The organism is Megasphaera jansseni, assembly GCF_047974155.1.
In the GTDB taxonomy this organism is placed as follows: domain Bacteria; phylum Bacillota; class Negativicutes; order Veillonellales; family Megasphaeraceae; genus Megasphaera.
In genome coordinates this window covers 1-57,671 of record NZ_JBHYRR010000013.1, presented here as the reverse complement: position 1 = coordinate 57,671, position 57,671 = coordinate 1, and the positions used below count along the sequence as shown (strand labels likewise).

Below are 57,671 nucleotides of genomic sequence, written 5' to 3'. Positions count from 1 at the left end.
CATAGCATGGGGCAGGGAATGGCCGGTCATGTACAGATATTCCAGGCAGTTATCGAACATAGACGAGTCGCTGCCCGTATCATCGACGACAGGGAATACTTTTTCCATATCCGGGAAGAAGTCTGATTTCGACTTGCCTTCACGGGCATTGAGCCAATTGATGTTGCCCTGGATGGTATTGATTTCCCCGTTGTGGACGATGTAGCGGTTCGGATGGGCCCGGGCCCAGCTGGGGAAGGTATTGGTACTGAAACGGGAGTGGATGAGGGCCATGGACGTGACGAAATCCAAGTCCGACAGGTCGAGGAAGAAGTGGCGCAGCTGCATGGAAGTCAGCATGCCTTTATAGACGATGGTCTTCGACGACAGGCTGGCGATGTAGAAGTCCGTACCGTTTTTCTGGCTTTCCGGTACGATGGCTTTTTCTGCCAGCTTGCGGATGATGTATAATTTCCGTTCAAAGTCCATCTGGGTCTTCATGGCCGGGTCTTTGCGGATGAAGACTTGCAGGAAATGGGGACACGTCTGCTTGGCGATGTTGCCGATCAGGCTTTCATCGACAGGGACATCACGCCAGCCGAGAATCGACAGGCCTTCGGAACGGACGATATCTTCAAAGGCTTCCATCTGTTTATGACGGAACGTTTCATAGCGGTGGGCAAAAATCATGCCGACGCCGTATTCGCCTTCATCGGGAAGGGAAAAGCCCAGGACTTCACATTCGCGCTTGAAGAACTGGTGCGGAATCTGGACCAGGATGCCGGCGCCGTCGCCGCTGTTGGCGTCAGCCCCTTCGGCACCGCGGTGACGGAGGTTTTCCAAAATCGTCAGGGCATCGTCGATGATGCCGTACGATTTTTTCCCCTTTATATTGGCAACGATACCGATGCCGCAGGCATCGTGTTCATATGACGGATCATACAAGCCCTGCGGGCTCGGCAGGTCGCGCATTTCTTTATTCATACGGAATCCCCCTTTGGGTATACAAAAACGAGCCGTCACTGTATGAGAGAGAAGGCTCGTATATACTGTGGTGTACCTATGATTATAAACAATTTGTGAAGTCGATGCAATGATTTTTCTGAATGTTTTTGTGAAAACACTGATAATTTTAATGTAAAAATCGAATTTTTCCGATTTTTTAAAGGAATTAACGAGAAAAACGTGCGAACTGTTCCCGAAAGAGGCCGGCTCCGCCGTTGGCGGGATGGCGCATGGCAATGGCGGAAAAACCAGCATCCTGCAAGGTTTCTGCTGACTTCCTGCCGATAGCAGCCAGGCGGATATCCGGCCGGCATTGCGCCAGCAGAGCTTTGGCGTAGGCGAGGCCTGCTGCCAGTTCGTCGTCCGTCGGCGTACGATTGGAAAACGGCGAGGCCTTGTGAGGATGGAAAGGGAAGATATTCCACAATAAGACGTCGTGCGGGTCCAGGCCATTGTCGACGATAGCGCCCCAGACGTAGGTATCCGTCGGCTCGTTCATGCCCTTTTCACGCTGGGGACGGCTGGTCATGAAGGGGCTGTCCGGCCGGCTCGTGCGCTGGCCGCGGTGCCCGAGGATGACGCCAGAGGGAATCTGTTTGTGTTCATCCAGGAGCATGCGTTCACAGGTGATGGGGATACCCGTGAAGCGGCATCCCTGGTATCCGGCGGCTTCGGCGATGAGGACGATACGGGCCCGGTCCAGGCGGGGGGCCAGGTAGTCGCGCAGCTGCTGACAGCGGATGGCCGGCGCATCCGGGCTGATATCGCAGGATTCGTCATATTCAGACCAGGGATTGAATACGCCGGGCTGATGATAGGCGCAGAGTTTGTCGATGAGTTCTTCCATGGAAAATCCTCCTATCTTAAGGGATGGGCTTGAAGATATAGTACGGGCCGATCCGGCCTGTGTTCCGGGTCAGGCTGAAAAATTCCGAGGCTTTATAATCCTTATATTTTCCTTCCGGTACGATGAGGGTCAGAGGCTGGTGCTGAGTCAGTCTGGATAATACCTGGTCCTCGGAAGCGGTGGGGTAGACGTGTTTCTTGGCCCATACGGCATCGCGCTGGAGCCGGGCATTTTCATCGTAGTCAGCCGGCGCCGTCCAGTATGCCGTCTGTCCCGTATAATAGGGATAAGACGTGCGGTACTCTTCAAAGAAATAGACCGGCCCCGCGTCGTTCAGGGCCGTCAGGGCCTGGGCCGACCGGTATTGATAAAAGGGGGCCAGGACCTGGAAGGTTATGATCAGGTAGGTCATGACCGTCGTCGCGATGAGGAAAAAGGGAAGGGCCAGATAGGCTTTCTGCCACCAGGCCAGCCAGGTCAGGACGGCCATGATGGCCAGGAATACCGTCAATAGCAGCAGGCCCTGGACGGGAAAAGGCGCTTTATCTGTGAAGGCCGTCAGAGAGGCGAATAGCAGGCTGTAGAGGGAGGCCGGGATAAGGGCTGCCAGCCAGGCATAGCGGGCATCTTCGTCGAGCCAGTCCTGCATCGTGCGGGCACCCAGATATAAAAGGGGCCAGTTGGCGATATAAGCGTACGTCGGGTATTTCGTCGCCATGAGGCTGTAGAACAGGACCGTGCCGACGGCCCAGAGGGCCATGAAGACGTATTCGTCCTGATGGCTGCGCCGCCGCCACAAGCCGTAGAGGCAGGGGCCGGTCCAGGGCAGGAGACTGACCGGGACGAGGACGAGGTAATAATACCAGACGTCGTATTCGGGATGTTCCGATACAGTGGCCCGAACGACGTTGTTGAAGCCAAGCAGACCGTCGATGAAGTCCATGCCATGGCGGCTGTACATGGGGCCGTACCAGCTCAGGCAGAGAAGGATGAAGAGCGCGATACCGGCTGGTGGGAACAGCCTTTTGATATATTTCGGCCGGCGTTGGATAGCGGCGAAGAGCAGCAGGAAGAAACCGGGCAGGACCAGGCCGACCGGGCCTTTGGTCAGGACGGCGCCGGCGGCCATGACGTAAGCGGCTGTCAGGTAGCCTTTCTTTCCTTCTGTCAGGCCGATATAGGCAAACAGCAGGGTGGCGCCGCTAAAGAAATACAGCGGCTGGTCGGTAATGACGGAACGGCTGATGAACCAGAAAATCAGGGACGTCACGGTCATAGCGGCAAAGAGGATGGCTGTCGTGCGGCGCCCGGTCTGGCGCAAGGCGAACCAGGCGGCCAAGGTACACGAGGCGGCTCCGAAGAGGACGGATGGCAGGCGGGCTGCCAGGTCGGTCGTCCCCAGGAGGCTATATGACAGGCTCAGGAGCCAGTATAGGAAGATGGGTTTATCGTACCAGTACGTGCCGTAAATCTGCGGGGAAATCCAGTCGCCGCTGCGGACCATTTCCAGTGCCGTCAGGGCATAGTTTGATTCGACCGGATCCGTGACGGCCAGCTGGGATATGCCGACGGCCAGGAAAAGGAAAGCTGCCATGAAGATGATGGCCAGGAATGTGCGCTGTTTCATGGGGACACCTCCTAAGGATGATTGATGAGGATGACTTGTGTCGGCGTTTCGGCGGCGATGCCGAAGCGGTCGATCAAGCGTTCAGATTTGGCCAGCTTATGGAAAGTCGATTTCGACATGACCAGGAAAATCTTATCCTTTTCTGCCAGCAATTCTTCCAGGTCCGGGTCTTTGACGGGATCCCATTCCGTCCCGTACATGCCGCTGTAATAGGCGATGCCAGGGCGCAGGAATTTTTCGATGTAGAGCAGGGAATGACCGTCATAGACGTCCGGCAGGATCCGGGCCGTTTCATAAGACGTGACGTGGCCTTTGAACTGGGGGATGATGAAGCCGAATGCAGCCCAGGAGAAACAGACCATCATCACGATGCCTGTCACGAAAGCCGGCCGGTAGCGGCGGTGCCACAGACACCAGGACGGGAGGAACAATGCCGCTGCCAGCAGGCCGGAGCTCCAGGCGATGGCAGGCCGGAAAAAGGCTGCGTTTTCATGGAGCGGGATGGCATTGCAGGCGAGCAGCAGCAGGCCCAGGAGGTAGAAGGATACCAGCAAAGGCCGTGAAAATTTCCGTTCGATATAACAGCGGTACCAGTACCAGCCCAGGAGGTATGCCGTCGGCGGGAACATGGGGGCGATATACGTGACCAGTTGTGTCTTAGAGAGGGAAAAGAAGACGAAGATGAAGGCTGCCCAGACGAAGCAGAACTGGAGAGTATCGCGGAAGGGGTCCCGCTTTTGGAACAGCCGCCGGATTGTCGGGAACAGGGCGGCTGTCCAGGGCATCATGGCGGCCAAGAGAATGGGGATGAAGAAAAAGAGGCTGTTTTGTCCCGGATGTTCCGGTGCCGCGAAGCGGGTGATGTTGTGATAACCGATGAAGGTATCCAGGAAGACTTCGCCGTGGACCCGATACATCAGGATATACCAGGGGAGGCCGACCAGGAAGGCCAGCAGGATGCCCTGGGGAATCTTCATGTGTTTCAAGAGCGGCCACTGCCGCGTCCAGGCCAGATAGATGAGCATGATGAGTGCCGGGAAGGCATAGCCGACGGGGCCTTTGGCCAAGAGCGACAGGCCGCAGAAAATGTAGGCTATATAATACTTTTTACGGTAAAAAGAAACCATGGCCACCGTCAGGGTGAACATGAGCGTCATATCGGTGACAGCGGCTTTACCGATATACATGAAGCCGGCGCTGGTCACCAGGAACAGGGCCGACAGGAAAGCGATGGGCTTATTGAAGAGCTCTTTCCCCTGGATGTAGACGAATAGTGTCGTCGCCATGGCCATGATGACGCTGGGCAGGCGGGATGCGATATCGGAGACGCCGAAAAAGCTGTATGACAGCATTTCCAGCCAGTAGAAGAGCGGCGGTTTATCGTACCAGAACTGGCCGAAGATGCGCGGTGACAGCCAGTCCCCGGCCAGGAGCATTTCCCGCGCCGTTTCGCCATAGACCGGTTCGTCCGGGTCCATGAGCGGTGCAGCACCTAAAAATGGCAGCAAGATCATTGCTGCCACTAAGGCGACGGTCAGACCGTAGCGATTTTTTAAGAACCATTGTTTCATGCTGCATTTCTCCGGCGGCGTCTATGCCAGACGAATACGATGGCGGCGACGACACAGACGGCGATGACGGCCATGAGGAAGATGTGGTTGTACTGGATGAGGTCGCGCCAATGGCTGCCCAGGAGAGAACCGGCCCATACGAGGAGCAGCGTCCAGGGGATGGTGCCGATGATGGTGAAGATGACGAATTTCCAGAAGGGGTAGCGGGCGACGCCGGCCGGGAAGGAAATGAACGTGCGGACACCGGGCAGGCAGCGGCAGATGATGACGGCAATGCCGCCGTACTTATTGAATAAGTTTTCAGCCATGCGGAATTTGCGTTCGTTGAAGAAGATGTATTTGCCATACTTTAACAGGAGCGGCCGGCCGCCATAGGAGCCGAGCCAGTAACTGATGACCGAGCCGACGAGGCCGGCGATACAGGCTACGGCAAAGGTCGTCCAGAATGAAAAAATCTGCTGGGAAATGAGGAAGCCCGCAAATCCGAGTACGACTTCGCTGGGGATAGGGATATTGGCATTTTCCAATACCATAGCCACGAACATAGCGATGTAGCCATACGATTCCATGAGTTGTAATAATGTATCCAAGTAGGCACACTCCTTATCCATAATGTAAAGAAACAAACTTGCTATCTATCATAGCACAGATGGCCTGCCAGGGCTAGTGTCCGCCAACTATTATCCTTTGCTTTTAAAGCATGGGATGTGGAGCAGGGCGTAGCGGCAGAGCAGATAGCCGTAGATGGCCAGGACGAGGGCCGTGATGACGATTTTGAGCCATACGGCGACGGCCAGGGGCTGTAAGAACCACATCGAATGGATGATGATCGGTTCGCTGACGAAGAACAGGCCGTAGGAAATGCGGTGCAGCGTGTGGGACCAGCCCGAATGCTTGTCAAACTGCTGATGGAACCAGGCCGTCAGGCCCAGGACGGTGGCGACGAGCAGTAAAGCCGGTGTCAGCGCTGTCAGGACAGAGACTCCCTTGCCGGGCATCCAGGCGGCATAAACGCCGACCATGATGGCAAAGCCGAAGAGGCTGCTGCTCCGGGGCTGGTAGCCCGACGGCGTGAACCAGCGATGACGGAAGGCGTAGACCCCTAAGATAAAGGCAAAGAGCGACAGGACCAGCCAGTCCGGACGGATACGGGCGATATAGGGGATGGACAGAGACTGGGGCAGAAAAGCCTGACAGAGGAAGAGGACGGCTGCCAGCAAGACGATGAAGGCCAGCAGGAAAGAAACGGTTGGCTTCGAGGCGATGCGGTGCTGCAAGACCTTATGGTTGACATGCTTGACCAGGGACAGGCCGGCGAAGAGCAGGAAGAGCCAGAGCAGGACCCACGACGTGACCGGCAGGCTGGCCGTTACTATCTGTTCTTCGATGCCCAGGAGCAACAGGACGATGCCCGGCCAGCCCAGGCGTTTCCATTTATCTTTCAGAAAGAAAGATATCGTGCGGATGCGCAGAGCCGAAGCCCCGAAGTAGGCGCTGATGAAGAAGACGATGGAAATGGCGACGACAGCGCTCTCGTCGTAGAAGGCTGTCCAGGATTGAAGCAATAAAGCGGCCAGCGTCAATATGACGGCAGCACTGCGCAGATTATCAAAGCAAATGAAGCGGTTCATGATCATGACCTTCTTTCTTCGATGCGGGGAGAACGTTTTGCTTGTTCTCATCTGCATCTATATACTATAATACCATTATAACGTTTTCTTAACGGATGTAAAAATTATTTTGAAAGAAGTGAATCCCTATGATTTCTACGGAAGACTGCATCATCCGCCTGATTATGGCCCTCATCCTGGGCGGACTCATCGGCTATGAACGGCAGGCCCAGAGCAAGTCGGCAGGCCTCCGGACGCATACCCTGGTCTGTGTGGGCTCCTGCCTGTGCATGATTATATCTATCAATATTGCCATGGATTATTACTTTACCTTTGGCTATAATAACTCCGACCCGGAACGGATCGCGGCTCAAGTCGTATCCGGTGTCGGCTTCATCGGTGCCGGTACCATCCTGGCCAATCAAAAGGACCGCAGCGTCCGCGGGCTGACGACGGCTGCCGGCTTATGGGCCGTATCGGCTATCGGCCTCGTCGTCGGTGCTGGCTATCTCGTCGTGGCTTGTGTGGTGACGGCCCTGATTTTACTGGTCCTGACTGTTTTCGTCCGCCTCGATGCCCGGCTGGAAGGGCGCTTCCGCAAGCGCTACGCCATGCACCTGGTCATGAAAAACAATATCGGCCAGGCCCGGAAACTATCGACCTTTATCCATGACCATCATATGCATATCAAGACGTTCCATTCCCATAATGACGATGATGCACCCCTGGCCGACATCGACCTGGAACTGACGGCAGCCCATTATATGGATGAAACGGAAATCGTCAGCCAGCTCCTGGCCATGAAGGGCATCAAACAGGCGACGTTCCACGTCGATGCCGGAGACAGGCACGGGCAAGACAGCCATTAATGAATATTGTATACAAGATACTTGCTATGTATACAGTATTTTAGACTTTTCGCTATGTAAAAACTCTTTTCGCAGTGCTATAATGTAGGACGTCAGGACATTTGGAGAGAACAAGTGTCCACGCAACGAAAACTATTGTGCAGAGAGGGGTTTTTACGATGACGATTATGGCAGCAGCAAGCAGAGAAGGTAAGACATTACGTGACGTGGTATTCGCCGCAGGAGCGGCAGCCCGGGAAGCGGCAGCGCAGTACGGGGTGGATAAGGTTGTCAATGCGACCGTCGGCTGTTATGCCGGCGACGATGAAAAACTGGCTTGCCTGCCTGTCGTTGAACAATTATACCGTTCTTTGCCGATGAGCGATTTCATCACTTATGCACCGCCGCTGGGCCTGGAAGGCTATCGCAAGGCTGTCATCGATGAAACCTTTGAAGGCTGTCGTCCTGATGGCTATGTCGATGCCGTAGCTACATCAGGCGGTACCGGTGCCATCCATATCGCCATTGCCAATTACTCGGAAGTCGGCGAAGCCGTACTGACGACGGACTGGCGCTGGAATATTTATGACTGCCTTTGTCAGGAAATCGGCCGCGACCTGCATACGTTCTCGATGATGGATGACCAGGGCCATTTCAATACGGCTGCTTTTTCGGCGGCTGTTTCTAACATCCTGCGCCAGCAGGATTCGCTGCTCATCATCCTCAACACGCCGGCCAACAACCCGACGGGCTTTGCCCTGTCTGATGCAGAATGGGCCGATGTCCTCGAAGTCTGCCGTCTCCATGAAAAGACGGGCAAACGCATCAGCATCCTCGTCGATATCGCCTATATCGCCTATGCCGGAGAAAAGAACCGCGTCCGCTCGTTCATGACCCAGTTCGCCGGCCTGCCGGAACATATCTTTACCATGTTCGCTTTCAGCATGTCCAAAGGTTATACCATGTACGGCCAGCGCGCCGGCGCTCTCGTCGGCTTGTCGTCGAGCCAAGCCGTCATTGAAGAATTCGCCAATTTGGGTAAATATTCGGCCCGCACGGCCTGGTCGAACATCAACCGCGCTGCCATGACGCTCCTGACCAAAATCCGCAGCGACCGCGACCTCATGGCCCAGCTCGAATTGGAACGCATGGCCTTTGCCAAGAGCCTGCGCCGCCGTGCCGACATCTTCACGTATGAAGCCGACCGCTGCGGCCTGCCGTATGTACCCTATAAAGGCGGCTTCTTCATTTCCATTCCGACACAGAAATCGGCCGCCGTCTGTCAGGCCCTGGAAGAAGACCTGGTCTTTGCCGGTCCCCTGGCCCAGGGCGTCCGCCTCGGCGTCTGCTCCATCCCGGAAATCAAGATGCAAGGCCTGGCCGCCATCGTAAAGAAAGCCCTAGACCGCGTAGAAGGAAGGACAGACCTCCTCGCAGCGGGGAAATGAGTTAAAATGTTAGTGGCTAGTGGCTAGTGGCTAGTGGCTAGTGGCTAGTGGCTAGCCCTTAACAACTTAAACGGATTTGTCGCCTATGCGACAAGTCCGTTTTTTGTATTTGCAAATTCCTATCATAACCTGTATAATGAATGTATAAGCTTTTTATTATATACTACTTGAACGAAATTGTAAAGTTTTTTGAGAAAAAAGACTCGGCTTACAGACGAGGATAGGAGGATGCTATATGGATGGACTAGACCGGTTTATGGGGTGCATGTTTGGTGGCGCCGTAGGCGATGCGTTAGGGTTTGTCATTGAGTTCGATGATTTGAAGACGATTCATAAGAAATACGGTCCTTATGGATTGCGTACTATTTTAAAATCAGCTAAAAATGGCAACAAGAGCCTTATTTCAGACGACACACAGCTGGCTTTGTTTACGGCGGATGGCATGCTCTGGGCCGACCACGATGGATTAGAACCTTCTGATGGCCTGTACCGGGCGTATATGCGCTGGTATTATACACAGACCGAACGCATCATCCATCCGGAACAGGAAAAATGGATGAAGCGCCAGCCTCATGAAGTCGATTTCGATTATGATATCATGGGAGAAGAAGCGCTCTTTGCCCGTCGTTCTCCGGGCAAGACCTGCCTGACGTCGCTGGCGTCGGGAAAGAAATTGACCCGACAGGAACCGATGAACCACAGTGGCGGCAGCAGTACGGTCATGCGGGCTGCGCCTATCGGCCTGTTTTATGCCGGTGACCCGGAACAGGCCTTTGCCGTCGGCTGCCAGGCAGCCAGCCTGACCCACGGCAGTCCGGAAGCCTATTTATCGACAGCGACGCTGAGTGCCATGATTGCAGCCCTGGCAGATGGCAAGGATATCAGTGCTGCCCTGGGAGGGGCCCTGCGTATCTTACAGGCTGATCCGGAAGGGACGCCGCTCATGAAGACTATCCTGCGGGCTGTCGACGAAGCCGTCACCGACCGTAACCCGGTGCGCTCCATGAAGAAGCTGGGCCTGGGCAAGAAGGCCGATGAAGCCCTGTCCCTGGCTGTATACTGCGTCCTCAAGACAGGCCATCTGAAAGACGCCGTCCTCATGGCCTGCAACCAGGATGGCGACAGCGATACGTGCGGTGCCATCTGCGGCAATATCATGGGGACCCAGGATGGGGTCCAGGCTATTCCCAAGAGCTGGCGCGGCAATCTGGAATGTGAAGCTTTGATCCGCAAGCTGTCGCAGTGCCTGTATGACCATCACCAGACATCCCAGGAAGACGGCAAAGCAGTCAGCCACTAGGCTCTCCGGATGGGGCCTGGCGTTTCCCTCTTGACATTACGCCTGTATTCCATATAATGAAATATATTATCTTTGGCGTCGTGACGATGCCGGATCGGGGGAACGAAGATGATTGAATCGATTGACCGGGCCCTGGCTGTTTTGCAGCTTTTTTTAAAGGAAGAAAGGCCACTCAGCGTGACACGCATCAGCAAGCTGATGGACCTTCATAAGAGTACCGTCAGCCGCACGATGGATACGCTGGAACAGCGTGGTTTCGTGCAGAAAGATAGTGAAACAGGGAAATACTGGCTGGGGCTCCAGGTCTATGCCCTGGGGATGCTGTTCCGGGAAAAGGATACCTTCCCTAAAGTCGCTTATCCCTACGCCAAGGCTTTGTCCCTGCAGTGCAACGAGGGGGTCCATATTACGACCTTTGCCCATAACGGAGCTTCTTATCCGCAGCACATTATTTTAGAAAAGATCAAGTCGCCCAGGACCATCGACACGGCGCCACCTATCGGTGCCGTCCGTCCGGCTTATTGTTCGGCATCGGGCAAGTGCCTCCTGGCTTTTTCGCCGGAATACCTGCACACCTATACGGGCTGTACCTTGCAGAAGTTCACGGAATATACCGTAACCGACTGGAGTGACCTGCTCCAGGAACTGGAAAAAATCCGCTGCCGGGGCTACGCCGTGGAACGGGAAGAAGTCGAACTGGGCATGGCCTGCATTGCAGCGCCCATCTTCCATCATGGAATCATTACGGCGGCTATCAGTATATCCGGTCCGGCAGAACGGCTGGCTGCGGAAGAACGGGACCTGGCCATCAACGCTGTCAAAAAGACGGCAGCCGACATTAGCCGGGCTTTAGATTGAAAGAAAACGTAATGATTTCTTTAGAAAAATAAAATAATGTTTATGAAGAATTGTTTGGTATAAAAATTATGCAAAATGGGAATGTGAGATATGCATTTGCAGAAATGGACTTTTATGGTACAATAACCGTGGATACTACATTCGGGTCACAAGATTGTCTGCTGTAAGATGAAAAAATACTTTCCTTTTCACCTTTTCAGCAGTGTGGGAACAGCTTGGGATCTTATCCACGATTCGAGGCGAAAGAAGAATGAAAACAACAATCAGCATGGCCGCAACGACTGTACCGCGTGTGGTCCACCCGTATAAGACACGAAACGGCGGCGCTACCGTCACGATTTTCGTGCCCTATAATTGTCACAACCATTGCCCGTTCTGCATCAACAAGGCGGAATATGAAGATATGACGGGCTTTTCGGAAGAAGCTATTTGCCAGAGCATCCGCCTGATGGACAGCATTACGCCGTTCTGTGATTTCGTATTCACTGGCGGCGAACCTTTTGCTAATATGGAATCGCTGCAGCGCATGCTGGACTGCATTCCTGTGACACATAAGGTATATATCAATACGACGCTGCCTGTCTTTGAGAATCAGTCAGAAGACGACATCGTCGCTTTTACGGAACGCAACCGTCATAAGATTACCTGCATCAACGTATCGCGCCATATGCAGCACTATGTACAGGAATCGAATGATGGTCTCCTGAGCCGCTTGGCTGTTCCGTTCCGCATCAACTGCGTGTTGTACAAAAAATATCCGGCAGACCAGCTCAAACCGTATCTGGAACGGTTCCGCAAAATCGACGGGGCATCGATTCAGTTCCGCTTCGATTATACCGAAACGACGCCGGACAATTTATATGAAGAAGGTCATGACCATATCCTTCATGATTTGAAGAAAATCGCAGACTACACGGGCCTCGATGGCTGCCGTATGCGCTGCGGTTTCCATTTCGATTACAAAGGCATGGAACTGACCTATCATAAGACCCTGCCTTACAGTACGGTCATCGAACGGGATGAACGGGACGATAAGGAATACGATATCCTCTATGATATCCTCATCAAACAGACCGGCGCCATCCATTCCGACTGGGACGGGACGCCCTTGGACATCGAAGCCTACCGGAACGTCGTCTTTGAACCGTATGACCTCAAATGGATCCAGCGGTCGCGGACGGGCCTGAGCAAGCGCCTGCCCTTCCTCAAGACGGCCTGCGCCATCTTCCATTGATTTTTGCCGCGTGAGGCATTGGCTGTCATGCGTGATTCTTTTAATTTTAGTTTGTAGTTTTTAGAGAAGGTCTTTAAATGTAAAGCCATCTGCTAACCACTAACTGCTAGCCACTAACAACTAAAAATGAGCTGTCGCGATGTGACAGCTCATTTTTTTACTGTTCTTTTCCAGTGGAAATCGGGTATAATAAAGATAATTGATTTTTTATGTAAGGAGGTACGTTCATGGCCGTTACAGTATTATTGGGCAAGGCGGGAAGCGGCAAGTCGACGCAGTGTTATCGGGAGATACAGGCCTGTGCCGCTGCCGGCGGCAAGGCCCTGCTCCTTGTCCCGGACCAAGCGACATATGGTGCCGAACGGCATCTGGCCGAAAGTTCTGATGGACAGGGCTTTTTAGGGACGCAGGTCGTCGGTTTTTCCCGGCTGGCTTATAAAGTTTTTCAGGAACGGGGCCTGGAACACGCGTCGCTGTCGGAGTTGGCCCGCAAGATTATTTTGCAGCGCCTGCTGCACAAAGGGGAAAAGGAGTTTTCCGTCTTGCAGACGGCGGCCAGGCAGCCGAATTTTGCCGATACGGCAGGCCGTTTCTTATGGGAATGCCGGTCTTTCTGTGTTACGCCGGAAGCGCTGCGCCAGGCGGCTGAAGCCGTTCCCAGCCCGACGCTGTCGCACAAGCTGGAAGATATTTCCCGGCTCTATGAAGCGTATCAGGCCTTTCTGGCAGACCACTTCGGCTCGGCTGATGATACGATGACCCTGCTGGCCCGGGAAATTGGGCATTATTCCTTCCTCCAGGGCGCCCATGTCTGGGTCGATGGCTTCCAGTGGTTTACGCCGCAGCAGATGGAAATCCTGCGTCAGATAGAGCGCGCAGCCTCACAGGTGACGATTACCCTGACCATCGATGAAGCGCATCTGGCACAGCAGCGGCGGGAAACGGCCTTGTTCCACCGGGCCTACGAAGTCTATCGCGATATAAAGAACCTCTTCCCCCATATGGAAACGGCTGTCGTCGAAAAAAGACCGGCCGGTCCGCTGACGGCGTTTCGCGACGCCTTTTTCCAGACCGTCCCAGCCAGCTTGGACCAGCCCGTATCGGCCCTGGAAATCTGGGAATGTCCCGACAGGGATGGCGAAATCGACAGCGTTGCCCGTAAAATCGCAGCTCTCTGCCATCAAGGCTACCGCTATCGCGACTTCCTCGTCCTGGCCCGGACGAGCGACTTGTATCACGACCGGGTCGAACGCATTTTCCGGCGCTATGGGATCCCCTGCTTCAGCGATTACCGTCGGCCCATGACCAGCCACCCCGCTGCTGAGGCCATTTCCGCCCTGTTCGGCGTCTTCCGCAGCCGCTGGTCCCATGAGTCGCTCTTCCGCCTGCTCAAGACGGACCTCTTTCCCGTTAGCCGCCATGACGTCGATGATTTGGAAAACTATTGCCTCGCTTACGGTATCCAGGGCCGTCATTGGCTGAGTGGCCGGGAATGGACTTATGGCCGCCGCCAGGAACAGCCGCAGATCATCGACGAACGGGAAGAAGCGCACCTCCAGCGCATGAATGAAATCCGCCAGCGCGTACGGGATATCCTCTTTCCCTGTTGGGAAGAAGCCCAGGAGGAACATAGTCTGCGCGATTGGTGTACCTTGTTGTATCAATGGTTGTGCCGGCTGGGTATACCGGCGGTGCTGCGCCAGTGGCAGCAAGAAGATGAAGCGTCGGGCCTTGCCGAAGAAGGCAAGGAGCATGAACAGGTCTGGAAGCGTATCGTGACTTTTCTCAATGAAATCGTCAATCTCTGCGGCGACGATGAAACGGACCTCGATGAATTTGCCCAGATTGTCGAAGATGGCCTGGCCAATTTGAAGTTCAGCCTCATCCCGCCGACATTGGACCATGTCACCCTGACAGCCGTCGAACGAGGCTATACGATGCAGGCCAAGGTTGTCTTTCTCTGCGGCGTCAATGATGGCGTCTTTCCACAGCATAGCCAGGAAGAAGGGCTGTTCAGCGATAAAGAACGCCACCGCCTGGCAGACCTGGGCATCGTCCTCGGGCCGGGGAGCCGCTTCCGCTCTTTCCAGGAACGCTTCTTGTTCTATTTAGGGGCTACCCGGGCTGCAGAACGGTTCATCATATCCTACGTTGTCGCTGACGACGACGGCAGTGCCATGGAAAAAGCGTCGTGGATCCATCAGCTCCGGGATAAAGGCTATGTAGCCGATATCATCCGCCAAGAGGCCAAGGTACCGGCCGGACGGGAAGCGGATTATCTGTTGGCTTTGCCGGCAGCCCTCGATTATCTTCCCGGCCATTTGCGGCCAGCTGCGGCGGGTGAAACCGTCGGGGACATCTGGTGGGCCCTTTATGACTGGGCCTGGCAGCATGGCTGGCGCCATCAGGCTGTCCGTGCCGTACAGGGCCTGTTCCATACGAACCTGCCCGTCACCCTGCCGGAGATGCTGGTGCGCCGCCTCTTTGCACCGGACGGGACGCTGCGCGGGTCGGTCACCAAGTTCGAGCAGTACCGCAGCTGTCCCTTTGCTTATTTTTCCCGCTATGGTCTCGGTCTGGAAGAACGGCCGCGCTATCAGTTCGCTGCGCCGGACCTGGGCATGCTGGTCCATGGAGCCCTGCGCATCATCGGCGAACGGCTGCTGCGGGAAAAGAAGCAGTGGCATGATATCCCTGACGCAGACGTCCCGGCCATCTGCCGCCAGGCGACGGATGAACTGGCGCCACAGGTCCAGCATGATATCCTTATGTCCAATGCCTATTTTGCCCAGATCAAGGAACGGCTCATCCAGACCCTGACCCGGACCGTGCGCCGCCTCAGTGCTTTTAGTGCCGTTTCCGATTTCCATATGGAAGGCCTGGAAAAATCCTTCGGCCGTCCGGGAAGTCCTTGGGAAGCCCTGCGCTTCACTTTGAAGAACGGTCTGCACGTCGTCGTCACCGGCCAGATCGACCGCATCGATACGCTGCACCAGGGGGACCATAAATACGTCGTCATCATCGACTATAAGTCCGGCCGCAAACAGCTCGACATCAGCCAGATTTTCACGGGGCTGGAACTACAGCTTCTGACGTACATGTTCGTAGCTCTGCTGAATATTGGCGGCGATGCCATCCCGGCCGCTGTCTTATACTGTTACGTCCGCAATGATAAGGTGTCCCTGGAATACCGCGTCAGTGAGGAAGACAAGAAGAAACTCTACGATGCCAAAGGGAAACTGACCGGTTTCTACCTCGATGACGGCCAGGTCATGCAGCAGCTGGACACGTCGATGCAGGGCTTTTCCGATTTTCTCAACTTGCGGCTGAAAAAAGACGGTACCCTGAGCGATTCGTCCCATACGCTCTATAATGAAGCGGGCTGGAGCCACCTGCTCGATTGGGCGGCCCGACAGATACGCGATATTGCCGGCCATATCGGCGACGGCGATATTTCCATCCATCCCATCCTCATGGGCCAGCAGGCGCCGTGCAGCTATTGCCCGTACCGACCGGTCTGCCGGTTCGACGCCGCCGTTGCCGGCAACACCTATGATGCGGCAGGCAGGGAAGACAAAGACGAGATGATCAAAAAGATATTTGATGAAGGAGATGACGAACATGGCCTGGACAAATGAGCAGCAGGCAGCTATTGACAGCCGGGGGCAGACGCTGCTCCTGTCGGCGGCAGCCGGTTCCGGGAAGACGGCTGTCCTGGTGGAACGTATCATCCGCCGCCTCCTGGACAAGGAATATCCCATTGATATTACGGAATTACTGGTCGTCACCTTTACCAAGGCTGCCGCTGCTGAAATGCGCGACCGTATCGGGACGGCCTTGATGAAAGCCTTGTCGGAGACGAAAGATCCCCGTGTCGAACGGCAGCTGGCCTTATTGCCATCGGCCCAGATCTCGACGCTCCATGCTTTTTGTCAACATGTCATCCGCAAGTATTTTTATACTATCGACCTGGATCCGGCCTTTTCCATTGCCGGCGAAGAAGAATTGAATCTCTTGCGGCGCCAAGTCCTGGAAGACGTTTTCTTATCTTATTATGAAGACGATGAAAAGGCAGCTGTCCTCTATCCGCTGGCCGATATGTTCGGCAGCGACCGCGGTGACGACGTCCTCATGGATACGGTGAGCCGCATGTATACCTATGCCCGCAGCCTGGCCTGGCCGGAACATTGGCTGAAAGAGGCGGCCCGGGCCTATGACGTGGCGTCTGACGCCGCGATTGACGACATGGTCTGGGCCGGTCCCATCAAGGACGCCGTCCGTCGTATCCTCGAAGAAGATGCCCGTCTCTATGAAGGCGTTCTCTATCATCTGCGCCAGCGCGAGGCCTTTGCGCCGGCCTGTGACACTTTCATCGCCGAACAGGCAGCTCTCCGGCAGGCAGCGCAGGCCCAGTCCTGGAATGACTTGAGCCGCTTTGTCCGGGCCATCGATTTTCCGCGCCTGAAGGCACTGCGGAAATTATCTGATGACGATAAAGCCGTCTGGGAACGATGCAAGAAAGTGCGCGACGATGTCAAAAAGGACGTGACTAAGACTTTGCAGCCCGTCTATTTCTCGGCGACGCCGGAAGAATGGCTCGACGGCATGCGGGCTATGAAACCCGTTATGGACGGCCTGGTGACACTGACCCTGGATTTTGCCAAAGCCTATGCGGCGGCGAAGAAGGAAAAGGGCTGGATCGATTTCAGCGATTTGGAACATTTCTGCCTGCAGATCCTCCTCGCCCCCGACGCGTCGCCGGAACATCCTGTGCCGTCGGCGGCAGCCGAGGAACTGCGCAGCCAGTACGAAGAAGTCTTCATCGATGAATACCAGGATACGAACGGCGTCCAGGAACTCATTACCCGCCTCGTTTCCAGTGAGGACAACCGCTTCATGGTCGGCGATATCAAGCAGAGCATCTATCGTTTCCGCCTGGCCGACCCGACGCTGTTCCTGGATAAATACCAGTCCTTCAGCCGTGATGAAAAAGCTTTGCAGCGCTGCATCGACCTGGGGCGGAACTTCCGCAGCGTCCCGGTCATCCTCGACGCCGTGAACGCTGTCTTTTCGCGGGCTATGACGGCAGAAGCGGCAGGCATGGATTATGGCGAACGGGAAAAGCTCTACGCCGGCCGGCAGGCGCCGGACGATGAACGCTGGATCGGTGGTCCCGTCGAGGTCGACATCGTGCCGACGCCGAGCGACGATGAAGACGACGACGGCAGTACGGCCTTTGAAAAAGAATGTCGTTTCATTGCCGGCCGCATTGGTGAGCTCCTGGCCAGCGGCCGCATGGCAGCCCGCAAGGACGGCACACTGGAACCCTTGTCTTATCGCCATATCGTCGTCCTCCTGCGCTCCATGGCCGGCAAGGCCGATGTCCTCATCCAGGCCCTGCAGGAAGGGGGCATCCCGTCGTATGCCGAACAGAGCGGCGGTTATTTTGCTGCCGTCGAAGTCCAGGTCATGCTGGCCCTCCTGCGCTGCATCGATAACCCCGAACAGGACCTGGCCATGGCGGCCGTCCTGCGGTCGCCTTTGGTCGGCCTGGATGAGACGGCCCTGGCCGGCGTCCGCTTGGCCGGTGACGGGACGCTGTGGCAGAACTTGCCTGCCTTTGTGGAGGCCCTGCCCGATGGGGGAGATGAAAAAGAAGACCTGCAGCAGTTCATGGCCTCCTTTGATTCGTGGCGCACGTACAGCCGCCGCCACGGCGTGGCCGAACTCTTGCAGCGCCTGTATGATGATACGGCCTATGTCGATTTCGTCGGGGCCATGCCCGGCGGCGATGTGCGCCAGGCCAATCTGAAAGCCCTGTACGACCGGGCCCGGCAGTATGAAGAAGCTGGATTCCGCGGCCTCTTCCGTTATCTGCAGCTCATGGATAAGATGAAAGAAGACGGCCTCGACCTGGCGCCGGCCAAAGTCGTCAGTGAAAAGGAAGACGTCGTGCGCATCATGAGTATCCATAAGAGCAAGGGCCTGGAGTTCCCGGTCGTCTTCGTCGCCGATTTGGGAAAAGCTTTCAACCGCCGCGACACGCAGGACCAGATACTCTTTCACAACCGTTTGGGCATCGGCCTCAAGCAGTATGACCCGGAATGGCGCATGTCCTATCCGACGCTCATCTGGAGCGGCATTGCTGCCCAGCTGCGCTGGGAAGGGACTGCCGAAGAAGAACGCATCCTCTATGTCGCCATGACACGCGCCAGGGACCAGCTCATCCTGACGGGCCACAGCAGCCATATCGACCGCGATTGGCAGCGCTGGACGAGCCGTCTCGATCCGGTTCAGGCCAAATCGTATTTCGACTGGGTCATGCCGGCCGCCCTGGCTCCCTTCGGGGTCAAGGCCGATGCGGATTATGCCCGTCCCGGCGCAGCCTGGCAGGATGATATCTGGCAGGTGCGCATCGCCAGGGCCGTCCCGGCAGCGGCTGCCGAAGAAAGCGCCTGTGATAGCGAACCGCGGCTAGGCGCCCTGCGGCGCGGCGATGCAACCGGGACCCCCGTCCCGGACTGGCTGGACGAACAGTTATCCTGGCAGTATGCCTATCCCCAGGCCGTTCGGACAGCGGCTAAATTTTCCGTATCTGAAGTCAAGCGGAGATATCAGGAATTGCACAGCGATGAACTGCAGGACGAAGCGGACTTGTCTGTCCCGGCAGCGGCCGTCATCGTTCCGGCGCCCGGTGAGGAGGATACCTTTGCCGCCCTGCCGCCCTGGCTGGCCGGGGACGAAGCAGCTGTCAGCGGGGCCCAGCGCGGGACGGCCCTGCACAAGGCTTTGCAGTATATCACGCCGGCAGCGGACCAGACGACGGGGACCTTACGCCGTGAAATCGATGCCTTTGTCCGCCAGGGCCTGTTGAGCCGGGACGAGGCGAAACTGGTCTATGTGCCGGTCCTGGTGGCTTTCTGCCAGTCTGATCTGGGACGTCGCATGGCTGTATCGCCGGAACTGCATCGGGAATATCCTTTCACCGTCCTTTTATCCGGCGGTGAGCCCCTGCCTGAGACAGAAGCAGGCGAACAGATTTTGATCCAAGGGGTCATCGACTGCCTCTTCCGCGAAGATGATGCCTGGATTCTCGTCGATTATAAGTCGGACCGGCTGGAAACGGCAGAGGCTTTCCGCAGCCGCTATGCTGTCCAGCTGGCATTGTACAAGCGGGCTGTCGAACAGATTACGCATCGGCCCGTTGAAGAAACATACATTTATAGCTTACATCTGCAAAAAGAAATCAAACTATAAGGAGGTTTTCTCATGGGAGTTTTTGATGTGGTCGGTCCCGTCATGATCGGGCCGTCCAGTTCCCACACGGCAGGCGCCGCCCGGATTGGCCTCATGGCCCGGGAAATCCTGAAAGATGAACCGAAAAAGGCCGTCATCACTGTCTATGGTTCTTTTGCCAAGACCTATAAAGGGCACGGTACGGACCGGGCCCTCGTGGCCGGCCTGCTCGGCTTTTCTGCCGATGATGTCCGGCTGCGCACGTCTTTTGCCATTGCTGAAGAACAAGGCCTGGCTATTGAATTCCACCGGTCCGATGAAGAAGTGGATCATCCCAATACGGTACGCATCGCCATGACTGGCGCGTCGGGTCGGACCATGGAAGTCCTCGGCGTCTCCCTGGGTGGCGGTAAAATCGAGATCCGCGAGATCAATGGGGCTGAAGTGGCCCTGAACGGGGAAGAACACACGCTGATCACAGTCCATAAAGATCAGCCGGGCATCATCGCCCAGGCGACGACGGTCCTGGCCATCGGTCATATCAATGTATCGAATATGCGCGTCTTCCGCAGTGCCAAGAACGAAACGGCCGTCATGATTGTCTGTACCGACAGTCCCGTTCCCAACGAAATCGTCCACATGATACAGAATATTACAGCCATTGAAAGCGTCGTCACGCTGCTGCCGCTCTAGGAGGAACAAGATGTATAAATATGAATATAAGACCCTTCATGACTTACTGGCTCTGGCAGAAAAAGAAAAGACGACTCTGTCAGACATCGTCGTGCGTCATGAAGTAGAGTCGTCGGAAGAACTAGAAGAAAAAGTACGGGCCGTCATGGCCAGCCGTCTCGATGTGTTCCAGGAATCCATCGATGCCGGCATGGAAGATCCGGGAAAATCGGTCAGCGGCCTCGTCGGCGGCGATGCCCACAAGCTGGCTGAAGGAGCGCCGAAATTACTGGGGCCTCTGGCACATAAAGCGGCTGTCTATGCTCTGGCCGTCAGTGAAGCCAATGCCAAGATGTTCAAAATCGTCGCCTGCCCGACAGCCGGTTCCTGCGGCATCGTGCCGGCCGTCATGATGGCAGCGGCTGAAGAAATGCAGGTACCCCGTCCGGCATTGGTCGATGCCTTGTTCACGGCAGCCGGTATCGGCGCCGTCGTCGCCCGCAATGCTTCTGTCGCCGGTGCCGTCGGCGGCTGCCAGGCCGAATGTGGGACGGCAGCGGCCATGGCTGCCGCTGCTGTTGCCGAAATGGCCGGCGGTGATAACGATACCATCCTCCAGGCCTTTGCCCTGTGCATGAAAAACACCCTGGGTCTGGCCTGCGACCCCGTAGCGGGCCTGGTCGAAGTGCCCTGCGTCAAGCGCAATGCCATCTTTGCCGTCGAGGCCATTGCCGCTGCCGAAATGGCGCTGGCCGGCATCAAGAGCGTCATCCCGCCGGATGAAGTCATCGCGGCCATGGCGGAAATCGGCCGCCTCATGCCCGTCGCCTTGAAAGAAACATCCGATGGCGGCCTGGCCCGGACCGAAACGGGCAAGGCCATCGCAGCGCGGTTAGAAAAAGCGATGGAAGAGTGAGGCGCCTTTTACGCCTCCCCATCCTGGAGTCCCGTCTGGTTCTGTGCCAGCGCCGGCTGGCCTTCGAGACGGCGGTATATCATACGGCATAGGCTGGCAGAAACGGGAGCATCCTTGGGCTGGCAGGCGAATTCGAGGATCAGTTCAGCTTCAAAACGGTTTAATTCTACCCAGCGTACCTTCAATGTAGTCATCCCTTTGCGGTTAATTGTAGTGCGTTCCATTCTCTTTTATTCTACTATACCGTACTGCCTTTTACAAGGCACGCCGGGGCGCTGTGATTTGACAATTTCTCTATTTATTGATATGATATATCCCGTCAATTGAACAGGCGATGAGATTCAGTGAATCCCTCCGGCACGAACCCTGAGGGCTAAAAAGTCTATCGTCATGATAGTGGAGAGGGGCTTCGCGTTCGCGGCGCCCCTTTTTGGTTGCCCAGAGCTGGCTCATTTATGATATAATGAAGCTGAATATAACAAAAAGGGGGGATTCGATGAGTACCTTACCGATTACGTCCTATCGATGGCCTCGCTTTTTTTCCTTGATGGACACCTTGAAGATACAGCGGCCTCACGAGGAATATGGCCATGCCGTCCAGGATTATTTCCACCACCTCTTTCCCCATCGGCAGTGGAGTGTCTTCCAGGACCCGGACGGGACGCCGCTGGCTGTGGATGTAGAACTCTTATATCCTACGGTAGAAGAGCCTTTCTATCTCCTTCATACTATCGGCATGAGTGCCGCTCCCATGCATTACCCGGCTGGTGAATTTGTGGCCGGGAAAGAAGGCTACGGCGAACTCTGCCTTATCCTGCCGGCCGATTGGCCCTTCCGCAAGGACCGGGATATTTCCTTGAACGACGAAGAAGCCTGGCCTATCTGGCTGCTCATGGAACTGGGGCGGTTCCCGCACGTCCATGACGTGTGGATGTCCTATGGCTTTCTCCTGCCCAATTCGGAAAACCATGAGCCTTTTGCCAGGGATACGACCTTGTCCGGCCTGGTCATCGTCCAATTTGAAGGACAGCTGGGCGGCGTCTCTATGGCTGATGGTACGACGGTGGAACTTCTCATGCCCATCCTTTTATATAAAGAAGAAATGGATTTGTGCAGCGATATCGGCGTCGATGCCCTTGTCGATGCCGTCGTCGATGAGTGCGGCGGGTCTTTCCTGCTCAACAAGGACAGGCCGAACGTCGCGCTGGAAGATTGGCTCTTCGACGACGTCCCTTAACTAGGCAGAAAGGAGATTTTCAGTATCGTGATTACCAGTACGACGACCCTGGTCCCGGATAATCCGGCCGCAGCCTATGCTGCTTATCGGCAGGCTGCGTCGGCTGTTTTCCTGGCGGGAACGCAGGGCTTGAAATATAAAAAAGACCATTATGACCTGGCTGTCGATTTGTCGAAGGCCGGGATGCAGTATATTGAAGAACGGGAAGACGACATCGTCATCGGTGCCATGACGCCGCTTTGGCAGATCAAGATTTCCCCGGTCATCCAGGAATTTGCCGGCGGGGCCATCAGCAAGGCCATTACCGACGTAGCCGACAAAAACGTCCAGCGCTACGGTACGATCGGCGGTGTGATTTCCGGGAAAGCGCCTTTTTCCGTCCTCCTGCCGATCCTTTTGTCCCTCCACGTCGATGTACAGCTACAGGATAAAGGCTGCATGAGTCTGGACGACTATTTGCACTGCCCGCCCATGGGCGAACTGGTAACGGGCATTTCCATTGCCAGGGAAGCCGTCTATACGGCGTATAAAGCCTACCGCAAACTGCCGGTAGATGAACCGTACCTGGTCGGTGCCGTAGCTATGCGGGAAGATTCATGGTGCATCGTCGTTGGCGGCCGTCCTGGCCTTGCTGCCATTGCCCGCTCGGCCAGTGAAGAACTGACGGAAAAAGGCATGGCCGTCAAAGAGAATGTGGCTCATCTGGCCAGTGAAGAACTCGATTTCGGCAACTTCGGCACTTGCTCCGAAGAAGAACGGCGGGCCCTGACCATCGATATGGTCCGCGGCCTTATCAAATCGGCCTGGAAAGGCTATAATCGTTATGTTGTGAAGAAGTGAATTCCATAAGGGGGTACTTTCATGTTTGAAGATAATCGTTGGCGACGTATGTTAAAACCGGGCATTACGGCTATTGTCGGTGCCGGTGGCAAAACGACCGTGTTGGAACGGCTGGGTACTTACGGCCACGGCGGTCATCTGCCGATCATGGTCAGCAGCATTGTTCCCATGGACAGCACGCGTGTCGATAATGTCGAACCCTTTGACGTCATCTGCACGGAAGATATGGAAAAAGGCGAAGCCTTCTGCGCTGAACGCATTGCTGCCGGCCATGTCCCGGCATGGTTCGCCGGCCTCGACGACCAGGACCGTTATGTCGGCCTCGACCCCAAGGTCATCGATGGCATCAAGATGCGCCACCCGGCCTGGTATATCCTCATCGAAGGCGATGCTGCCGGCAATAAGTGGCTCAAGGCCCCGCTGGCAGACGACGTGCCCCTGCCGAATTCCTGCGATACCGTCATCGGCGTCCTCAATTTACAGATGTTGGGCAATGTCATCAGCGACGAAAAAATCGAAGGCGTCGAAACGGCAGCGGCTATCATGGGGCGTCCCTGCGGCGCCGTCATCACGCCGGCCATGCTGGCCAAGCTCATCAAACATCCGCGGGGATTGTTCCGCGGCGTGCGCTGCCCGCGTATCCTCTTCTGCACGGGCTATAATGCCGTTCAGCACCGCATGACCGAAGCCCTTCTCGACGATTTGGAAGACTTCGACCTGACGGCCAGTGTCCTGGCCGATGGCTATCGGGAAACGTGTACGATACGCCAGTATATTCACTATGGTAATGTCAAAAAGAAACGGATGTAAGCAAAAATGAAACAAAAAGGCAGACTGTTTTTGGGATGTATCTTATTTTTCTTCCTGGCTTCGCTGGGACTCTTCCTGAATTTCGACCGCGACCACGTCATGGCAGCCGCTGAATCCAGGCATATCCCGGTGCCGCAGGTCCTGTCCGGCAAGCCCGATGTGGCTTTGATCGGCGATGATTTCTCCCTGCCTCCTGTCGATAATGATAAACCGGTGTATGATAAATATACGACCCGGCAGCGCCAGGAAAAGGGCCTGCCCACGACATACGGCAAGACGCGGGACTATTATTATGGTGACAACGTCGTCTACCTGACCTTCGACGACGGACCGAATGATAAGAATACGTCGCGCATCCTGGACATCCTGAAAAAGGAAAATATCCATGCTACCTTCTTCCTGACCGGCCAGAATGTCGTCCGCTACCCCGATGTGGTGAAAAAGATTTACCAGTCTGGCAATGCTATCGGTGTCCATTCGTATACGCATGATTATAAGAAAATATACGTTTCGCCGAAAGCCTACACGGATGAACTCTTGCAGACTGAAGAAGAAATTTATAAGATACTCGGCGTCCGGCCCATCATTTCCCGCGCCCCGGGTGGTACGGAAGGTCACTTCACGAAGGATTTCTGGACGGCTATCAACAACATCGGCTACATCGAAGTCGGCTGGAACGCCCTGACCGGCGATGCCGACGGGACGGGCAAGACGGCTGATAAAGAAGTAGAAAACATCAAGCAGCAGCTGCAACTGCGGCCTTATCTCCATCGCCATCTGGTCATCCTCATGCATGATGCCTATGGCCATGGTGCGACCGTCGATGCCCTGCCGGACATCATCCATCTCCTGAAAGCGCAGGGATACACGTTCCGTGTCGTCACGACAGCCATTCCGCCTTCTTGGTAAAATGCATAGATAATATGCAAAAATAATATACAATATATCCGCCAGTAAAACGATTGTCCACGGGGATTCTCATATCTATACAGAGAATCCCTGTTTTTTTACCTTGACAATTATCTCCCTGGGGTATACAATGACGACAACGAATTTTTAAAAGGTTGCACAAGGAGATTCCTATGAATACGTCATTCTTACATCAGGTAATTGAATACGTCTTTACTTATTTTAGCTGGGGCTACCTGTATTTTAGCGCTGGTTATTTTTGCTACGACGAATTCAATAAGACCGATGTAAGCATGAGAAAACTTCCACCTTTTCTGGGTCAGCCGGCTATGGCTGCCTGAGCAGGACGCGAGGAAAAGGCGATAAACGAGAATCTTAGAAGCAGGCTCATGTGAGCCTGCTTTTTTTGTTGCTGGAATGGAGGAAATGAAGTTATGATCATTGTATTGAAAGCGAACACACCGAAAGAAGAAGCGAAAAAATTAGTCGATGCCATCAAGGCCAAGGGCCTGCAGGTCGATATCAGTAAAGGCGCCCGCCAGACTGTCATGGGTCTCGTCGGCAATACGGAAGTCGTCGATGTCGAACAAGTCCAGAGCTATGAATGTGTCGACAAGGTCATGCGCGTCGAAGTCCCGTACAAACGGGCCAGCCGGGCGTTCCATCCCCAGGATTCGGTCATCCCCGTCGGCAACAGCGGCGTGACCATCGGCGGCAAGAAATTGGCCGTCATCGCGGGTCCCTGCTCGATTGAAACGCCGGAGCAGATCGAAGGCGTCGCCTGTGACGTCGCCAAGGCCGGGGCTAACATCCTTCGTGGCGGTGCTTTCAAACCGCGTACTTCGCCGTACTCCTTTCAGGGGTTAGGCAATAAGGGGCTCGACATGCTCCGCGACGCCGGCCGCAAGGCGAAACTGCCAGTCATTACAGAAATCATGTCGGCCGATAAGCTGCCGGTCTTCCTCGAAGACGGCGTCGACATCATCCAGATCGGGGCCCGGAACATGCAGAACTTCGACCTCCTCAAAGCCGTCGGCAAGACGCGCAAACCGGTCCTGCTCAAACGGGGCCTGAGCGCGACCATTGAAGAATGGCTTATGTCGGCCGAATACATCATGGCTGAAGGCAACCACAACGTTATCCTATGCGAACGGGGCATCCGGACCTTTGAAACGTACACCCGCAATACCCTCGATCTGAGTGCTGTCCTGGCCGTCAAACGCCAGAGCCACCTGCCCATCGTCGTCGATCCCAGCCATGCGACGGGCAAGCGCTGGATGGTAGCCGACCTGGCCAAAGCTGCCGTCGCTGCCGGTGCCGATGGTTTGATGATCGAAGTCCACAACGACCCGGACAAGGCTTGGTGCGACGGGGCTCAGTCGATTACGCCGGCCATGTTCGCTGACCTCATGGATTCGCTCCGCAAACTGGCGCCTATCGTCGGCCGGGAAATATAAGGGATACAGGGGGAGACAATCATGGATAAGGAAGCTAGTGGTTTTAATACGAAACAGACAGTGGCCATCGTCGGTCTGGGCCTTATCGGCGGTTCCTACGCCCGCGGCCTGCGGCGCATCGGCGTCCGGCATATCATCGCCGTCGACCCTGATGAAAAAGCTCTTCAGCAGGCTAAACAGGAAGGCATGGTCGATGAAATCTATACGGCAGGTAATGAAGCCCTGAAGCAGGCAGACCTGGTCATCTTTTGTACGGCCGCCGATGTGATGATACGTTTCCTGGCAGAGAATAAAGCCTTCTTTGCACCGGGGGCGGTCTTGACGGATGTAGCCGGTATCAAAGGGGATACGGCGACGGCCATTGCCGCCCTGCTCCCGGAAGGCGTCGATTTCGTACCGGGACACCCTATGGCAGGCCGCGAAGGCCGGGGGTATGCCATGGCCAGTGCCGATATCTTCAACGGCGCCAATTACATCCTCGTCCCCATGGAGGGCAATGACGAAGACCATATCCGGGGAGTCAAGGATATGGCCATGGCCCTGGGCTGTTCCCATGTCGTCCGCGTGACGCCGGAAGACCACGACCGCTTCATCGCCTATACCAGCAGCCTGCCTCACGTCCTGGCGACGGCCCTGGTTAACAGCGAATCCATGAATACGCTGACTAAGTATTTCGTAGCCGGCAGCTTCCGCGACGGGACGCGGGTAGCCGATATCAATGCGCCATTGTGGACGAAACTGTTCTTATCCAATAAAGACAACCTCTTATATGAAATAAACCGCTTCAGCGCAGCCCTGCAATCTTTTTCGACGATGCTGGCCGAAGAAGATGCCAAGGGAATGACCCGATTTTTACAGCAAGCCGCTATGCGGAGAAGGGAATTAGTTCATGAAACACATTCACGTTGATTTAGGAAAAGATTCTTACGATATTCATATTGAAAATGGACTCCTCGACCGGGCTGGCGATTATATCCGCAATCTGACGAAATCGCGGACCCTGGCCGTCATTACGGATTCCAACGTCGATGCCCTCTACGGACAGCGGCTGGAAACGGCCCTGACTCGTGCCGGCTTCCGCGTCCACCGTCTGGTCTTCCCGGCCGGGGAAGAACATAAATGTGCGGCAACGCTCCTCGACCTCTATCAGCAGCTCTCTGATTCCGGCATTACCCGCAGCGACTACGTCATCACCTTCGGCGGCGGCGTCACCGGTGACCTCGGCGGTTTTGCGGCAGCGACCTTCCTGCGCGGCGTTCCCTTTATCCAGATTCCGACGACCATCATCTCCCAGGTTGACAGCAGTGTCGGCGGCAAAGTCGGCATCGACCTTCCCAGCGGCAAGAACCAGGCCGGCAATTTCTATCAGCCCAAAGGGGTCCTCATCGATCCGACTCTTTTGCGGACTTTGCCGAAGCGCTTCATCCATGACGGCATGGGCGAAGTCATCAAATACGGCTGTATCCGCGACCTGGCCCTCTTTGAACTCTTAGAGAAACTCGATGACCAGTCCATCTTTGACCACTGGGAAGAAATCATCGAACGCTGCTGTCAGAGCAAGGCAGACCTCGTCGAACGGGACGTCCTCGACATGGGCGAGCGCATGATCCTGAATTTCGGCCATACCATCGGTCACGCCATCGAAGGCTGTTACGGCTTCGGCCATTATACGCACGGCGAAGGCGTCGCTGCCGGCATGTCCATGCTGACTGGCGTCACCGAAGCTATGGGGTTGACGAAAGCCGGGACGACGGCGCGGCTGCGCAAGGTCCTCAAGCAGTATGGCCTGCCGACCGACGTCGATGCTTCGGCGGAAGACCTCATCCCTTATATCAGCAATGACAAGAAGATGCGCGGCAACCACATGACCCTCATCATCCTCAAAGAAATCGGCAAGGGCCGCCTGCTGCCGCTGGCTGCGGAAGACCTGCCGAAATACATCCGAAAGAAGGACGCTCAATGAATGTCATCATTACACCACATAATTTGCAGGGGACAGTAGAGGCGCCCTCTTCCAAAAGTATCGGCCACCGCGACCTCATCTGTGCGGCCCTGGCAGAAGGCGAAAGCCTGGTCGACAACATTTCCTTATCCCAGGACATCGAAGCGACATGTGATATCCTGCGGGCCTTGGGGGCCGACATCACGCCGGTCGTATCGCCCCATCCAGGACGGGCGGCCTATCGCGTCAAAGGCGGTTTGAAGCCCCAGGGCCGGCCGTTAGCCGTTGATGCCAATGAATCGGGCTCGACCTTGCGCTTTCTCATTCCCGTAGCGATCCTCAGCGGCAACACCGTTACTTTTTCCGGCAAAGGCCGCCTGGCCAAACGGCCGCTGACGCCGTATTATGAACTCTTCGATGAAAAGGGCATTGCTTATGAAACGACGGAAGGGGCCCTGCCTATGACCGTATCCGGGACCTTGCAGCCCGGGACGTATGCCCTGGCCGGCGACGTCAGTTCCCAGTTCTTCACGGGCCTGCTCATGACCCTGCCTCTCCTCGACGGCGATTCGCTCCTGCGCAGTACGACACCATTGGAATCGGCCAGCTACGTCGACATGACCATCGACTGCCTGCGTCAGCACGGCATCGTCATCGATAAAGAATGGGACGGTTCCTATCGGATTCCCGGCAACCAGCACTACCGGGCAGGAACCTATGTCGTTGAAGGCGATTATTCGCAAGCCGCTTTCTGGCTTTCTGCCGGCAGCCTGGGCCGGGCCATCTGCTGCACGGGCCTTCGCTCGAAGTCATCTCAAGGCGACGAAGTCATCGTATCCCTTATCCGCGACATGGGTGGCCAGGTCGAAGGCAAAACGGAATTGACGGCTTGCCCGTCGGAACTGGCCGGCCGGGTCATCGACGTCGAAGACTGCCCGGACCTGGTTCCGGTCCTGACCGTCCTGGCTTCCTGTGCCAAGGGTATTACCCGTATCATCCATGCCGGCCGGGTCCGGCTGAAAGAATGTGACCGCCTGCACGCCATGGCCACTGAGCTCAACAAAATCGGCGGCGACGTCGAAGAAGAAGCGGAAGGTCTCATCATCCACGGTGTCGGCGGCTTTACAGGCGGGACCGTCAGCGGCTGGAATGACCATCGCATCGCCATGGCCCTGGCCGTTGCATCTCAGCGCTGCAGCCAGCCGCTGCGCATCGAAGGAGCCGAATGTGTCCGCAAATCATATCCGGAATTCTGGCAGGATTTCCAGACCTTAGGCGGCATCATCCAAAAGGAGGGGGAGTAAGATGAATACCTTTGGCAAGACAATCGGCCTGACGATTTTCGGTGAATCCCACGGCCTCTCTATCGGCGCCGTCCTCGACGGCTTGCCGTCAGGCGAAGCCATCGACTGGGATGCTGTCCGGACCGAGATGGCCCGGCGGGCGCCGGGGAAGAATAAAATGTCCACAGCTCGTTCAGAAAAAGATGCCTTTGAAATCCAAAGCGGCTTTTTCAACGGCTATACGACGGGGACGCCGCTGTGCGCTGTCATCCGCAACAGTGACCAGCATTCCCGTGATTACGATCAGCTGCGCCACCTCATGCGGCCGGGCCATGCCGATTATTCCGGTAAGATACGCTATGGCGGTTTCAATGACTACCGCGGCGGCGGCCACTTCTCCGGCCGCCTGACGGCTCCTTTGGTCTTTGCTGGTGCCGTCGCTTCGCAGATACTGGCCCGCCACGGCATCACCATCGGCTCCCATATCTTGCGATTGGCCGGCATTGCCGATAAGCCATTCAATGCCACTGGAGAAACGAGGGACACTTTGCAGGCCTTGAAACAAGAAACACTGCCCGTCCTCGATAAAGCCCAGGCCGGACTGATGGAGGCACAGATATTGGCCGCCAAGAACGACCTCGATTCCGTCGGCGGTGTCATTGAATGTATGGTGACAGGCCTTCCTGCCGGCATAGGTGACCCATTCTTCGATTCCGTCGAAAGCCAGCTCAGCCACATGATGTTCTCCGTACCGGCCGTCAAAGGCATTGAATTCGGCGACGGCTTCTCCCTGGCAGAACTCCGCGGCTCTCAGGCCAATGATGCCTTTTATTACGATGGTGATATCGTCAAGACGCGGACCAATCACAACGGCGGCATCAACGGCGGCATCACCAACGGCATGCCCGTCGTCTTCCGCCTGGCCGTCAAGCCGACGGCATCGATCAGTCAAAAGCAGGAAACCATCGACACGGATACGAAGGAAAACTGCGACCTCGTCATCAAGGGGCGGCATGATCCCTGCATCGTCCAGCGGGCCATCCCTGTCGTCGAAGCGGCAGCGGCCTGGGCCATCCTCGACGTCTGCCTGTCCGAGAAAGGGCGGTGCTGGTAATGGATGCTTCTGAAGATATGCCATTGAACATCGCCTGCTTCGGCCAGCCCGGATCATATACGTATGAAGCTATGAAGAGCTATTTTGCAGGCCGGCAGATTTCACCGGCCTACGGGTCCCATTTTGAAGACGTCGTCCAGGCCGTCGCTACCCGTCAGGCCCGTTACGGCGTCCTGCCCATCGAAAATTCATCGACTGGCGGCATCACCGATGTTTACGACCTCATCCACCGCTATGACTGCTGCGTCGTCGGCGAAAAATACGTCAAAGTAGAGCACTGCCTCTTGACCCTGCCGGGAGCGAAACTCGAAGACATCCGCGAAGTCTATTCCCATCCGCAGGGACTCAATCAGTGCCGGAGCTACCTCAAGCATCACAGCGAATGGCAGCTCCACCCTTATTTCAGCACTTCCCAGAGTGCGGAACAAGTACAAAAGATGCAGGATCCCCATATTGCGGCCATCGCCAACAAGACGGCGGCTGAGATGTATGGTCTCGATGTCCTGGTGGAACATATTAATGATAATAATCTGAATTATACGCGGTTCTTCATCATCGCGGCTGATATGGAAGAGGACCCTGCCGCCGATAAAATCACCTTGGTCCTGACGACCCAGCATCGGCCGGGCGCTTTGTATCACGTCCTGGGCTACTTCTTCTATAACGGCATGAACATGACTCATCTGGAATCGCGGCCCCTAAAAGGGCGGCCCTTTGAATATTTCTTCCACATCGATGTCATGGGCAACCTGCGCAACCCGGCGACAGCCCGGGTCCTGCATAATCTGGCAGAACACTGCAATTATTTTAAAATCTTAGGGAATTACGTATCCGATCAAGGAGGGAATGTAGATGAAATTAGGCGTCATCGGGGCTAAGTTAGGCCATACGGCTTCCCCGGCCATCCACGAAAAATTATTCAGAATCTTACAGGTTGAGGGGCAGCATCAGTACGGCGTCCTGGAAATGGACCGCAACGATATCCCCAATGAACTTCAGCGCCTGCGCGACGAAGGGTATACGGGAGCGAATGTCACCATCCCTTATAAACTCGACGTCATGCCGTACTTGACGGATATTTCCCGCGAAGCCCGTATCATCGGCGCCGTCAATACGATTCACTTCACCGACCATGGGACCTTCGGCTATAATACGGATTACGGCGGATTCGGCCGCTCCCTGGACCATGCCGGAATCGGCGTCAAAGAAAAGGACTGCGTCGTCCTCGGTTCCGGCGGCGGTGCCCGCGCCATCATCCAGTACCTGTCCGATAGCGGTGCCAAGTCGATTACCGTCGTATCCCGTCATCCCCACTCGAAGACGGAATTCGACGCCTTCACCAAGACCGTCGGTGCCGATACCATCGACTACCAGGATTTTGAACTTTCCCAAGGCGGCGACGTCCTGGTCAACTGTACGCCAGTCGGCATGTTCCCCGACGTCAATGGCTGTCCCGTATCGGAACGGATCATTGCGACATTCCCGGCTGTCGTCGACATCGTCTACAACCCGAAAGACACACAGATATTGCAAGCGGCCCGCCGTCATGGCGCCAAGACCCTGAACGGTATGTACATGCTCGTCGCTCAGGCCATCGGTTCAGAAGAAATCTGGATGGGCCGGGACATCCCGTTCTCGGTCATCGAACAAATCGCTAAGGAGATGGAACATTACTATGAATAATAAACGGAACATTATCATCATCGGTATGCCCGGCAGCGGCAAAACAACATTCGGCAAAGCCCTGGCACAGCGCCTGGGCCGTGACTTCTACGACGCCGACGACGTCATCGTCGAACAGGAAGGCAAGACCATCCCGGAACTCTTCGCCGTCAGTGAAGATTGCTTCCGCGATGCCGAAGTCCGGGCCAGCCAGTCCCTGGCAAAAAAATCGGGCATCGTCGTCGCCTGTGGCGGCGGCGTCGTCAAACGCTCGGAAAACATGGACATCTTCAAGAAAACCGGCACGGTCTTCTTCCTCGACCGCTCGCCCGACGACATCGTCAGCGACGTCGACGTATCGACGCGGCCGCTGCTGAAAGACGGCAAGCAGAAAGTCTACGACCTCTACGACGAACGCATTGCCCTCTACCGCAATGCTGCCGATTACCGCGTGCCTAACAATAAGACCATCGAAGAAGTTCTCGATGTCTTTGAAGAACTCATAAAAGATTTAGACTAATAAAGAAAAGGCGCTGTCCTTATAGGACAGCGCCTTTTCTTTATTCATCAAATAGGACATCGCGGATGAAGTCGACGGGCATTTCTTTTCCCGTCCACAATTTAAAGGCCGCAGCGCCCTGGTAGAGCATCATGTCTAAACCATTGAAATTCTGACAGCCTGCCTGTTCTGCCCATTTCAGGAGTTTTGTTTGACGTGGGGCATAGACCGTATCCATGACGACCAGGCCGGGATGCAGATACGATGGGTCGGGAATGGATACGACCTTTTCCAGCGGGTGCATCCCACAGGGCGTGGCATCGATATAGATATCACTGCTATCCAGCTCCTGACGCAGTCGTTCGTGGTCGGCCAGGTCATAGAGGTTAACCGTGCAATCTGTCTGGTCTTTCAGTTTGGCGACCAGCTCGATGGCCTGGTCATAGAATTTATCTTTTAAGTTGAAAATCGTGAGTTCCCGGACGCCATCGAGCGCTGCCTGTACCTGGATGGAGGATGCGGCACCGCCGGCACCGATGACGGTCATTTTTTTGTCGATATAGTCGACACCGTGCGCTTTCAGGGCCATCATCGCGCCGATACCATCCGTACTAGTCCCGGTGAGAACCCCGTTGTCATTGACGACGGTATTGCAGGCACCGACGATTTGTGATACCGGTGTCAATTTATCGACATAGCGGGTAATCGGCCCTTTGTTGGGCATGGAAACATTCCAGCCCCGGACTTTCATGGCCCGCAGCCCTTTGACGGTGTCTTCCAGCGTCGAATTATCGACTTCAAAGCAGACATAGACATAATCGAGCCCTAATTTCTTGAAGGCTTCGTTGTGCATCGTTGGAGACATGCTGTGACGGATGGGATAAGCGATGAGGCCAATGAGTTCCGTATGACCTGTGACGCGTTCGGTAATGGCAATTTTGCCCATAAAAAATTCCTCCTGAAGGTAATGGCTATGCTTGACGAGCAGAGCGGGTAAATAAAAAATAATATAAAATCATTGCGACGGCTGTAACGGCTGTACAGATTCCCCCGTATAACAGCATATATCCAAAGAGTTTGGCTACAAAACCGAGCAGCATGGCAGCCAGTCCGACGAAGATATCGAGGAACCAAAAGTATGTAGCCGTTGCGGCACCGGCGCGTTCTGGCGGGACACTTTGAATGGCTAAAGTCTGAAAAGCGGGACTCAGTGCTCCAAAGCCGAGTCCGAGAATGGCAGCGGCAAGCAGGAACATGAGCTGCGAAGAAACTTGGCTGAAAAAGATGAAACCGGCCATGAAGATGATGAAGCCAGGATAAACGATGGCACTGGCCCCCATTCGGTCAAAGACGTTGCCGACGATAGGACGGCTGAGGACGATGACTAAGGCAAAGATAGCGAAAAACAGGCCTGTACTGTCAGCTAGTCCCAGAAAAGAGGCATACAACGGAATAAAGGTGAGGATGCCGCCGTAAGCAAAGAATACCATGCCACCCAGCAGGGACGCTGGCAACGATTTCTTTTCTACAATATGGGCCCATATCGGTTCGTTATGAAGCATGGGGACGGGTTTTACGACGGAGGCAGGAAGTGGTACGATGGCTGCGATGATCAAGGTCAGGATGGCGAGGATGGTCAAGGATAAAAACAGACCAGACATGCCTAACGCATTATATAACAGGAGTCCGGCCAGCGGACCAATGACCATGGCTAAATTCGTCGTGACTGAAAAATATCCGATTCCTTCACCACGGCGTGAAGCCGGGATGACTAGGACGGCAATGGATGCAGCCGTCGTCGTAGCCAGGGCGAAAATAATGCCGTGGAGCAATCTCAGCCCATAAATTTCGGCTACATTTTCAATCCCATTGAAAGCACCGATAATGATGAGGAAAACAATCAGGGAAAAAAGAAGCAAATGGCGCTTGTTTTCTTTATCGACAAAATAACCGGCTGCAGGCCGGAACAGGCTTGTGCCAATCTGGAAAAAAGTCATGGCCAGACCGGCTTCGATTTCGCTGCCTTGGAACGTGTTGATGATGCAAAGCGGCAAGGTCGTCACTAAAATATACTGGGTCATGAGTTGAAAAAAATTTGTACTGCCCATCGATATGAATGGGCCTGTCCATAGCTTTTCTTTCGCCATTATTATCGTCCCCTTCGAGGCTCTTTTTTTACGGATACTTTAACATTATAACGAGTGGATAGGGAATGTCAATGTAAAGAAGGCGGATAAAAAGGGCCTGCGCACGAATGAATCGAGCCAGGCCCTTTGCTTATGTGATTATCTCTTTAAGCCGTACCCTGATTAGGAGTGAAGGGCACGCAGGATTTGCTGCAACGTCGTGACTTCCAGCTGGCCTGGAGCGGAGGCCTTTTTAGCCGAACCAAAGGTCAGGGCAGAGCCGAAGATTTCACCGCTGATGCGGCTGATGGCACCGAGTTTGCCCATGGACATGGTGATGATCGGTTCATCCGGATACTGGGATTTGACGGCTTCTGTTGCCGACAAAAGGGTCAGGACGTCTTTGGCCGAGTTGGGCATGCAGGCCAGTTTAGCGACGTCAGCACCGAGCTTTTTCATGCCAATGAGGCGGCCTGTGATTTCGTCGAAGGACGGTGTCTTATCGAAGTCGTGGTTGCTCATGATGACCGTGACGCCGTGTTCTTTGGCGACGGCCAGAACTTTTTCGATGCTGGCACGGTCGCGGAAGTATTCGACGTCGACAGCATCGATTTTACCGCTTTTGACAGCGTAGTCGATGAGATCGAAATAGTAGCTTTCGGGCACTTCTGTTTCGCCGCCTTCTTCTTTGGTGCGGAACGTGAACAGGATAGCGCCGTTCGGCAGTTCCTGGCGGACGGCAGCCAAAGCTTTGCCGACAGCCTCGAGGGACGTGACGTCTTTCAAGAAGTCGATGCGCAGTTCGACGACGTCGTAGACTTTATCCTGGAGATAGCGGCATTCCTGGACGAGTTCATCAACCGTATGGCCGACGATAGGAATGCAGATTTTAGGCATACCATTATCGAGGGTAACATTGCCGATTTTAACCATAATTTAAATTCCTCCTAATATAACTTATGCAGCGGGTTTTTCTTTCATGACGCTATTATAGCGTACATAGATGATGCAGGCAATGATGAAACCTGCCAGGGCGATAGCCGCATCGAGGCCCATGATGCTGTTGATGCCGCTGTCAGCCATATAGCCTGTAATGACGGGGATAGTGAAAGATGCGATGGAACCCGTCGTATAGAAGATACCGGTCATCGTGCCTTTGCCTTTCGGGAACATTTCCGTCATCATGACCAGGCCGAGCTGCATAACGCCGCCAGCAGCCGAGAAGCCGACGATGAACGAGAAAATAGGAGCCAGCGAACTCGACGGGATGAAGTAGAGGCCACTGATGGAGAGTGTAGAAATGAGGGTATAGGCGACGAGAAGTGTAATCGGACGGATACCTTTTTTCGTGATGAAGGCTGTGAAGAATACGCAGGCCAGAGAACCGACCGAATAGTAGCTCATGAGAGAACGGGCTGCCATATCAGACATCTGGGCAACGGATGCACCGTATTTCGTGAGCCACTGGCTGATGAGGTAGAACGTAGCCTGGGAAATATACCCATAGAGGACGAAGCAGATACCTTCGAGATACCATTTGGATTTCGGTACCCACGAAGCAGCAGCCACGTCTTTCCCTTCTTCTTTGGCTTCTTCAGCCGGATTCATAGAGGGGAAGCCCATTTTCATCATCACCGGGATATTGAGGGCCAGGATGACAGCCGCTACGATGAAAGACCAGCCGTACCAGGCGTTCATCGATACCAGAATGCCGATGAACAGGGGGAGCAGGAACTGGCCAGCCGAGATGAAGGCTTTCAAGAGGACCGTAACTGTGCTGGCACTGTCCGGATAGGATTCAATCAGCGCGGGATAGGTACCAGCGTCGAGGAAAGAGTTGGCAATCCCGGCCAGGATACCGAAAACGCAGGCGACTGTCGACGTCGGACTGAGCAGGATACCGACAAAGAAGGCGATATACGTGATCATGCCGAGCAGGACAAACGGTTTGCGGCCATATTTATCGGATAATTTGCCCGATACGAATAAGACGATGAGGCGGCCGATGCCGAGCATGGAGATGACCCAAGCGACGTCGGCGATACTGCCCCAGCGAGCTGCCAGGGCATCCATGTTCTGTGCCAAGATGATGACGCCAATGCCATGTACGAAATAGTTCAAATACAGGCTGAGGCATAAGGGACGGTAGGAATGTGTCTGTTCCATGAGAAAATTCTCCTTTAGGCGATTTTTAGAAAAGTACGTCTTTGATGAAGTCAACAGGCATTTCTTTGCCAGTCCAGAGTTTGAAGGCAGCAGCACCCTGATAGAGCATCATGCCAAGGCCGTTGAAGTTTTTGCAGCCTACTTCGTCGCACCATTTCATGAGTTTCGTCTGGCGCGGAGCATAGACCGTATCCATGACGACCAAGTCCGGACGGAGGTAGGATTTGTCAGGGATGGCTACGACATCTTCTAACGGTTTCATGCCGCACGATGTGCTGTCGATATAGATATCGGCGCTGTCCAGTTCTTCTTTCAATTTGGCATGGTCTTCGAGAGGATAGATGTTGACGATGCAGTCCGTGCGTTCACGCAGTTTCTTGACGGTTTCTTCGCCGTGAGCGTAGAATTCGTCGGCGCGGTTGAAAATCGTCAGTTCGCGGACGCCATCGAGGGCTGCCTGTACTTCGATAGCTGTAGCTGCGCCGCCAGCCCCGATAACGACCATTTTTTTGCCGACATATTCGACGCCTTCGTCTTTGAGGGCCTGCATGGCACCGATGCCGTCGGTAATCGTACCGGTCAGGACGCCGTTGTCGTTGACGACGGTGTTGCAGGCGCCGATGATCTGGGATGCCGGCGACAATTTATCGAGATACTGCGTGATCGGCCCTTTATTCGGCATGGAGACGTTCCAGCCGCGGACTTTCATAGCGCGCAGGCCTTTGACCGTGTCTTCCAGCGTCGAGTTGTCGACTTCAAAGCAGACGTAGACATAGTCGAGGCCGAGTTTTTTGAAGGCTTCGTTGTGCATGGTCGGAGACATGCTGTGACGGATCGGATAAGCGATGAGACCGATTAATTCCGTATGCCCTGTAACGCGTTCTGTAACTGCAATTTTACCCATGATAAAATCCTCCTAATAGTTAATGATTATAAATACATGTGTTAATTTTCACATGGTATTGCACAAAAAAATCAATGAAATGATGTTCGTCGTCATCCGTTCATCGCAAAGAATATAAGAGAAAACTTTACGATGAACGATGAACGATGAAGAAAAATCTTAATCGTCGAAGCCGCCAATCATATCGATGGTAGCGACGATATTGCGGCCCAATTCCGTGCCGTGGATAATCTGGCCCGTCTTGCGGCTATTGCCGAGGTTGCAGAAGGGGATGCCCTGTTCTTCGGCATACGTTTTGAAAGGATCGTCAGCCGGGATATCCGGGACGAGGCCCATGCAGATGAAACCGTAGTCAAAGGGGTATTCGGCAGATTCACCGTTGTGGGATGCGATGAATTTGTCCGGGCAGACTTTCTGCAATGCCGTGCCGAGATGCATATCGACAGGATGAGTTGCCAAGAGTTCTTTGAACGTCGATTTAGAAACGATGTCGGCATCCTTACCGAAGGACGGCATCATTTCAATCATGGCGACGTCGGCTTTGCGCAGGGTGAAGAATTCCATGACGTCCAGGCCGACAGCCCCGCAGCCAATGATGACGACTTTCTTGCCTTCAGCATTGGCTTCATAGTAAGGGATGTTGTCCATGAAGCCGTAGATGGAACGGATGTTGGAACCTTCGGCATCGGTCAGTTCGCGCAAGCCTTCGATAGGCGGCAGCATCGGCTTGGAACCCGTAGCAGCGTAGAGGATATCCGGCTTGAGTTCCGCCAGTATTTCTTTGGTTGCCGTCGTGTTCAATTTGATGGTCAGGTTCGGCAGCTGAGCAGCGCGGTGTTCGAGATAAGCCGGGAAATCTTCGATGCGGCTCTTTTCCGGGAAGCGGGCGATTTTGCGGGCTAAGCCGCCAACTTCGCCTTCCCGTTCGATGAGGGTGACGCGGCAGCCGACTTCAGCAGCCGTGCAGGCAGCTTCCAATCCGGATGTACCGCCGCCGATGACGACGACGTGGATGTCGCGCGTGACTTTCTGCTTTTTATAAGCCTCGCCACCGCAGACAGCCGGGTTCACCGTGCAGCGGATCGGCTGGGATTTGGCGATGCGGTGATCGGCACAGCCGATGTTGCAGGAAATACACTTGCGGATGTCGCAGGTACGGCCGCTCTGCGCTTTGCGGGCCCAATCAGGATCAGCGATGAGGCCGCGGCCGATGGCGATGAAGTCCGTCTTGCCTTCGGCGATAATCTGGTCGGCTACCTGGGGATTGCGGATGTTGCCGGAAATGATGACCGGTTTATTGAATTTCTTCTTTACCGCTTCCGACAGGTACGCACGCCAGGCGTCAGGCAGGTCGCATTTGTCGATCTGGTACTGGATGGAGTCGTTGACGGCGGCGGAAACGTTGATGATATCGACTTCCGGTTCGATGTATTCCAGGAGTTTCAGCGTATCGTCCAAGGTATTGCCGCCTTCGATGAATTCATCAGCCGAGATGCGGAAGGAAATAGGAACCCACGGGCCGACGACTTTGCGGACGGCTTCAACGACGAGGCGGGCGAAGCGGGCCCGGTTTTCGTAAGAGCCACCGAATTCATCCGTCCGTTTGTTGTAATACGGCGATAAGAACTGGTCCAGGAGGTACGAATGGCCCCCGTGGATTTCGACCATATCGAAGCCTGCCTGGACAGCGCGCTGAGCGGCTTCTGCATATTTCTGGACGATGTTGAGGATTTCGCATTTTTCCAGCGGACGCGGTGCCGGGTTGCCTTCTTTGGAAGGAACCGACGACGACGAGACGGACTGGAGACCATTCAATCTTTCCGGATAAGCCGAAGCGCCGGCGTGGTTGAGCTGAATCGAAGCCAGGGCGCCATAGCGGTGGATGCGTTCTGTCAATTCGTAAAGACCCGGGATGAACTGCTTATTGTCGATGCGCAGCTGTTTGGTCCCGTTCGTAGCCAGGGGATAGTCGATACAGGCGTTTTCGACGGTGATCAGGGCTGTACCGCCGCGGGCGCGGAGACCGTAGTAGTTTTTCATTTCTTCCGAAACTTCACCGGTAAAGGTGGCCAGATTTGAACCCATCGGCGGCATGACGACGCGGTTGCGGAAGGTCGTGCGTTTGACAGTGAACGGTTCAAAAATGTGCGGATAGTGCTGACTCATAAAGTGAGTTCCTCCTTCATATATAGAAACAGTGTTATGTGAAATATAGAACTATGTTCTCGTTACGCTTTTATTATACGGAGAGAAATCTAATAGCACAATTTCTTAAAATAAGAAAAAATAGTTTAAAAAAGCTATCAAAAATGATACAATAACCTTGTAAACCGTCTTAGGGGATGCCGGCTGTCTTCGGTAGTAGAGTGATACAGCTCTTGAATAAGCGCATAAAATAGCGAAGGACAGTATCCTTATAATGGTTTGGCAAACGAATAGTTCTATCACTGCGAAAAGTTTTATTAATAGTTGTTTTGTGGAAAATACGCTTAATAAAACTATTGATTTATTGAATATCGTCACATACTATGATAAATACGTATGTAAAAGGAGAAAACTATGAATTTGAAGCAACTTCAATACTTCTTGAAATTGGCCGAGACTGAACATTATCGAAAAGCGGCCGAAGCTTTGTATATTACGGAACCGAGTTTGAACCGGGCTATCCGGGACATGGAAAAAGAGCTGGGAATCCAGCTCTTTGAAAAACGGGGACGTAATATTTATTTGAATAAGTATGGTCATCTGTTTCTGCCCTATGTCAAGCGGTCGCTGCAGGAACTCGGCCGCGGTGTCGACTTGATGAAGGCCTATACGCGGCCGGACCAGGGGAAAATTACACTGGGGTTCATTTATACCATGGGCTATACATTGGTTCCGGAAATGGTGACCCAGTTCCAGGCGGTCGAGGGCAATAGTGGTATCACCTTTGACTTCCATCAGGGGACGACGGCAGCGCTCATCAAGGAATTGAAAGAGGAAAAAATCGATGCCGCCCTTTGCTCGGCTGTCAAAAATGAACCGGATGTCGTCTTTTATCCCGTTGCTGAAGAAGAGCTGGTCGTCGCCGTCCCCAAAGGCCATCCCCTGAGTAATCGCGGTTCCGTATCCTTAAAGGAATTAGAACCATATCCTATCATCGCTTTCGATAAGAGCAGTGGCCTTCATAAGATGATACAGGAGCTCCTGGACCAGGCTGACGTCCATTTGAAAGTGGCCTGCCACGTAGAAGAAGACAACGCCATGGCCGGCTTCGTAGCAGCTGGCTATGGCGTTGCGATATTACCTGATTTTTATACGTTGCAATATTATGACCTCGATCGGATACCCATTGCTGATTCATTTGAACGACGCTGCCTTTTTTTAGCCCTTCTGCGTCAATCCCAAGTATTGCCTGTCGTAGAACGTTTCCGTAATTTCCTCTTATCCCGCTGGCAGCGCGGAGCTTTGTAATCAGCCTTCTATCCGGTGGATATCGCCGACGATGAAGATGAAGGAGAAGACGCCTAAGGCGGCGATACATCCGACGAAAATCATGGCGCCGACAAAAGAGCCGGTCGCCTGGACGATGAAGCCGATGACGATGGGCGTGATAATGCCGGCCAGATTGCCGATGAAGTTGAAGACGCCGCCGGCCAGGCCGACCGAATGGGACGGGGCGACGTCGCCGACGGTACTCCAGACGATGGCTGCCATGCCTTGGCCGAAGAAGGCGATGGCCATGACCGTGATGATGGCGTTGAGGGAATCGAAGTAATTGGCGCTCATAATGGTCATCGAGCAGAGGAGACCGCAGATGATGGGCAGTTTGCGGGCCTTGGAGAGGGAACTGCCGTGGCGCAGCATCGAGTCAGACCAATAGCCGCCCAGCAGGACGCCGATGAGGGCGCCGATATAGGGGATGACGGCGTAGATTCCGGCTTTCAGTAAAGGCAGGTTCTTGGACATGACCAGATACGTCGGGAACCAGGTCAGAAAGAAGAACATCGTACTCGTATTGGCGAACTGTCCCAGGTAAATACCCAGGAGCTGACGATGCTTGAAGAGTTCTGTAATCTGGGACCAGGTTATCTTCTGTTTTTCCGACGCCTGGCTTCCCAAGCCGCCGCCTTCGCGGATATAAGCCAGTTCTGCTTCGTTGGCGCCGGACTTGGCACCAGGGTCACGGTAGAGAAAGTACCAGAAGAGGCTGGCTACGATGCCGACGAAACCGGTGACATAGAAGATTTCCCGCCAGCCATAATTTTCCAGGATCCAGAACAGGACCGGCGTCAGGAAAGCCAGGCCGATGAATTCACCGGCCGTGTAAATCGACGTAGCCGTAGCCCGTTCGTGGGATGGGAACCAGGTGGCGACGACACGGCTGTTCGTCGGGAAGGCCGGCGCTTCAGCGGCACCGATGGCCAGGCGGATGCCAAAGAGGGCGGCAAAGGAACGGCCGATGCCCATGAACATGGTGAACAGGGACCAGAAGAACAAAGACGCCGTATAAGCGATACGCGAGCCGAAGCGTTCGATGAACCAGCCGCCGGGAATCTGCATGAGGCCGTACGACCAGGAAAAGGCTGAGAACAACAGCCCCATCGTGGCGGCATTGAAACCGAGCTCCTGACTCATACTGGACGCGGCGACGGCCATGTTCGTCCGGTCCAGGTAGTTGATGGCCGTGAGGATAAATAAGAGAAATAACATAAACCAGCGTTTCTTCGTTTTCTTGGGACCTGACATAGGCATAAAAACCTTCCTTTCGACTTGTTCAAATATTCACATGTAATAGTAGAACGATACATATGTATATCCTTATTGTAAACAAGAAGAAGGATAGATACTAGTACCTATTTTGTATGAAATAATACAAGATTACTATTAATTAATATATAAAAAGTGGGCTGCCTTAACAGGACGGCTCTTAAGGTAATCATACGCTAACCCCTAGCCCCTAATCCCTAGCCCCTAATCCCTAGCCCCTAATCCCTAGCTCCTAGCCCCTAACCACTAGCCACTAACCACTAGCCACTAACAACTAGCCACTAACAACTTGAAAGGAGCTGTCGCGATGCGACAGCTCCTTTTTTCACACTCACTTTTCGTCCATGATGGCGATAGGTCCTCGTTCACCGGTCCGGATGCGGACGGCGTCGTTCAAACGGTAGATGAAAATCTTGCCATCGCCCGGTTTGCCTGTCTTGCAGACTTTCTGAGCGACTTCGACGACTTTATCGACCGGTACTTCACAGACGACCGTTTCGACTTTGATGCCTGGCAGGAGGTTGATATTGTACCGCTGGCCACGGTAGACTTCGACGTAGCCCTTCTGGAGGCCGCAGCCGAAGACCTGGCTGACGGTCATGCCCATGACCCCGATGTTGTTCAGGGCTTCTTTGAGCTCTTCCAATTTACTCGGACGAGTGATGATTTCTACTTTTGTAATCGGATGTTCTTCCATTCGTATCACCTCTATAAGTTACGACCGTTAATGCCGGCGCTGTTGACAGCGGCATTATCCAAGGATGCATTGCCGAGCGGCGTATTCGGCGTTTCACCGAAGGGGCTGCCGGACATGATAGCATAATTATAACCCCGTTCACCGTGTTCGCCAATATCGAGGCCGGTGATTTCTTCATTCTTATCCGTGCGGACTGTCATGAAGAGGCTGATGATCTTGAAGATGATGAACGTGCCGACGATGGCCAGGGCGTAAGCGACGACTGTGGAAATAATCTGAGCGACGAGCAGATCCGAGCTGCCGTAGAACAAGCCGTCAGCCCCAGCCGGGTTGACTTCCGTCGTAGCCCAGATGCCGGTAGCGATGGAGCCCCAGGTACCGCCGATACCGTGGATACCAAAAGCGTCGAGGGAATCGTCATAGCCGAGTTTGGCTTTGACGACGGCAACGGCGAAGTAGCAGATGATACCGCCGACAGCGCCGATGATCAAGGCCGGAAGAGGAGCGACGAAGCCTGCTGCCGGAGTAATGGCAACTAAGCCGGCGATACAGCCCGAAGCGGCACCGAGGATGGTCGGTTTACCCTGGACGATCCATTCGACAGCGACCCAGGCGACCGTAGCCGCAGCGGCTGCTGCCTGCGAAGCGATGAAGGCACTGGCTGCCAAAGCATTGGCGCCGAGAGCACTACCGGCATTGAAGCCGAACCAGCCGAACCAGAGCAGAGCGGCACCGAGGACGGTCATAGGCAGGTTGTGCGGAACCATGGGAATTTTCCCATAGCCATAGCGCTTGCCGAGGAGAACGCAGAGGGTCAGGCCAGAAACACCGGAGAGGATGTGGATGACCAAGCCGCCGGCGAAGTCGAGGGCACCGAGTTTAGCCAGGAAACCGCCGCCCCAGACCCAATGTGCCATGGGGTTGTAGATGAAGATAGCCCAGAGCAGGATGAAGACGACGAAAGCGTGGAACTTCATGCGTTCGGCGAAGGCGCCGGTAATCAAAGCCGGTGTGATGACGGCGAACATGCACTGGAAGGCGACGAAAGCCATTTCCGGAATCGTCCCGTTTTCCAGGACTGCCATGCCGACGCCGGTAAGGCCGACTTTATCAAGAGAACCGATGAAACCATTAATATCAGTACCGAAGGTCATAGCATAGCCGATGAGGATCCATTCTACGGAAATCATAGCGACGATGAAGAAACTCTGCATAATCGTCGTCAAGACGTTTTTGTTGCGGACCATGCCGCCATAGAAGAAACCAAGGCCCGGTGTCATGATGAATACCAGAGCTGCACTGATGAGGACCCAGGCCGTATCGCCTGTATCGATCGTCCCCGGATCGGAAGCGAAGGCTGCCGGCGCTGCCATGAGCAGACACGGGAGCAGCACTCCTAAACGTGACCATAATTTTTTCATATTCCCAACCTCCTGACAAATAAAAAAGATGCCTCTCCTGATAGTGTTATCAGGGAAAAGACATCATTGTCTACTGTCATATTTTATTATCGCCAGAATATACGAAAAGCCAGGAATGAGAGATAAGTACTATCCTATCATTCCTGGCTCCTTTGCCGTTTCTATTCTGTTGATGGAACTATTATATAAGCAAAAACACGTTATGTCAATAACTTTTTTTGCAATTCTTTCGATAAAAGTTAGGATATATTGATTTTCCTAACGATTCAATAAAAAGTATATCATTCATACGAATAAAATGTGTCCCAGGAAAATATAGAAAGTCAAGGATACCGCGCTGAGGGCTGTCGTATTCATGACGACCTGGGTCGCGTAATCCGGATTGTTATCGAATTCGATGGCGAACAGTGCCGTATTGACGGCCGTCGGGATGGCACAGTAAATGAGGAAGACCGTCGCGCTGACGGCGGTAAAGGTACCGGGCCGGAAGGCATTGGCGATGTAGATCATGGCCAGGCCGATGAGGGGCAGGGCGGTCATCTTGAGGATGCTGACAATCCATACATCCTTGTCGAGCCATTTGATTTTCGTCTGCGACAGCTGGGCGCCGATGCTGACCATAGCCAGGGGCAGGAGAACTTTGCTGGCCATTTCCATGATGGGCCACAAAAAGAAATCCTTGGCATCCCAGCCGACGTAGCGGGCCAGCAGAGCGGCAGCCAGGACATAGAGCAGGGGCATGTGGAACATGACGGACAATGTGTCCCTGGCTGTCAGACGGCCCCGGCCGGCCTGGTAGAGGCCCAGGGTATTGAGGGAAATGCTCTGAATCATGAAGATGATGATCTGTACGACCATCGCTTCGGCCAGATAGGGCGTCTGACCATTGACGACGAAGGGGTCATGGGAAAAGACGAGGATGATCAGAGCCACGCCGAGATTGCCCGTATTGTTGAACATGAAGGCGTTGCGGCATGATTCCAGCATGGCTGCGTCATAATGGCGGATGCGGCCGACGATGTTGGCGATGACGAAACAGATGACCATGAAGATGGCTATGGCCGCGATGATATTAACGCTCGTCGCCGGGAATTGGGTCGTATAGATATTGGTAAAGATGAAACTGGGGATGACCAGGAAAAACATGAGCTTCGACAAGGTCTTGACGTCGAGGTGGAATTTCTTATCGAGAAAATAGCCGAGGATGACGAGAAAGAAAATGGGAAGCATCGTGTGTTCGATGATGAACCAGAAAACCATGAGGGGTATTCCTCCTTTTCAAGATGGATACCCCTCATTATACGCTCAATATAGAATTAGACAACTGGGAATCTTACTCATAACTTTCAAAGTAATAGACGATGGTGAGCATCGTTTCGCACATATACTTCAAGGCGTTGCTGTCCCAATGGAATTCCGGCGAATGGCCGATGACCGGTGCATCACTGTAAACGCCGACATAGTAGAACGAACTGGGTACGGCAGCACTGAAGTAGGCGAAGTCTTCCGAGCCGGAGCCGCGTTTCAGGGGAACCAAGTCAACGCGGTGGGAACAGTGGTCCTGGAGGATGTGGACGACCCGGTCGGTGACGCCGTCATCGTTGACGCAGACCGGCGAGAAGGGGACGACATCCAGGTCGAACGTGCCGCCATAGGTCGTGGTGACGTTCTTCAGGATAGCTTGTATGGCGTCGAGGATGCGTTTCCGCTTTGCTTCATTATATGTCCGCAAAGTCCCTTTCAATTCAGCCGTTTCCGGGATGACGTTCGGGTTATGGCCGGCCTGGAACTGGCCGAAGGTGAGGACGACGCCGTCGCCGTCAGCGTGGCAGTTGTAGACGAAGTTCTGGATGGACTGGATGATGTCGATGCCCATCTGGATCGGGCTGATGCACAGGGACGGCTGGGAGCCGTGGCCGCCGCGGCCGTGGAGGGTGATGGTGAAATCGTCACAGGATGCCGAGATTTCACCGCGTCCGATGCCAACATAGCCTTTGGGCAGGCTGCCGGCGACATGCAGGCCCAGAGCGTAGTCAACGTGGGGATTGTTGAGAATGCCGGCGTCGATCATGCGGGCTGCGCCGCCATTGCCTTCTTCCGCCGGCTGGAAGGCCAGGCGGATCGTGCCGCGCAGGCAGTCTTTGTGCTTATTGAGGATTTTGGCGACGCCCAGGAGATTGGCTGCATGGCCGTCATGGCCGCAAGCGTGCATGACGCCGTCGACAAGGGACGAATAAGGGCAGTCGAACTTTTCCGTCAGCGGCAGGGCATCGATATCGGCCCGCAGGAGAATGACCGGACCGGGCAGGGCGCCGTGAATCAGGCCGGTGACGCCTGTACCGGCGATGATTTTGACGTCTTCGATACCCATGAGGGATAATTCCTGGAAAATGGTCTTGCAAGTGTCGAATTCTTTTTCGCTCAATTCCGGATGGGCATGGAAATATTCGCGCATTTCCATCATATAAGGCAAGGTCTTGCGCACTGCTTCGTGAATATTAAATGTCGGTGTGTATCTATCGTTCATAGGACAGTCCTCCTTCGTTGAGCCGGATGCATTTTCTATATATGTATATATTATTCTATATTAAAACAAAAAATCCTGCCACTGGGGCAGGACTTTTTTTACGCTCCTTTTCGCCGGAACAGGCTGTGCTTTTCCATGAAGACGAAGAGAATCGGGATGATGACCAGCGTAAAGACCGTCGATGTCAACAGGCCGCCGATAACGACGACGGCCATGCTGGCCCGCGTTTCTGAACCGGCTGTCATGGACAGGGCTGTAGGCAGCATGCCGACGACCATGGTCAGGGTGGTCATGAAAATCGGCCGCAGCCGGACGCGGCCGGCCTGGATTACGGCGCTGCGCGGGTCCAGACCCTGCTCGTGCATGAGAGTCAGCGTATAGTCCAAGAGGAGCGTCCCGTTCTTGGCGACCAGGCCATCCATGACCAGGATGCCGATGAGGGAGTAGAGGTTCAGCGTATTATTGGTCAAAAACAGCAGGAACAACGAACCGATGAGCCCCAGCGGGAGCGAAAACATGCGGATGAACGGTGTCTTGACCGATTCATAGAGGATGGCCAGGATCATGAATATCAGGATGAGCGACAGCAGCAGGGCTTCGCCCAGGTCCATGAAGGTCGTCGTCATCTGGTCGGCCTGGCCTGTGAAGCGGAAGGTCACGCCGTGCAGATTCATGGCGTTCAGATGATTGGTCACGTCCTGGATGACTTCGTTCAGCGGCCGCCCCTGGGGAGAGCCGCCGAGCGTGATGCTCCGTTCCTTGTCGGTCCGGCGAATCGTGACCGGTCCTGTCCCGGCCTGGACTTTGGCCACGTCGGCGATGTAGATGATGTGGCCGTTGGCGTTGAGGGGAATCGTTTCCAAATCGGACAGGCGGAAGGCGTCGGCCCCTTTGAGGCGGACGTAGATGTCCGTATCGTTGTTGTCGTTCTTGGCATCGTTAGCCAGGACGCCGGCTTTCTGTCCGCTGATGGCGTTGGAGAAGGTATCGTTCAAATCGCTCAGGGACGTGCCGTACTGTTTCAATTTATTGCGGTCGACGATGAGCTGGTATTCCGGCATCCCATCTTCGTAGGTGCTGCTGACGTCGCGCAGGCCCGTGATGTCGGTCTTCATCATCTGTTCAATCGTCCGCGACTGGGCCAGCAGGGCCTCGCTGTCCTTGCCGCGCAGTTCCAGACGCAGGTTGCCGGAACCGCCGCCAAAGCCGCCTGTCGTCCCGGATACGGATGCCTGGTCTTCTTTGATGCGGACTTCGCCGTCATAGATGTTGTCCGCAGCGAAGCGGCGCACGTCGTTGGTGACTTCCCAAATCGTCCGCGACCGGTCGCGACGGTCTTTCAGGGTGACCTGGATATTGGCCTGGTTCAGGCTCTTGCCGCCAATCATCGACGTATAGTACGTGACTTCCGGAATGGTCTTCAAGTAGTCTTCGAGCTGGCGTGCTACTTTATCGGTCCGCGTCAGATTGGCATTGGTTGGCAGCTCGACGGTGATGCGGAAACTGCTTTCGTCGGTCTGAGGCATGAATTCCGAACCGACCAGGCCCGTCGGTATCAGGGCCGCTGCGGCAATGAACAGGACCAGGACGGGGACGACCAGCTTTTTGGCATGGTCCAGGCTCCAGGTCAGGATAGACGTATAATAGCTGCGGGCGCTTTCTTCGAGAGCGTCCGTCTTATGCCAAATCGGTTTGTCCGGGATTTTCAAGCCCAGGCGGAACAAGCGCGACGCCAGCATCGGTGTCAGCGTGAAGGAGACGAAGAGGGAAAAGAGAGTGGCAAAGACGATGGTCAGGCCGAATTGTTTGAAATACTGGCCGACCATGCCCGTCATGAAAGCGATAGGCAGGAAGACGACGACATCGCAGAGCGTGATGGCAATCGCGGCCATGCCGATTTCTGAACGGCCGTGCAGGGCCGCGTCTTTAGGCGCCTCTCCCTGCATGAGGTGGCGATGGATATTTTCCAATACGACGATGGAGTCGTCGACGAGGATGCCGACGCACAAGGCCATGCCCATGAGGGACATCATGTTGAAGGTGAAGCCGGCCAGGTACATGGCAAAAAAAGTAGAAATCAGGGACGTCGGAATGGCAATCATGACGGCCAGCGTCGACCGCCAGCCGCGGAGAAAGAAGAACAGGACCAGGCCTGTCGTGCACAGGCCTTCGATGAGGGTCTGCAAGGTATTGTGCAGGGAATTGCGGATATACGAAGCTGATTCATTGGTAATGGTAAAGGTATAATCCGGATTGTCCTGGCGCAGGTCGGCCAGTTTTTTTGTCACATTGTCGACGGTATTGACGACATTGGCGTCGCTGTTCTTGTAAATGGCCATGACGACGGCGTCGTCGCCGTTGACCCGGGCATAGCGCGTGACCCGCTGGTCCTGGCGCTTGATGGAAGCGACGGCCGTCAAGGGAATCTTGGCGCCTTTGGCATTGGTGACCTGGACCTGGGATAATTCGCTCTCATCGGTGTATTGGGCTTTGACGCGGACATCCGTCGTCGTGCCTGACGAATAAATCGTCCCCGACGGCATGAGAACGTTTTCCGCTTTCAGGGCTTTGACGACTTCGGCCAGGGTCATATCGTAGTGGATGAGCTTATCCTTATCGATTTCGACGGCGATTTCTTTATCACGGCCGCCGTTGAGCTCGATTTCGGAGACACCGTCGGCCTGCTGTAGGACATCCTGGAAATCGTTTTCTGTCTTGCTGTAAATGTCGTCCAGAGAATGAGAGGACTGGACGGCGACGTACATGATAGGGGTCGCGTTGACGTCGCGCTTGATGACGACCGGTTCGTCGATGCCGTCAGGCAGGTTCCCGCGGATGGCGTTGATTTTTTTCGTAGCGTCAATGGCTGCGGCGTCGGCGTTGGCCGAGAAATCCAGTTCCAATGTGATGCGGGCCTGGCCATAAGAAGCCGTCGATGTCATATGTTTTAAATTAGAGACAGAAGACAAGGCGTCTTCGGCCGGTTTGACGACCTGCTGTTCGATGGAGTCGGCATTGGCGCCGGGATAAGAAATGGATACCGTGACATACGGCGTGTTCAGGGCCGGCAGCAGTTCGACGCCGATGCGGTAGAAACTGAACAGGCCGAGGACGACGAAGAAGGCGATGACCATGGCGATGCCGATAGGGCGGTCGATAGAAAACTTAGTCAAATTCATGACGGTCACTGCCTTTCTTCAATGGATACGGTCGTACCGTCCTTGAGGCGGGCCAGATTGGTCGTGGCGATGACGTCGCCGTCATCGAGGCCGTCCGTGATTTCAATATAATCGTCGTTGCGCAGGCCCGTCGTGACCGTGCGGAGCTCAATGGTATTGTCCGGCTTGATGACACAGACTTGGGCACGGCCATCCTGTTCCGTCAAGGCGTCTTTTGGGATGAATAGGGTATCCGGTTTCTGCAGGACGTCGATGGATGACTGGGCGAACATGCCGCCGCGCAGTTTCGTGTCCGGCTGGGAGAGGGTGATGCGGACGACGTAGGTCTTGGTCGTATCGTCCATGGCCGGGCTGACGTAGGTGATATAGCCGTCATAGTCCTGGGCCAGGGATTCGATGGATATGCTGACTGGCATTCCCTGCTGGATGGCGGCGACATCGGCTTCAGACAGGGAACAGTCGATGTACATGCCGCTCGTATCGGTAATGGTCAGGACCTTTGTGTTGGCTGCCGCCATGGCGCCGACTTCGGCATTGCGGTAAGTGATGACGCCGGCCCGCGGTGCCCGCAGGGTCATGTCGTCGAGTTGCTGGGTCAGGCTGTCGACGGTATAGCCGGCCTTGGCCTGAGCGGCGTATTTACTGGCCACACTGGCCGGGACATCGCCGACATTCTGCGATTCCAGATTGTCCAGGGCCGACTTGGCGACAATCAGGGCCTGATAGGCCGTATCCAGATCCTGCTGGGAAATGGCGCCTTCATTTTTCAGGAGTACATAGCGGTTATAGTTCATCTTGGCCGTGTCGTATTCGACTCCTGCTTTTTGCAGGTCTGATCCGAATTGCGATTCGGCAGCCTTAGAATCGGCGACAGCCTGTTCCAAGGCGGCTTTGTCCTGATCCAGGGTCAGGTTCGTATCGGCCGTATCCTGGATGAGCAGGACCTGGCCGGGTGCGACGACATCGCCGAGGTTGACGGCAACATCGGCGATTTTACCGGCGTATTTCGTGGAAATGTCGACCTGGGCGACGGGAACGGTCTGGCCAGACAGGGAAATCTTGCGCTTCATATCCTGGCGGGTCACGGTATAGGCTGTGACCGACACATTCTGGGCTGTACTTTTTACTTTTTGGACCGTATTGGAATGACTGTAAATGTAAATCGCGATACAGGCCAGGAGAAAGATGATGCCGAAGGCGATGGCTTTAGCCTGCGGACTTTGAGGAAAGTGGAAAGATGGCTGGTTCATAGACAAGACTCCTATTAATGTGCTGTCCCTATCATAATGAGTCTCCTTGGAAATAGCAACGATTTTTAGGAAATGCTTGCGAAAAATTTACGAAAACTTATATTTCTCCTTCTCTATAATACTATAATAGGGGATGCCATCAGGGACCTGCGAAAATTTCGGTACTTGTGGTATAATTTGGTCATATATTATAGAAAGGATTGTGAAAGATATGCATGTCGATACACAGTTAGAGGCGGCCCTGCGGGCCCTCGACCACTGGCCGCGGTTCCGCCTGCGCCTTTTTTTTGAAGGCATCGTCGTCGGGATATTATCGGGAACGGTTATCAGCTTTTTTCGCTGGGGCCTGGAAATGGGGACGGTCTGGCGCCAATGGATTTATGCCAACGTCCTGGCCAGCGGCGGCATATTCCTGAACCTGGCCTGGTTCGGCGTCTTATTGGCAGCGGCCCTGCTCTTGTGGCGCCTGGGCATTTATGAACCGAATGCCGGCGGCAGCGGCATCCCCCAGGTAAAAGGTGTCATCTTAGGGGCTATCCGCATGCGCTGGCTGCGCATCCTTTGGGTCAAGCTCGTCGGCGGTATCGTCGGTATCGGCCTGGGCCTGTCCCTGGGCCGCGAAGGGCCGTCCATCCAGATCGGGGCCGTGACAGCCCAGGGCCTGAGCCGGGCGTTGGGGCGGACGCGCATGGAAGAACGCTACCTCATCACGGCCGGTGCCAGTGCCGGTCTGGCGGCGGCTTTCAATGCGCCCCTGGCCGGTGTCATGTTTGCCCTGGAAGAACTGCACCGCAATTTTTCCGGCGTCGTCCTGGCGCCGTCTATGGCAGCGGCCCTGCTGGCGACCATGGTCAGCCGCTACGTCTTCGGCCGGGCGCCGGTCTTCCATTTCGGCATGCTGCCGCCCTTTCCCCTGCGCTACATGTGGCTCGTGGTCATTCTGGGAATCATTATTGGCTTGGCCGGCGTCGTCTTCAACAAGGGCTTGCTGAATATTCATTATTTTTATGATTTACCTGTCTTTCGCAATAATTATATGCGCATTGCCTTTGCCTTATGTATGGCTGGCGTCTTAGGTTATGTCTTCCCGGAAGTCCTGGGCGGCGGTAACGATTTGGTCAACAGCCTCTATACCCTGCCCTTATCGTTGAAACTCTTTGCCGGCCTGCTCATCGGGAAGTTCCTCTTTACCCTGGTCAGCTATGGCTGCGGCGTCCCTGGCGGTTTTTTCCTGCCCATGCTGGTCCTGGGTGCGCTGACGGGTGGCATTACGGGCATCGTCTTCGTCCATCTGGGGCTCATTTCTTCATATTATTTGTCCAACATCGTCGTCATTTCCATGGCCGCCTTTTTTGCCGCCTCTGTCCAGTCACCGGTGACGGGAACTATTCTCATTATGGAAATGACCAGCTCGTATGAACACTTGCTTGTCCTCTGCACAGCATCACTGGTGGCGTTGGTCGTGGCCCAGCTCTGCCAGGGCGAACCGATTTATGAAGCCCTGCTGCAGCGGAACCTGGCCAAAAATAAACCTGTCTTATCGTCGGAAGAACGGCGAAATCTCCTGGAATTGACTGTATCCAGCGGCAGTCAGGCCGATGGGAAATATATCGGCCGCATTGCCTGGCCGGCTCATACGGTCATCGTCGACGTCAAGCGCGGCAGTGGGGATATCATCCCTGATGACGATACGTGTCTGCGGGCAGGAGACTTCATTTATGTCCTTACCGATTCCGTCGAAGGCGCTGAATCCATAAGAAATATTGTGGAGAAGACGAAGAGTTAAAATCAGTAAAAATGCATAATAATTATAAAAAACTAGCACCAGGTACTAAAAAACTCACCTTAAAGTTGAGCATTAACGGACATACACTGTTTGGAAAGTGTACAGAACAGAGAATAAATCAATCAAAAATGAATTATAATTATCAATTTTTTTGACTTATAGTGGGAAGTTTGTTATAATTCAGGACGTACTTGATATTGTGTTCGTTCAAAGAGGTGGTTTTTTGAGAAATCGTATACTGATATTAATGACAACAATCTGCATGTTCGCGTTTACATCCCTGGCTTGTGCCAGCGTTCAAATGGGTATGAGTGGCTCTGTCGTACAGAGCGTTCAATATATGCTTCAGGATACGGGCTATCTGTCCGGTAGTGCTGATGGTGATTTTGGTCCTTCGACAGAAGCTGCTGTCGAACAGTTCCAGGCTGACCACGGCCTCACGGCAGACGGCGTCGTCGGTTCCCAGACTATGGAAGCCCTGTCGGAAGCCAGCGGCCGTCCGATTCCTGAAGAATCGTCTTCGACCGAAGGCTATCAGCGTCGTCTCGTCATGGAAGCTACGGCTTACACGGCTGAAGATGGCGGCGGCGATGGCTATACGGCAACGGGTCAGTATCTCCAGCGTGGCATGGTTGCCGTCGACCCCGATGTCATTCCCCTCGGTTCGCAGCTCTACATTGAAGGTTATGGCTATGCCGTAGCTGCCGACACGGGCGGAGCTATCGTCGGTGACCGCATCGACCTGGCTATGGATTCGACCAGCGAAGCCCTTGACTTCGGCCGTCGCGATGTCGTTGTCTATGTATTAGGTTAATACGAGCTTGTTTGATAAAAGAGGCGTCTTTATGTGACAGCCTCTTTTTTTTCGCCCCGTTTTGTGTTATCCTTAAATGGACATTATATAGTTATGGAATTCAGGGAGGCTATAACTGGATGAAAAATACTATTGCATTAATCCTCGCTGCCGGCAAGGGGACGCGTATGAAGTCGAAGTTCCCCAAGGTTTTGCACAAAGTCGGCGGCGTCCCGATGGTCGAACAGGTACTGCGGGCTGTCAAGGCAGCCGGGACGCAGCGCCAGGTCGTCGTCGTCGGTTTTGGCGGTGAAACGGTCCGGGATTACCTCGGTGACCAGGCCGAAACAGTCATGCAGAAAGAACAGCTCGGCACAGGCCATGCTGTCCTGCAGGCAGAACCGCTGCTCCATGGGGAAGCTGGCACCCTCCTCGTAACCTGTGGTGATACGCCGCTGGTCACGAAGGAAACGTTTACAGCCCTTATCGACTGCCATGAACAGAGCGGCGCTGCAGCGACGGTCCTGACAGCTCATATGCCGGATCCGACCGGTTACGGCCGCGTCATCCGCGATGAAAAAGGGCAGGTCGTCAAAATCGTCGAACAGAAAGACGGTACGCCGGAAGAACTGGCTGTCGACGAAGTAAACGCCGGCATTTACTGTTTTGATATGTCTCTCTTGTGGGATATGCTTCACAACGTCACTAATGACAACGCGCAAGGTGAATATTATCTGACCGATATCATCGGCATGCTCGTATCGGCAGGCAAAGTCGTCAGTGCCTTTGCAGCGCCGTCTTATGCGGAAACACTCGGTGTAAACTCGCGTCAGCAGATGGCCGAAGCCGAACGGGTCCTGCGCCAGCGTAAACTGGATGAACTCATGACCGATGGCGTTTCTATCATTGACCCCAATAACACTTATGTAGACACGACGGTCACCGTCGGCCGCGACACCGTCCTTTATCCGGGGACGATCCTCGAAGGCGATACGGTCATCGGCGAAGGCTGCCAGGTCGGCCCCTATGTCCGCATGACCAATGTCAAGATGGGCGATGACGACCATGTCCAGTTCATGTACGCTCATGACTGCGAAATCAAGAACGGCTGTGAAATCGGCCCGTTCGTCCATTTCCGTCCCAATACGGTCATCGGCAATCATGTCAAAGTCGGCAACTATATGGAAGTCAAGAACTCCACTGTCGGCGACGGCACGAAACTGCCGCACCTCAGCTACATCGGCGACAGCGATGTCGGCAGCGGTGTCAATATCGGCTGCGGGACGATTACCGTCAATTACGATGGCAAGATCAAGCACCGCACGACCATTGGCGACCATGCCTTCGTAGGCTGCAACAGCAACCTCGTCGCACCGGTCAAAGTCGGCGACTATGCTTATGTCGGCGCTGGTTCGACGATTACCAAAGATATTCCGGCCAAAGCCTTATCCGTTGCCCGGGCACGGCAGCGCAACATTGAAGGCTGGGTCAAGGAAGATACATATAAAAAATAATAATTAATCACTACTTACACAGGGAGGCTCACTATGAGTTACGAAGACGGGAAAAAGCTGAAGATTTTTACGGGGAATGCCAATCCGGAATTGGCCAAGGAAATTGCCGATTACCTCGGTTTGGAACTGGGCAAAGCCTTTGTTGGTAAATTCAACAACGGTGAAATCCAGGTCATGATCGACGAAAGTGTCCGCGGTAAGGACGTATTCGTCATCCAGCCGACTTGCCAGCCGGCCAATGACACCCTGATGGAACTGCTCATCATGGCAGATGCCCTCAAACGCGCTTCGGCTAAACACATTACCGCCGTTGTTCCGTATTATGGTTATGCACGTCAGGACCGCAAGACCCGCGGCCGTGAACCGATTACATCCAAACTGGTTGCTGATTTGATGACGACTGCCGGCATTACCCGCGTCGTTACCATGGACTTGCATGCCGGCCAGATCCAGGGCTTCTTCGACATCCCCGTCGATCACCTCGGCTCGGCTTCCATCATTGCTAAATACATCAATCAGAAAAAAGAAGAAACGGATATGGGCGACATCGTCGTCGTATCTCCTGACCTCGGTGGCGTAACGCGTGCCCGCGATCTGGCTGACCGCGTCAATGCACCGATTGCCATCATTGAAAAACGCCGTCCCCGTCCGGGTGTTGCCGAAGTCATGAATATCATCGGCGACATCAAAGGCAAGACCTGCATCCTCGTCGACGATATCGTCGATACGGCTGGTTCCTTGTGCGGTGGCGCAAAAGCCCTGAAAGAAATGGGCGCTTCCCGTGTCTTCGCTGCCTGCGCTCATGCCGTCCTCACCGACCCGGCTGTCGAACGCATCCAGAAATCGGTCATTTCCGAATTGATCATTACCAACACCATTCCTTTGCCGCCGGAAAAACAGATCGACAAGATCAAAGTCCTTTCGGTTGCACCGCTCCTCGGCGAAGCTATCATGCGCATCTTCCACGACGTTTCCGTAAGCCGTCTTTTTGACAAATAAGGGACCTGTCGTGCATATGATCGTAGGCCTGGGCAATCCGGGCCGTCAATATGAAGAATCGAAGCATAACACGGGCTTCCGTGTCGTCGATGAGTTAGCCAAGCGCTGGAATGTGACCTTGTGGCAGGATAAGATGGACGCTCTCGTAGCACAGACTACCGTCAATGGTGAGAAAATCATCCTGGTCAAGCCGCAGACCTACATGAATGAGAGCGGCCGCGCCGTCGGCCCGCTCATGCGCTGGTATAAAATCGATCAGCCCGATGTCTACGTCGCCTATGACGATATGGACTTAGCCGTCGGCCGCCTGCGCATCCGCAAGAGCGGCAGCGATGGCGGACACAACGGTATCAAGAGCCTGTTTGCCAACGGCTGCACCGATTTTACCCGCTTCCGCGTCGGCATTGGCCGGCCCTTGCCGCACCATGACGTCGTCGACCATGTCCTGACTCCTTTCCCGGAAGAACTCCGCGAAGCCTACCAGCAGGGCATCGAAGACGCAGCGACAGCCATCGAAGGCTGCCTGAGCCTGGGCGTCGACAAAGGCATGAACCGCTATAATCCTAAAAAGAAGAAATGAGAAAAGAGGCTGTCGCATTAAGACAGCCTCTTTTTACGTTGATCGTAGGTCGTTCATCGTTTGTCGTATGGGATTA

The 57,671-nt window shown here is 54.6% G+C and carries 47 protein-coding genes (1 of these 47 running past the window's edge); 27 read left to right on the top strand and 20 right to left on the bottom strand.

Translation table 11 applies throughout. The annotated features are described in order from the left end of the window. The 6 genes from gltB to ACE418_RS06575 all read right to left on the bottom strand — a co-directional run. A protein-coding gene (gene gltB, locus ACE418_RS06600) for a glutamate synthase large subunit (protein WP_416449869.1) crosses the window boundary here: on the bottom strand, window positions 1-963 show its start. The gene continues 3,600 nt to the left of window position 1, outside the view; only the first 963 of its 4,563 coding nucleotides appear in the window; it begins with the start codon at window positions 961-963; its stop codon lies beyond the left edge, outside the window. Between the two features lie 187 nt (window positions 964-1,150). After that, window positions 1,151-1,831, bottom strand: a complete 681-nt coding sequence (locus ACE418_RS06595; protein WP_416449868.1) for a uracil-DNA glycosylase — start codon at window positions 1,829-1,831, stop codon at window positions 1,151-1,153. Between the two features lie 16 nt (window positions 1,832-1,847). After that, window positions 1,848-3,458, bottom strand: coding sequence for an ArnT family glycosyltransferase (locus ACE418_RS06590; protein ID WP_416449867.1), 1,611 nt, complete (start codon window positions 3,456-3,458; stop codon window positions 1,848-1,850). An 11-nt stretch (window positions 3,459-3,469) separates the two neighbouring features. Continuing rightward, on the bottom strand, window positions 3,470-5,029 hold the full coding sequence (locus tag ACE418_RS06585) for an ArnT family glycosyltransferase (protein WP_416449866.1): 1,560 nt from the start codon (window positions 5,027-5,029) through the stop codon (window positions 3,470-3,472). Beyond that, window positions 5,026-5,619: a DedA family protein gene (locus ACE418_RS06580; protein WP_416449865.1), complete on the bottom strand. Its 594-nt coding sequence runs from the start codon at window positions 5,617-5,619 to the stop codon at window positions 5,026-5,028. The genes ACE418_RS06585 and ACE418_RS06580 overlap by 4 nt, the downstream gene beginning before the upstream one ends. Before the next feature lie 90 nt (window positions 5,620-5,709). Then, window positions 5,710-6,711, bottom strand: a complete 1,002-nt coding sequence (locus tag ACE418_RS06575; RefSeq protein WP_416449864.1) for a hypothetical protein — start codon at window positions 6,709-6,711, stop codon at window positions 5,710-5,712. 77 nt (window positions 6,712-6,788) lie between these two features. On the opposite strand from ACE418_RS06575, the gene ACE418_RS06570 reads away from it, so the two are divergent. From ACE418_RS06570 to sdaAA, 9 genes are all read left to right on the top strand, one after another. Further along, window positions 6,789-7,508, top strand: a complete 720-nt coding sequence (locus ACE418_RS06570; RefSeq protein ID WP_416449863.1) for an MgtC/SapB family protein — start codon at window positions 6,789-6,791, stop codon at window positions 7,506-7,508. A 158-nt stretch (window positions 7,509-7,666) separates the two neighbouring features. After that, window positions 7,667-8,935 (top strand): pyridoxal phosphate-dependent aminotransferase, encoded by a 1,269-nt coding sequence (locus tag ACE418_RS06565; protein ID WP_416449862.1) that lies wholly within the window; start codon window positions 7,667-7,669, stop codon window positions 8,933-8,935. A 235-nt stretch (window positions 8,936-9,170) separates the two neighbouring features. Next, window positions 9,171-10,235, top strand: a complete 1,065-nt coding sequence (locus ACE418_RS06560; protein WP_416449861.1) for an ADP-ribosylglycohydrolase family protein — start codon at window positions 9,171-9,173, stop codon at window positions 10,233-10,235. Window positions 10,236-10,343: 108 nt separating this feature from the next. Then, the gene (locus ACE418_RS06555; RefSeq protein ID WP_416449860.1) at window positions 10,344-11,093 is read left to right on the top strand and encodes an IclR family transcriptional regulator; all 750 of its coding nucleotides are present in this window, start codon (window positions 10,344-10,346) and stop codon (window positions 11,091-11,093) included. A 250-nt stretch (window positions 11,094-11,343) separates the two neighbouring features. Next, window positions 11,344-12,327 carry a 4Fe-4S cluster-binding domain-containing protein gene (locus ACE418_RS06550; RefSeq protein ID WP_416449859.1) on the top strand — a complete coding sequence of 328 codons (984 nt, stop codon included), beginning with the start codon at window positions 11,344-11,346 and terminating at the stop codon, window positions 12,325-12,327. A 227-nt stretch (window positions 12,328-12,554) separates the two neighbouring features. Further along, on the top strand, window positions 12,555-15,965 hold the full coding sequence (locus tag ACE418_RS06545; RefSeq protein ID WP_416449858.1) for a PD-(D/E)XK nuclease family protein: 3,411 nt from the start codon (window positions 12,555-12,557) through the stop codon (window positions 15,963-15,965). After that, window positions 15,949-19,584, top strand: coding sequence for a helicase-exonuclease AddAB subunit AddA (addA, locus tag ACE418_RS06540; protein WP_416449857.1), 3,636 nt, complete (start codon window positions 15,949-15,951; stop codon window positions 19,582-19,584). Before ACE418_RS06545 ends, addA begins: the two co-directional genes overlap by 17 nt. A gap of 12 nt (window positions 19,585-19,596) precedes the next feature. After that, the gene (sdaAB, locus tag ACE418_RS06535) at window positions 19,597-20,256 is read left to right on the top strand and encodes an L-serine ammonia-lyase, iron-sulfur-dependent subunit beta (protein ID WP_416449856.1); all 660 of its coding nucleotides are present in this window, start codon (window positions 19,597-19,599) and stop codon (window positions 20,254-20,256) included. A gap of 10 nt (window positions 20,257-20,266) precedes the next feature. Further along, window positions 20,267-21,151 (top strand): L-serine ammonia-lyase, iron-sulfur-dependent, subunit alpha, encoded by an 885-nt coding sequence (gene sdaAA, locus ACE418_RS06530; protein ID WP_416449855.1) that lies wholly within the window; start codon window positions 20,267-20,269, stop codon window positions 21,149-21,151. Between the two features lie 8 nt (window positions 21,152-21,159). On the opposite strand, the gene ACE418_RS06525 is transcribed toward sdaAA, so the two are convergent. Further along, window positions 21,160-21,375, bottom strand: a complete 216-nt coding sequence (locus ACE418_RS06525) for a hypothetical protein (protein WP_416449854.1) — start codon at window positions 21,373-21,375, stop codon at window positions 21,160-21,162. Window positions 21,376-21,647: 272 nt separating this feature from the next. On the opposite strand from ACE418_RS06525, the gene ACE418_RS06520 reads away from it, so the two are divergent. From ACE418_RS06520 to ACE418_RS06465, 12 genes are all read left to right on the top strand, one after another. After that, the gene (locus ACE418_RS06520; RefSeq protein ID WP_416449853.1) at window positions 21,648-22,388 is read left to right on the top strand and encodes a suppressor of fused domain protein; all 741 of its coding nucleotides are present in this window, start codon (window positions 21,648-21,650) and stop codon (window positions 22,386-22,388) included. Window positions 22,389-22,415: 27 nt separating this feature from the next. After that, window positions 22,416-23,228, top strand: coding sequence for an FAD binding domain-containing protein (locus ACE418_RS06515; RefSeq protein ID WP_416449852.1), 813 nt, complete (start codon window positions 22,416-22,418; stop codon window positions 23,226-23,228). A 21-nt stretch (window positions 23,229-23,249) separates the two neighbouring features. Then, complete coding sequence (gene yqeC, locus ACE418_RS06510) at window positions 23,250-24,038, top strand: selenium cofactor biosynthesis protein YqeC (protein ID WP_416449851.1); 789 nt, start codon at window positions 23,250-23,252, stop codon at window positions 24,036-24,038. 30 nt (window positions 24,039-24,068) lie between these two features. Beyond that, on the top strand, window positions 24,069-24,947 hold the full coding sequence (locus ACE418_RS06505) for a polysaccharide deacetylase family protein (protein WP_416449850.1): 879 nt from the start codon (window positions 24,069-24,071) through the stop codon (window positions 24,945-24,947). 434 nt (window positions 24,948-25,381) lie between these two features. Further along, window positions 25,382-26,404, top strand: a complete 1,023-nt coding sequence (gene aroF, locus ACE418_RS06500; RefSeq protein WP_416449849.1) for a 3-deoxy-7-phosphoheptulonate synthase — start codon at window positions 25,382-25,384, stop codon at window positions 26,402-26,404. Between the two features lie 21 nt (window positions 26,405-26,425). Further along, window positions 26,426-27,313, top strand: coding sequence for a prephenate dehydrogenase (locus tag ACE418_RS06495; protein ID WP_416449848.1), 888 nt, complete (start codon window positions 26,426-26,428; stop codon window positions 27,311-27,313). Continuing rightward, window positions 27,294-28,367 carry a 3-dehydroquinate synthase gene (aroB, locus tag ACE418_RS06490; RefSeq protein ID WP_416449847.1) on the top strand — a complete coding sequence of 358 codons (1,074 nt, stop codon included), beginning with the start codon at window positions 27,294-27,296 and terminating at the stop codon, window positions 28,365-28,367. The genes ACE418_RS06495 and aroB overlap by 20 nt, the downstream gene beginning before the upstream one ends. Further along, window positions 28,364-29,650: a 3-phosphoshikimate 1-carboxyvinyltransferase gene (gene aroA, locus ACE418_RS06485; RefSeq protein ID WP_416449846.1), complete on the top strand. Its 1,287-nt coding sequence runs from the start codon at window positions 28,364-28,366 to the stop codon at window positions 29,648-29,650. Before aroB ends, aroA begins: the two co-directional genes overlap by 4 nt. 1 nt (window position 29,651) lies before the next feature. Next, window positions 29,652-30,743: a chorismate synthase gene (gene aroC, locus ACE418_RS06480; RefSeq protein ID WP_416449845.1), complete on the top strand. Its 1,092-nt coding sequence runs from the start codon at window positions 29,652-29,654 to the stop codon at window positions 30,741-30,743. Then, complete coding sequence (gene pheA, locus ACE418_RS06475; RefSeq protein WP_416449844.1) at window positions 30,743-31,621, top strand: prephenate dehydratase; 879 nt, start codon at window positions 30,743-30,745, stop codon at window positions 31,619-31,621. Before aroC ends, pheA begins: the two co-directional genes overlap by 1 nt. Beyond that, a complete protein-coding gene (locus tag ACE418_RS06470; RefSeq protein ID WP_416449843.1) occupies window positions 31,596-32,426 on the top strand; it encodes a shikimate dehydrogenase family protein in 831 nt (276 codons plus the stop codon). Before pheA ends, ACE418_RS06470 begins: the two co-directional genes overlap by 26 nt. After that, window positions 32,419-32,925: a shikimate kinase gene (locus ACE418_RS06465; protein ID WP_416449842.1), complete on the top strand. Its 507-nt coding sequence runs from the start codon at window positions 32,419-32,421 to the stop codon at window positions 32,923-32,925. Before ACE418_RS06470 ends, ACE418_RS06465 begins: the two co-directional genes overlap by 8 nt. 40 nt (window positions 32,926-32,965) lie before the next feature. Here ACE418_RS06465 and ACE418_RS06460 read toward each other — a convergent pair whose 3' ends face one another. From ACE418_RS06460 to ACE418_RS06435, 6 genes are all read right to left on the bottom strand, one after another. Continuing rightward, complete coding sequence (locus ACE418_RS06460; protein ID WP_416449841.1) at window positions 32,966-33,850, bottom strand: shikimate dehydrogenase; 885 nt, start codon at window positions 33,848-33,850, stop codon at window positions 32,966-32,968. A gap of 25 nt (window positions 33,851-33,875) precedes the next feature. Beyond that, window positions 33,876-35,012: an MFS transporter gene (locus tag ACE418_RS06455; protein ID WP_416449840.1), complete on the bottom strand. Its 1,137-nt coding sequence runs from the start codon at window positions 35,010-35,012 to the stop codon at window positions 33,876-33,878. Between the two features lie 201 nt (window positions 35,013-35,213). After that, window positions 35,214-35,963, bottom strand: a complete 750-nt coding sequence (gene aroD, locus ACE418_RS06450) for a type I 3-dehydroquinate dehydratase (RefSeq protein ID WP_416449839.1) — start codon at window positions 35,961-35,963, stop codon at window positions 35,214-35,216. 24 nt (window positions 35,964-35,987) lie between these two features. Continuing rightward, window positions 35,988-37,196, bottom strand: coding sequence for an MFS transporter (locus tag ACE418_RS06445; protein WP_416449838.1), 1,209 nt, complete (start codon window positions 37,194-37,196; stop codon window positions 35,988-35,990). A gap of 25 nt (window positions 37,197-37,221) precedes the next feature. Next, window positions 37,222-38,100 carry a shikimate dehydrogenase gene (locus ACE418_RS06440; RefSeq protein ID WP_416449837.1) on the bottom strand — a complete coding sequence of 293 codons (879 nt, stop codon included), beginning with the start codon at window positions 38,098-38,100 and terminating at the stop codon, window positions 37,222-37,224. Between the two features lie 159 nt (window positions 38,101-38,259). Further along, the gene (locus ACE418_RS06435; RefSeq protein WP_416449836.1) at window positions 38,260-40,266 is read right to left on the bottom strand and encodes an oxidoreductase; all 2,007 of its coding nucleotides are present in this window, start codon (window positions 40,264-40,266) and stop codon (window positions 38,260-38,262) included. 393 nt (window positions 40,267-40,659) lie between these two features. Between ACE418_RS06435 and ACE418_RS06430 the strand changes: the two genes are divergently transcribed. Continuing rightward, window positions 40,660-41,553, top strand: a complete 894-nt coding sequence (locus ACE418_RS06430; protein ID WP_416449834.1) for a LysR family transcriptional regulator — start codon at window positions 40,660-40,662, stop codon at window positions 41,551-41,553. On the opposite strand, the gene ACE418_RS06425 is transcribed toward ACE418_RS06430, so the two are convergent. The 7 genes from ACE418_RS06425 to ACE418_RS06395 all read right to left on the bottom strand — a co-directional run bounded on the left by ACE418_RS06425 (window position 41,554) and on the right by ACE418_RS06395 (window position 51,923). Further along, on the bottom strand, window positions 41,554-42,792 hold the full coding sequence (locus ACE418_RS06425) for an MFS transporter (protein WP_416449833.1): 1,239 nt from the start codon (window positions 42,790-42,792) through the stop codon (window positions 41,554-41,556). A 388-nt stretch (window positions 42,793-43,180) separates the two neighbouring features. Beyond that, window positions 43,181-43,546 (bottom strand): P-II family nitrogen regulator, encoded by a 366-nt coding sequence (locus tag ACE418_RS06420; protein ID WP_020309714.1) that lies wholly within the window; start codon window positions 43,544-43,546, stop codon window positions 43,181-43,183. Window positions 43,547-43,557: 11 nt separating this feature from the next. Next, window positions 43,558-44,967 (bottom strand): ammonium transporter, encoded by a 1,410-nt coding sequence (locus tag ACE418_RS06415; protein ID WP_416449832.1) that lies wholly within the window; start codon window positions 44,965-44,967, stop codon window positions 43,558-43,560. Between the two features lie 285 nt (window positions 44,968-45,252). Beyond that, window positions 45,253-46,227, bottom strand: a complete 975-nt coding sequence (locus ACE418_RS06410; protein ID WP_416449831.1) for an AEC family transporter — start codon at window positions 46,225-46,227, stop codon at window positions 45,253-45,255. 73 nt (window positions 46,228-46,300) lie between these two features. Next, window positions 46,301-47,494, bottom strand: coding sequence for a M20 metallopeptidase family protein (locus ACE418_RS06405; protein WP_416449830.1), 1,194 nt, complete (start codon window positions 47,492-47,494; stop codon window positions 46,301-46,303). 98 nt (window positions 47,495-47,592) lie between these two features. After that, complete coding sequence (locus ACE418_RS06400; RefSeq protein ID WP_416449829.1) at window positions 47,593-50,673, bottom strand: efflux RND transporter permease subunit; 3,081 nt, start codon at window positions 50,671-50,673, stop codon at window positions 47,593-47,595. Between the two features lie 5 nt (window positions 50,674-50,678). Then, entirely contained in the window at window positions 50,679-51,923 is a 1,245-nt protein-coding gene (locus tag ACE418_RS06395) for an efflux RND transporter periplasmic adaptor subunit (protein WP_416449828.1), read from the bottom strand. 211 nt (window positions 51,924-52,134) lie between these two features. On the opposite strand from ACE418_RS06395, the gene ACE418_RS06390 reads away from it, so the two are divergent. From ACE418_RS06390 to pth, 5 genes are all read left to right on the top strand, one after another. Further along, window positions 52,135-53,709: a ClC family H(+)/Cl(-) exchange transporter gene (locus ACE418_RS06390; protein WP_416449883.1), complete on the top strand. Its 1,575-nt coding sequence runs from the start codon at window positions 52,135-52,137 to the stop codon at window positions 53,707-53,709. A 247-nt stretch (window positions 53,710-53,956) separates the two neighbouring features. Continuing rightward, window positions 53,957-54,523: a peptidoglycan-binding protein gene (locus tag ACE418_RS06385; protein ID WP_192813529.1), complete on the top strand. Its 567-nt coding sequence runs from the start codon at window positions 53,957-53,959 to the stop codon at window positions 54,521-54,523. A gap of 119 nt (window positions 54,524-54,642) precedes the next feature. After that, window positions 54,643-56,016, top strand: a complete 1,374-nt coding sequence (gene glmU, locus ACE418_RS06380; RefSeq protein ID WP_416449827.1) for a bifunctional UDP-N-acetylglucosamine diphosphorylase/glucosamine-1-phosphate N-acetyltransferase GlmU — start codon at window positions 54,643-54,645, stop codon at window positions 56,014-56,016. A 33-nt stretch (window positions 56,017-56,049) separates the two neighbouring features. After that, the gene (locus ACE418_RS06375; RefSeq protein ID WP_416449826.1) at window positions 56,050-57,015 is read left to right on the top strand and encodes a ribose-phosphate diphosphokinase; all 966 of its coding nucleotides are present in this window, start codon (window positions 56,050-56,052) and stop codon (window positions 57,013-57,015) included. Window positions 57,016-57,031: 16 nt separating this feature from the next. Beyond that, window positions 57,032-57,595 (top strand): aminoacyl-tRNA hydrolase, encoded by a 564-nt coding sequence (gene pth / locus ACE418_RS06370; protein WP_036202476.1) that lies wholly within the window; start codon window positions 57,032-57,034, stop codon window positions 57,593-57,595. Window positions 57,596-57,671: the final 76 nt, after the last annotated feature.

Excerpts from the sequence above, each read along its gene's own strand:
- ACE418_RS06595 (WP_416449868.1), bottom strand. The coding sequence starts at position 1,831 with ATGGAAGAACTCATCGACAAACTCTGCGCCTATCATCAGCCCGGCGTA.
- ACE418_RS06590 (WP_416449867.1), bottom strand. The coding sequence starts at position 3,458 with ATGAAACAGCGCACATTCCTGGCCATCATCTTCATGGCAGCTTTCCTT.
- ACE418_RS06585 (WP_416449866.1), bottom strand. The coding sequence starts at position 5,029 with ATGAAACAATGGTTCTTAAAAAATCGCTACGGTCTGACCGTCGCCTTA.
- ACE418_RS06575 (WP_416449864.1), bottom strand. The coding sequence starts at position 6,711 with ATGAGAACAAGCAAAACGTTCTCCCCGCATCGAAGAAAGAAGGTCATG.
- ACE418_RS06570 (WP_416449863.1), top strand. The coding sequence starts at position 6,789 with ATGATTTCTACGGAAGACTGCATCATCCGCCTGATTATGGCCCTCATC.
- ACE418_RS06565 (WP_416449862.1), top strand. The coding sequence starts at position 7,667 with ATGACGATTATGGCAGCAGCAAGCAGAGAAGGTAAGACATTACGTGAC.
- ACE418_RS06560 (WP_416449861.1), top strand. The coding sequence starts at position 9,171 with ATGGATGGACTAGACCGGTTTATGGGGTGCATGTTTGGTGGCGCCGTA.
- ACE418_RS06555 (WP_416449860.1), top strand. The coding sequence starts at position 10,344 with ATGATTGAATCGATTGACCGGGCCCTGGCTGTTTTGCAGCTTTTTTTA.
- ACE418_RS06550 (WP_416449859.1), top strand. The coding sequence starts at position 11,344 with ATGAAAACAACAATCAGCATGGCCGCAACGACTGTACCGCGTGTGGTC.
- ACE418_RS06545 (WP_416449858.1), top strand. The coding sequence starts at position 12,555 with ATGGCCGTTACAGTATTATTGGGCAAGGCGGGAAGCGGCAAGTCGACG.
- addA (WP_416449857.1), top strand. The coding sequence starts at position 15,949 with ATGGCCTGGACAAATGAGCAGCAGGCAGCTATTGACAGCCGGGGGCAG.
- sdaAB (WP_416449856.1), top strand. The coding sequence starts at position 19,597 with ATGGGAGTTTTTGATGTGGTCGGTCCCGTCATGATCGGGCCGTCCAGT.
- sdaAA (WP_416449855.1), top strand. The coding sequence starts at position 20,267 with ATGTATAAATATGAATATAAGACCCTTCATGACTTACTGGCTCTGGCA.
- ACE418_RS06525 (WP_416449854.1), bottom strand. The coding sequence starts at position 21,375 with ATGGAACGCACTACAATTAACCGCAAAGGGATGACTACATTGAAGGTA.
- ACE418_RS06520 (WP_416449853.1), top strand. The coding sequence starts at position 21,648 with ATGAGTACCTTACCGATTACGTCCTATCGATGGCCTCGCTTTTTTTCC.
- yqeC (WP_416449851.1), top strand. The coding sequence starts at position 23,250 with ATGTTTGAAGATAATCGTTGGCGACGTATGTTAAAACCGGGCATTACG.
- aroF (WP_416449849.1), top strand. The coding sequence starts at position 25,382 with ATGATCATTGTATTGAAAGCGAACACACCGAAAGAAGAAGCGAAAAAA.
- ACE418_RS06495 (WP_416449848.1), top strand. The coding sequence starts at position 26,426 with ATGGATAAGGAAGCTAGTGGTTTTAATACGAAACAGACAGTGGCCATC.
- aroB (WP_416449847.1), top strand. The coding sequence starts at position 27,294 with ATGAAACACATTCACGTTGATTTAGGAAAAGATTCTTACGATATTCAT.
- aroA (WP_416449846.1), top strand. The coding sequence starts at position 28,364 with ATGAATGTCATCATTACACCACATAATTTGCAGGGGACAGTAGAGGCG.
- aroC (WP_416449845.1), top strand. The coding sequence starts at position 29,652 with ATGAATACCTTTGGCAAGACAATCGGCCTGACGATTTTCGGTGAATCC.
- pheA (WP_416449844.1), top strand. The coding sequence starts at position 30,743 with ATGGATGCTTCTGAAGATATGCCATTGAACATCGCCTGCTTCGGCCAG.
- ACE418_RS06470 (WP_416449843.1), top strand. The coding sequence starts at position 31,596 with ATGAAATTAGGCGTCATCGGGGCTAAGTTAGGCCATACGGCTTCCCCG.
- ACE418_RS06465 (WP_416449842.1), top strand. The coding sequence starts at position 32,419 with ATGAATAATAAACGGAACATTATCATCATCGGTATGCCCGGCAGCGGC.
- ACE418_RS06460 (WP_416449841.1), bottom strand. The coding sequence starts at position 33,850 with ATGGGCAAAATTGCCATTACCGAACGCGTCACAGGTCATACGGAACTC.
- ACE418_RS06455 (WP_416449840.1), bottom strand. The coding sequence starts at position 35,012 with ATGGGCAGTACAAATTTTTTTCAACTCATGACCCAGTATATTTTAGTG.
- aroD (WP_416449839.1), bottom strand. The coding sequence starts at position 35,963 with ATGGTTAAAATCGGCAATGTTACCCTCGATAATGGTATGCCTAAAATC.
- ACE418_RS06445 (WP_416449838.1), bottom strand. The coding sequence starts at position 37,196 with ATGGAACAGACACATTCCTACCGTCCCTTATGCCTCAGCCTGTATTTG.
- ACE418_RS06440 (WP_416449837.1), bottom strand. The coding sequence starts at position 38,100 with ATGGGTAAAATTGCAGTTACAGAACGCGTTACAGGGCATACGGAATTA.
- ACE418_RS06435 (WP_416449836.1), bottom strand. The coding sequence starts at position 40,266 with ATGAGTCAGCACTATCCGCACATTTTTGAACCGTTCACTGTCAAACGC.
- ACE418_RS06430 (WP_416449834.1), top strand. The coding sequence starts at position 40,660 with ATGAATTTGAAGCAACTTCAATACTTCTTGAAATTGGCCGAGACTGAA.
- ACE418_RS06425 (WP_416449833.1), bottom strand. The coding sequence starts at position 42,792 with ATGTTATTTCTCTTATTTATCCTCACGGCCATCAACTACCTGGACCGG.
- ACE418_RS06420 (WP_020309714.1), bottom strand. The coding sequence starts at position 43,546 with ATGGAAGAACATCCGATTACAAAAGTAGAAATCATCACTCGTCCGAGT.
- ACE418_RS06415 (WP_416449832.1), bottom strand. The coding sequence starts at position 44,967 with ATGAAAAAATTATGGTCACGTTTAGGAGTGCTGCTCCCGTGTCTGCTC.
- ACE418_RS06410 (WP_416449831.1), bottom strand. The coding sequence starts at position 46,227 with ATGGTTTTCTGGTTCATCATCGAACACACGATGCTTCCCATTTTCTTT.
- ACE418_RS06405 (WP_416449830.1), bottom strand. The coding sequence starts at position 47,494 with ATGAACGATAGATACACACCGACATTTAATATTCACGAAGCAGTGCGC.
- ACE418_RS06400 (WP_416449829.1), bottom strand. The coding sequence starts at position 50,673 with ATGAATTTGACTAAGTTTTCTATCGACCGCCCTATCGGCATCGCCATG.
- ACE418_RS06395 (WP_416449828.1), bottom strand. The coding sequence starts at position 51,923 with ATGAACCAGCCATCTTTCCACTTTCCTCAAAGTCCGCAGGCTAAAGCC.
- ACE418_RS06390 (WP_416449883.1), top strand. The coding sequence starts at position 52,135 with ATGCATGTCGATACACAGTTAGAGGCGGCCCTGCGGGCCCTCGACCAC.
- ACE418_RS06385 (WP_192813529.1), top strand. The coding sequence starts at position 53,957 with ATGACAACAATCTGCATGTTCGCGTTTACATCCCTGGCTTGTGCCAGC.
- glmU (WP_416449827.1), top strand. The coding sequence starts at position 54,643 with ATGAAAAATACTATTGCATTAATCCTCGCTGCCGGCAAGGGGACGCGT.
- ACE418_RS06375 (WP_416449826.1), top strand. The coding sequence starts at position 56,050 with ATGAGTTACGAAGACGGGAAAAAGCTGAAGATTTTTACGGGGAATGCC.
- pth (WP_036202476.1), top strand. The coding sequence starts at position 57,032 with ATGATCGTAGGCCTGGGCAATCCGGGCCGTCAATATGAAGAATCGAAG.